The sequence below is a fragment of the Actibacterium pelagium genome, from assembly GCF_002285415.1.
Classification (GTDB): Bacteria; Pseudomonadota; Alphaproteobacteria; order Rhodobacterales; family Rhodobacteraceae; genus Actibacterium_B; species Actibacterium_B pelagium.
The window spans coordinates 622,325-679,995 of sequence record NZ_NSBU01000004.1 but is presented as its reverse complement, the minus strand read 5'-3'; the positions used below and the strand labels follow the sequence as shown (position 1 = coordinate 679,995).

Here is a 57,671-nt window from a genome sequence, read left to right as displayed (position 1 = left end):
CATAACGTGGAATTTGTGTAACATTTCACTTGCCACGAATCACATGGCGGCCTAATAACCGACCATACGGTTGGTGTTTCGACCATTTGCGAACAGGAGACCCCATTGATGGACGCATTCATTTGCGACGCGACGCGCACCCCAATTGGACGGTATGGCGGGGCTTTGTCCTCGGTCCGGACCGATGATCTGGCCGCTGCACCGATTGCCGCACTGGTTGAGCGAAACCCGCAGGTCGATTGGGCCAGCATCGACGATGTGATCTATGGCGATGCCAACCAAGCGGGCGAAAGCAACCGCAACGTCGCGCGCATGGCCGCGCTTTTGGCGGGTCTGCCGATTGACGTGCCGGGCACCACAGTGAACCGCCTTTGCGCCAGTGGCATGGATGCCGTTGGCATGGCTTCTCGCGGCATCAAGGCTGGCGACTATGACATGGCGATTGCTGGCGGCGTCGAAAGCATGAGCCGCGCCCCCTTCGTGATGCCCAAGGCGACCAGCGCCTTTACCCGCGCCAACGCGGTTTATGACACGACAATTGGCTGGCGCTTCATCAATCCGAAGATGAAAGAAATGTACGGTGTGGATTCCATGCCGCAGACCGCCGACAACGTGGCCGCAGACTATAACGTCAGCCGCGAAGATCAGGACGAATTTGCAGCACGCAGTCAGGCACGTTGGCAAGCCGCGAATGAGGCGGGCATTTTCAAGGACGAGATCACCCCGGTATCCGTCCCGCAGCGCAAGGGCGAGCCGATCATCGTCGACACCGACGAGCATCCGCGCCCCGGCACCGATGCCGCGAAACTGGCCAAACTTAAGGGCGTAAATGGCCCTGACCTGTCGGTCACTGCGGGCAATGCTTCGGGTGTGAACGACGGGGCCGCTGCGATCCTGCTTGCGAGTGAGGCCGCTGCGAACAAGAACAACCTGAAACCGATGGCCCGCGTTGTGGGCATGTCGGCGGCAGGTGTTGCGCCGCGTGTCATGGGGATCGGCCCAGTTCCGGCCAGCCGCAAAGTGCTGGACCGCGCGGGCCTGACCATCGACCAGATGGATGTGATAGAATTGAACGAGGCTTTCGCGTCTCAGGGGCTTGCCACCCTGCGCGAACTTGGCGTGGCCGACGATGCACCGCATGTGAATGCGAACGGCGGTGCCATCGCAATGGGACACCCCTTGGGCATGTCTGGCGCGCGCCTTGTTCTGACGGCAGCTTATCAATTGCAACGTACCGGCGGGCGCTATGCGCTGTGCACCATGTGCGTTGGAGTGGGACAGGGCGCAGCCCTGATCCTTGAACGCGTCTAAGGGAGGAGCCCCAGATGTATGCACAACTTGTGAAAACCGCCGGAACGGGCGTCAAATCCCAAGAGGAGATGACGGATCAGGAACGCGAATTTCAGGACAAGATCGATCGCGATATCAAGATCGAGCCCAAAGACTGGATGCCCGATGACTATCGCGCAACGTTGATCCGTCAGATCGGCCAGCACGCGCACTCTGAAATCGTGGGCCAGCTGCCCGAGGGCAACTGGATCACCCGCGCGCCTACGCTGGAACGTAAAGCGATCCTTCTGGCCAAGGTTCAGGACGAAGCCGGTCACGGTCTTTACCTGTACTGCGCGGCGGAAACTCTTGGCGTGACCCGCGACGAGATCACCGAGATGCTGCTGGACGGCCGCATGAAATACTCGTCGATCTTCAACTACCCCACCTTGAACTGGGCCGATATCGGTGCGGTTGGCTGGCTGGTTGACGGTGCGGCGATCATGAACCAGGTGCCGCTACAGCGGACCTCGTACGGCCCGTATTCGCGTGCCATGATCCGCATCTGTAAGGAAGAAAGTTTCCACCAGCGTCAGGGCTATGACGCCATTCGCAAGATGGCCGAAGGCTCGCCGGAACAAAAGAAGATGGCGCAGGACGCGCTGAACCGCCTGTGGTTCCCATCCTTGATGATGTTTGGTCCCTCGGACAAGGACTCTGTCCATTCGGCCCAGTCGATGGCGTGGAAGATCAAGATCAACACCAATGACGAGCTGCGTCAGAAATTCGTCGACCAGACGGTGCCGCAGATCGAGTTCCTTGGCCTCGACCTGCCCGATCCCGGCATCAAGTGGAACGAGGAACGTGGCCACTATGACTACACTGACCCCGACTGGTCGGAGTTCTTCAACGTCATCAAGGGCAACGGCCCCTGCAACGTCGACCGTTTGGCCGCCCGCAACAAAGCGTGGGACGACGGCGAGTGGGTTCGCGACGGGTTGCTGGAACACGCCCGCAAGAAAGCCGCCCGCAAGCACGCGGCAGAGTAATCAGGAGTATCCGCTATGAAAAACGAATGGCCCCTTTGGGAAATCTTCATCCGCGGTCAGCATGGCCTAAGCCACCGTCACGTAGGTTCCTTGCACGCCCCTGACGCGGAAATGGCCGTCAAGAACGCGCGCGACGTTTACACTCGCCGCAACGAAGGCGTGTCGATCTGGGTTGTTGAAGCCAAGCACATCACGGCAACGGCCCCGGGCGAAAAAGGCCCGCTGTTCGAGCCGTCGGAAAGCAAGGTTTACCGCCACCCGACCTTCTATGACATTCCCGAAGAAGTGGGGCACATGTAATGGCAGAGGTCGATAAACAGGCCCTGCTGCAGTTCCTGCTGCGCATGGGCGACAACACTTTGATCCTTGGGCACCGCGTGTCCGAATGGTGCGGGCATTCGCCGGTACTGGAAGAAGACATCGCGCTGGCCAATACCGCGCTGGACCTGATCGGCCAAACGCAGCTGTGGCTGGGCTATGCCGCCGAGGTTCAGGGCGAAGGTAAAACCGCCGATGACATCGCCTTTTTGCGCGACGCATGGGACTTCCGCAACGTGCTGCTGGTCGAGATGCCGAATGGCGACTTTGGCCAGACCCTGATGCGCCAGTTCCTGTTCGACGCATGGCACTCGATCATGTTGGGCCGGTTGATGAAGTCCTCGGACAAGACCGTGGCCGAGATCGCCGAGAAAGCCAGTAAAGAGGTCGCCTATCACCTTGAACGCTCTGCCGACACGGTGGTTGGCCTAGGGGACGGGACCGAGGAAAGCCATAGCCGTATGCAGGCGGCGCTGGACTATCTGTGGCCCTATGTCGGCGAGATGTTCGAAAGCGATGACGTGGATGATGCGATGGCTGCGGCCGGTATCTCGGTCGATCCGGCGTCCTTGCGCGAAGACTATGATGCGCTGGTGTGCAAGATCCTGTCGGACGCCACGCTGACCATCCCCGAAAGCCGCTTTGCGCATAAGGGTGGCCGCACTGGTTACATGCATACCGAGCATCTGGGTCACCTGCTGGCCACGATGCAGTGGTTGCCCCGCGCCTATCCCGGTTGCCAGTGGTGACGGTCATGGCGCAGCCCTCTGTCGATCAGGTTTGGGAATGGCTGGACACCGTTCCCGACCCGGAAATCCCCGTGATCTCTTTGGTAGATCTTGGGATCATCCGGGGCGTGAACTGGGAGGACGATCAGCTGATCGTCACCGTCACGCCAACCTATTCGGGCTGCCCTGCGACCAGCATCATCAACCTCGATATCGAAACCGCCCTGCGCGAGAAAGGTATCGAGAAGCTGGAACTGCGCCGCCAATTGTCGCCTGCATGGACCACCGACTGGCTGTCCGAAAAGGGGCGCGCGCGGCTGGAAGAATACGGCATCGCCCCGCCGCAACCGGCGGGCGGGCCAGAGCGCTGTCCGCGCTGCGGCGGCACCCATCTGGAAAAGCTCAGCCAGTTCGGCTCGACCCCCTGCAAGGCGCAGTGGCGGTGCAAGGACTGTCTGGAACCGTTTGATTACTTCAAGTGCATCTGAGGGAGGAAACCCATGGCGCGCTTTCACGATCTGGAAGTCACTGACATCCACAAGACCATCCGCGACGCTGTTGTCGTGACCCTGAAGCCCGTCAATGGCGCGGCCGAGGAATTTGACTTCACCCAAGGCCAGTACCTGACCTTCCGTCAGGACTTTGAAGGTGAGGAACTGCGCCGATCCTATTCGATCTGCGCGGGCAAGGATGAAGGCATCCTGCAGGTTGGCATCAAGCGCGTCGATGGCGGTGCGTTTTCGACCTGGGCGAACGAAGACCTGAAGGTCGGCGATACGGTTCAGGCCATGCCGCCGATGGGTGGTTTCTTTACCGAACTGAATGCTGCGAATGAGAAGCAGTACCTCGGCTTTGCTGGTGGGTCTGGTATCACGCCCGTCCTGTCGATCCTGAAGACGACGCTGGCGCGCGAGCCGGGGTCTACATTCACGCTGGTTTATGCCAACAAGGGCGTGAACACGATCATGTTCCGCGAAGAGCTGGAAGACCTGAAGAACACCTATATGGGTCGCTTCAACGTCATCCATGTTCTGGAAAGCGACGCGCAAGAGATCGACCTGTTCACCGGTCTGGTGACCGAGGAAAAATGCGCCGATCTGTTCAAGACCGGCTGGATCGACATCGAAAACGTCGACACCGCCTTTATCTGCGGACCAGAGCCGATGATGCTGGGCATTGCCAAGGCCCTGCGCGATCATGGGCTGACCGACAACCAGATCAAATTCGAGCTGTTCGCCAGCGCGCAACCCGGCCGACTGAAACGCAAGGTTGTCAGCAAGGATGCTGCCAGCAGCGCCAATCAGGCCAAAGCCTCGATCACGCTGGACGGGGCCACCCAGACCATCGAAATGCCCAAGGACACCACCATTCTGGATGCCGCCTTGGACAACGCGATGGACGCGCCTTACGCCTGTAAGGCCGGGGTTTGCTCGACCTGCCGCTGTAAAGTTCTGGAAGGCGAAGTCGAGATGGTCACCAACCACGCACTAGAGGATTACGAGGTCGAGAAAGGTTATGTCCTGTCCTGCCAATCCTTCCCGCTGACCGACAACGTTGTTGTCGACTTTGACCAATAAAGGGGAAGATCATGCCTGAAGATATGAGCATCGAAAGCTATCTTGCCCAAGGCGGCGTACTGACCAACCCGTCGAACGTTCCGCCGCGCTATCGTGCTGAGCTGATGAAACTGATGGCCACTTTCGTGGACAGCGAACTGGCGGGTGCCGCCGGGTTCGCAGACATCATCAACCAAGGCCCCGGCATCAAAGAGCGGATCGCCGCCGCCAAGATCGTGCTGGAAAAGACCGACAACGCCGACCGCGTTCTGTCCATCATGGGCGAATTCGGCGCTAACACCGCGCGTTACGCTAACCACCACCCGTGGTCTGCGCGCCTAGACCGTGATGCCGACATCGGCGCTTCGCGCAGCGAGCACGACATGCGTCTGGCGGTGTTTAACTACCCGCTGCAGGGCTGGGCCGACGCGGTGGTCATGAACCTGCTGATGGGGCGCGCCGTGGCCGTACAATTGGCAGAGTTCAGCATGGTCTCTTACCAACCCTTGGCAGAAGCGTTCCGCGCCATTGCCCCGGTTGAAGCGCGACATGCCGAGCTGGCCGAAGAGGGTCTGATCAAACTGTTGGAAGCGGAAGACAAAGCCTCTGTTCAGACCTCTGTCGATTATTGGTGGCCGCGCGTAGCGGCGTCGTTCGGCAGCAGCGACGCGGATCGTCTGAAGGCTCTGAAGACCTTGGGCCTGCGCCGCACCGACAGCCAGGAACTGCGCGCGCGTTGGAGCGCGGAGACGACGGCGATAGTCGAAAAGCTGGGGCTGACGGCTGGCTAAACGCCTTTATGAACCTAGGTAGGCCCGTTGGAAACCGCTTCGGGCCTGCCTTAGACCTTGTCCATTTTCGGACGGGGTGCGGCTTTGGGATCTTCGTCCAGCACCGCATGCAGACGTTCAATCATGTCATAGAACTGATCGACTTCCTCTGACGAAAAGGTCCCCAGCAGTGAATTCTCCAACTCCAGAGCATTTGGCAAAAACTGGTTGAGAACCTTCCACCCTTCGGGGGTCAATGACACTTCGATCAGGCGGTGATCACCTTCGTTGACGGACTTTGTGACAAGCCCGGCTTTTTCCAGTTTGGCAACGGCGCGGCTGACCCTGGGCTTTTCAAGATTGGCGTTGGTGTGAATTTCACGCACCGAAACTTTTTCACTTCGCGACAGATGGGCCATGACCCGCCATTCCGGGGTCGTCAGCCCGAACTGTTCGGAATATTCCGAGGACAGCCGCTTGCTGACACGCTCTGACAACACGGCCAGCCGGTAGGGAAGAAAATGTGATAAATTGAAGTCATTGCTCTTCATGGCAAATCCGTCTTCCCGATTTCGTTTCGATCGAAATGATATTGACTTTCGTTTCACTTGAAACGATATTGACCCCAACGTAGCGACAGACCGTACCCCGCGCAAGAATCAACTTCGACGTGGCGCCCGGTACACAAGGAGGAATTCCATGGCCAAGGCATTCGCATCTCAAGGCGACCTGACCGAAAAAAAGATCACTTTCGACGAAATTGGTGACGGGCTTTATGCCTTCACCGCCGAAGGTGATCCGAACTCGGGTGTGATTATCGGCGACGACAGCGTGATGATTGTCGAAGCGCAAGCCACCCCGCGTCTGGCAAACAAAGTGATCGAATGTGTGCGCAGCGTCACCGACAAGCCAATCAGCCACGTGGTTCTGACCCACTATCACGCGGTCCGTGTTCTGGGCGCGAGCGCCTATGGCGCGAACCAGATCATTATGGGTGACACCGCCCGTGCGATGGTCGTTGAGCGCGGCAAAGAGGACTGGGATAGCGAATTCCAGCGCTTCCCGCGCCTGTTCGAGGGCCATGAAAGCATTCCGGGCCTCACCTACCCGACCACCACGTTCAGCGACGACATGACCGTCTATCTGGGCAACCGCCGCGTTGAACTGATGCATCTTGGCCGTGCGCATACGGCGGGTGACATTGTCATTCACGTCCCAGACCAGAACGTCATGTTCACCGGCGACATCGTAGAATACCACTCTGCCTGCTATTGCGGCGATGGCCACTTCTCTGACTGGGGCGATACGCTGGACAACATCGCATACTTTGACGTGGACGCGATTGCGCCGGGCCGTGGTGATGCATTGGTCGGCAAAGAGATGGTCAACGCCGCCATCGAGAACACGCGCGACTTCGTGGAAAGCACCTATCGCCCGGTCCAGAAAATCGCCGCGCGCGGTGGTTCGCTGAAAGAGGCATGGGACGCGGTCCGCGCCGAATGCGACCCGAAATTCGCAGACTATGCGATCTACGAACACTGCCTGCCCTTCAACGTTGCCCGCGCCTATGACGAGGCCCGCGGCATCGACACCCCGCGTATCTGGACCGCCGAGCGCGATCTAGAGATGTGGGCACAGCTTCAGGGCTAAGGCGACACGCGGCCCTTCGGGGCCGCAAAGCCACGAACTTGGTGTCAGGCACAGTCTGGCACAGCGGAGGAGAAAACCATGTTCGACGACAGATACACGCTGGCGTACAAACGCTATCCCTACCAGAAGTCCGCTGATCAGGACGCGGCCAAGCCTGTGCGCCACAAGGTGGTGGTGATGGGCGGGGGGCCTATTGGTGTGGCGACGGCGCTTGATCTGGGCCGTCAGGGCATCGAAACGCTGGTGCTGGATGACCATGAAGGCGTTGGCATGGGATCTCGGGCGATCTGCTTTTCGAAACGTTGCCTAGAGATTGCAGACCGCTATGGCGCAGGCAAACCCATGGTCGAAAAGGGCGTTGTCTGGAACCTTGGCAAGGTCTTCCACCGCGACCGCAAAGTGTTTGAATTCAATCTTCTTCCAGAAGAGGGCCACGAATTCCCGGCCTTCATCAACCTGCAGCAGCCTTATTTCGAAAGCTATATGCTGGATCGCTTTGAAGAGCTTCAGGCGAATGGTGCGCCGATTGAGGTGCGCGGAAAGAACCGCGTCGAAAACGTTACCGTCCACGACGATCACGTCGAAATCGGTATTCTGACCCCTGATGGGCCGTACAAGATCGAGGCCGAATGGCTGATCGGTTGTGACGGTGCTTCTTCGCCATTGCGTGAGATGCTGGGGTATGAGTTCACCGGCAAGGTGTTCCAGGACAGCTTCCTGATCGCCGACATCAAGATGAAAAACAACGACTTCCCGACAGAGCGCTGGTTCTGGTTTGACCCCAGCCACGGGGAAGGCGCTTCTACATTGTTGCACCGACAGCCCGACGATGTCTGGCGCGTCGACTTCCAGATTGGCTGGGACGTTGATCGCAAGGAAGAGATGAAAGAGGAAAACATCCGCCGCCGTCTGGATGCCTTCTTAGGCGAGGGCGTCGAATACGACATGGTCTGGTCCTCGATCTATACATTCCAATGCAAACGGATGGACAGCTTCCGTCATGGACGCGTGTTCTTTGCCGGTGACTCTGCCCACCAAGTTTCGCCTTTCGGCGCGCGCGGTGCGAACTCTGGCATGCAGGACGTGGACAACCTTGGTTGGAAACTGGGTCTGGTCATCAACGGCAAGGCGCCGGACAGCCTGTTGGACACTTATGACAACGAACGTATCCACGGCGCAGATGAAAACATCCTGAACTCGACCCGTTCGACCGATTTCATCACACCGAAGTCCGACATGAGCAAACTGTTCCGTGACGCGGTTCTGGATCTGTCCGAGCAATACACCTTTGCCCGGCCCTTGGTGAACTCGGGTCGCTTGTCGGTGCCCTGCACCTACGACGGATCACCCCTGAATTCACCCGACGCGATGATGGAGCCAAAACGCTCGCGCCCCGGCAGTCCCTGCCCCGACGCGCCGCTTGGTGATGGGTTCCTGTTGCCACAGCTGGCGGACCGCTTCACGCTGCTGACCATCAACGCCGAGGCGCCTGAAAGCTTTGAAGAAGAGGGCATCAACGTGACCCGTCTGGCCCTGTCCACCGAGGACGATCCGACCGGTGCGTTGAAAGAGCGTTACCTTGGCGACAACGACAGCGCTATCTACCTGATCCGGCCGGACCAGCACGTCGCTGCCCGTCGCCCCAACTTTGACGAAAACATCTTCCGCGCAGCCGTTCGCCGCGCCATTGGCAAGGAGTGATCTAATGACCGACACCCTGACCCTGACCCCGAATATCGACAGCCCGGACGACTTCTATGCCGAGCTGATCGCCACCCACGACGGCCTTAGCAAAGACGATAGCGATGCACTGAACGCTCGTCTGGTGCTGGTTCTGGCCAACCATATTGGAAACCGCGAAATCCTTTCACAAGCGCTGGCGGCAGCCGCGCTGAAACAGGAGTAACTGCGATGAAGATCGAGAAAATCCACCACGTGGCCTATCGCTGCAAAGACGCGAAAGAGACTGTCGAGTGGTATGGCAAGATGCTGAACATGGATTTCATCCTTGCGATTGCCGAGGACCATGTGCCTTCGACCCACGAGCCCGACCCCTATATGCACCTGTTTCTGGACGCAGGGGACGGCAATGTGTTGGCGTTCTTCGAACTGCCGACCAAACCGGAAATGGGTCGTGACCCAAACACCCCGATTTGGGTTCAGCACATCGCGTTCAAAGTGAAAGATCGCGAGACCCTGATCGAGTTCAAAGAGCACCTTGAAGCCAATGGCGTCGAGGTTCTTGGGGTCACAGACCACTCGATCTTCCACTCGATCTACTTCTTCGACCCGAATGGTCATCGCGTTGAACTCGCCTGCCCGGACCCGGAAGAGGAAGCCATGTTGAAGCGCATGGATGAGGTCAAATGGGATATGCTTGAAGAGTGGTCCCGAACCAAGAAAGCCCCGCAGCACGCGGCATGGCTACACGCCAAGGAATTGGAAAAGGACGCCTAGGTCCTGCTGCCGCGCCGGACCCCGGCGCGGCCTGACGTATTGGAGACGCGCAATGAACGAGATGGATCGCAAGCCGATGGTGCAGGCCGACGGCGGCACCGTAACCCCAGGCTATATGCCCGGTTTCGGCAATGACTTTGAAACCGAGGCGCTGCCGGGTGCCCTGCCGCAGGGCATGAACTCGCCGCAGAAATGCAATTATGGTCTTTACGGTGAGCAGCTTTCGGGCACCGCTTTCACAGCCCCCAGCCACCAGAACGAACGGACTTGGTGCTATCGCATTCGCCCGTCGGTGAAGCATTCCAGCCGGTACACGAAGATCGACGTACCCTACTGGAAGTCGGCGCCGAACGTGATCGAGGACGTCCAAAGCCTTGGCCAGTATCGTTGGGATCCGGTGGAGCACACCGACCAGCCGTTGAACTGGATCACCGGCATGCGCACCATGACCACAGCCGGCGATGTGAACACTCAGGTCGGCATGGCCAGCCACATCTATCTGGTCACCGAGTCGATGACTGACGACTATTTCTTCTCGGCGGATTCCGAACTGCTGATCGTCCCGCAAGAGGGTCGCCTGCGCTTTGCCACCGAACTGGGCATCATCGACCTAGAGCCAAAAGAGATCGCCATCATCCCGCGCGGCCTTCTGTACCGTGTCGAGGTTCTGGAAGGCCCCGCGCGTGGCTTTGTCTGCGAGAACTACGGCCAGAAGTTTGAACTGCCGGGCCGTGGTCCGATCGGTGCGAACTGTATGGCGAACCGTCGTGACTTCAAATCGCCCGTTGCGGCATTCGAAGATCGTGAAGCGGCCTCGACCGTCACCGTCAAATGGTGTGGTCAGTTCCACCGCTGCGAGATCGGGCATTCGCCACTGGATGTGGTCGCTTGGCACGGCAACTATGCTCCTGTGAAATACGACCTGCGCACCTATTGCCCGGTCGGGTCGATCCTGTTCGACCACCCGGACCCTTCGATCTTCACCGTGCTGACCGCCCCGTCGGGCGTGCCGGGCACCGCGAATATCGACTTCGTTCTGTTCCGTGAACGCTGGATGGTGATGGAAGATACCTTCCGCCCGCCGTGGTACCACAAGAACATCATGTCCGAGCTGATGGGCAACATCTATGGCCAGTACGACGCCAAGCCGCAGGGCTTCATCCCCGGCGGCATGTCGCTGCACAATATGATGATCCCGCACGGTCCGGACAAGAACGCTTTTGAAGGCGCGTCCAACGCCGACCTGAAGCCCGAAAAGCTGGACAACACCATGTCCTTCATGTTCGAAACCCGCTTCCCGCAGCACCTGACAGAGTTCGCCGGGAAAGAGGCACCACTTCAGGATGACTACATTGATTGCTGGTCCGATATCGACAAGAAGTTCGACGGAACTCCGGGCAAGAAATGAAGCTTTACGGATACTGGAGATCAACCACATCCTATCGGGTGCGGATCGCGTTGAACCTGAAGGGGCTGGACTATGACCAGACCTCGGTGGACCTTGTAGCCGGAGAGCAGCAGGATGCGGATTACGCGACGCTCAACCCGGGACAAGGTGTGCCAACGCTGGTTCTGGACGATGGCACGGTGCTGACCCAATCGCTGGCGATCATCGACTATCTGGACGCGACTTACCCTGACCCGGCCTTCCTGCCCACCGATGCGGTGGCGCGGGCCAAGGTTTTGGCGGCGGCTCATACCATCGCGATGGACATTCACCCGGTGAATAACCTCAAGGTCGTGGGACGCCTGAAATCCGAACATGGTGCCTCGACAGACGATAGTATCAACTGGATGCACCACTGGATGACCGACGGGTTCCACGCCTATCAGGGACTTTTGCCCGAGGGTCCGATCTTTAGCTTTTCCGACACCCCCACGCTGGCCGACATCTGCCTTGTCGCCCAGCTTTACAACGCTCACCGGTGGGGCGTTGACATGACCCCCTTCCAGCGTCTTCTTCAGATCGAAGAGGCTGCCATGAAACTTCCGGCATTCGAGGCCGCGCGCCCCGAAAATCAGCCGGATGCCACGTAAGAGATTGATATGACAAAACTTCTCCGCTCTTGGGTCGAAAGCGCTAATAGCGCAGAGACTGACTTTCCGCTGAATAACCTGCCCTATGGCGTGTTCTCTGTCGATGGATCGGAACCGAAATGCGGTGTCGCCATCGGGGACAAGATCCTTGATCTGGCAAGCCTAGAGACCACAGGTCTTCTGGACTTTGACGGGACGCTTCGGACCGGTAGCTGGAACGCCTTCATGGCCTTGGGAAAGGACCAGTGGTCGCGTTTCCGAAGCGAGCTAACCGCGCTCTTGGCCGAAGACTCGATCAGCCAGGGTGGCGTCGAACCGCATATGGTTTCGATGGATCAGGCAACGTTGCACTTCCCGTTTGATCTGGCGGAATACACAGATTTCTACGCAGGCCGCCATCACGCGCAAAACGTGGGAACCATGTTCCGTGGCCCCGAAAACGCCCTGCCGCCGAACTGGCTGCACATTCCGATCGGGTACAACGGACGGGCCTCTTCCGTGGTTCTGTCGGGCACCAAAATCAAGCGTCCCAACGGCCAGCTGAAAGGCCCGAATGATGAGATGCCGCGCTTTGGCCCGTCTGCCCGTTTCGATATCGAACTGGAGATGGGGGCCATCGTTGGTCAGGCCTCCAACGGGCCGATTTCGGTTCAGGAAGCTTTCGACAACATCTTTGGCTACGTCCTGCTGAATGACTGGTCCGCCCGTGACATTCAGGCATGGGAGTATCAGCCATTAGGCCCGTTCCAGGCCAAAGCGACCGCGACCACAATCAGCCCGTGGATTGTATCAGCCGAGGCCTTGGCCCCGTTCCGCACAACCACGCCGGACCGCTCGAAGCCGCTTCTTCCCTATCTGCAGGAACCGGCCCCGATGCTGTACGATATCTCGCTAGAGGTCGGCCTGACCCCGGAAGGTGGCCGCGAAACGATCATTGCACGCACCAACTATGACGAGATGTATTACTCGGCCGCACAACAGTTGGCGCACCATGCCTCAAGCGGTTGTCCAATGCGGATTGGTGACCTGTTGGGCTCGGGCACGATCTCGGGTCCGAACAAGGAAAACCGGGGCAGTCTGCTGGAAATCAGCTGGGGCGGCAAAGAGCCTATGACGCTGGACAGTGGCGAAGAACGCAGCTTCCTTGAAGACGGCGACCTGGTCACCCTGCGCGGCGCTGCCTTTGGCGAAGGATACCGGGTGGGCTTTGGCGAATGCGTCGGCAAACTGCTGCCCGCAGATAAAGTCTGATCCGTCAGGAATAGAATTGAAAAAAGAAAAAGCGCCGAGGCGAACAGCTTCGGCGCTTTTTGCTTGGGTAAGGAAAGAGGCTTACAGCTTCTGCACACCATGCAGCGTCAAGGTGCTGACGACATCGGCATAGTCTTCGCGGGCGCTGGCTCCGGCACCCGTGTTCCACATGTAATACCAGTTCAACATGCCAAAGACCGACATCGTCGCGGCCCGCAGCTTGTCATTGTCGGCATCCAGCGTGTCCGGTGAGACCTCTTTAAGAATGTCACTGACGAAGGTCACCAAGTCCCGCTGATAGCCGCGCAGAACCTTTTGCTGTTCTTCCGGCAAAGCGGACATTCCGCTGATCTGAACCCGGTGTTCGTCGTCGGCACCCTGATACGCCAGAAGGATTGCCCGAATGGCTGTGCGCAACTTCACTTCAGGGGACAGGTCTTCGGTATCGACCTGCAGGATCGTATCCCGCAGATCGCGCAAATAGGTCTCAAGAATGTCATACAGGATGGCATCCTTGCTATCGTAGTAGTGATAGATGTTGGCCTTCGAAATCCCGCATTCTTTCGCCAAAAGCGTCATCGAAGCGCGGTCAAACCCTTGGTCAGCAAACACCTTGGCGGCAGATTTCAGGATCTGCTCACGCTTCTGATCGTGATCTTTGGCAATGGTACGGGCCAAGGCTTACTCCTTATCGCGGTTGTCGACGACCCGCTTGGCCTTGCCTTGCGAACGCTCAACGTCTCCGGGGTCACCTACAATAATTTCGGTCGAAACGCCAACGATGTCCTTGATACGCTTGGTCAACATGCGCGCCGCTGCCGTTTTGGACATATTGTCGGCCGAGCCGGGTTCGGCTTCGACAAAGACGCGCATCGCGTCCATACGACCCGATTTGTACAGCTCGATCTGGTAGTACGGGGCCAAACCACCGGTCGCCATGACCTGTTCTTCGACCTGGCTGGGGAAGACATTGACGCCGCGCAGGATGATCATGTCATCGCTGCGGCCAGTGATCTTTTCCATCCGGCGCATTGAGCGCGCGGTTCCGGGCAGCAGGCGGGTCAGGTCGCGGGTCCGATATCGGATCATCGGCAGACCTTCCTTGGTGATCGTGGTGAAGACCAGTTCACCCATCTCGCCATCGGGCAGCACTTCGCCGGTTTCGGGGTCGATGATTTCTGGCAGGAAATGGTCTTCCCAGATCACCGGACCGTCCTTGGTCTCCACGCATTCGTTTGCGACACCGGGACCCATGATTTCCGACAGGCCATAGATGTCGACAGCGTGCATATCAAAGGCGTTTTCGACCTCTTTGCGCATGGCATCGGTCCAGGGCTCTGCCCCGAAGACGCCGACTTTCAAAGAGCTTTCACGAGGGTCCATACCGACCTTGTGATACTGCTCGAGGATATTGAGCATGTAAGACGGGGTCACCATGATCCCGTCGGGTTTGAAGTCGGTGATCAGACCAACCTGCTTTTCGGTCTGGCCGCCCGACATCGGGACGACGGTCGCGCCAAGACGCTCGATTCCGTAATGCGCGCCCAGACCACCGGTGAACAAACCGTAGCCATAGGCGTTGTGAACCATGTCCCCCCTACGCAGACCCGAAGCGCGCAGCGACCGCGCGACCAGATCAGCCCAGTTGTCAATGTCGTTCTTGGTATAGCCCACAACGGTCGGCTTACCCGTCGTGCCCGAGGACGCGTGCAGGCGGATGATCTCGTTGCGCGGGACGGCGAACAGGCCGAACGGATAGTTGTCTCGCAGATCGTTCTTATAGGTGAACGGGAACTTCGCCAGATCGGACAGTTCCTGCAAGTCGTCCGGGTGAACGCCTGCCTCGTCGAACCGTTGCTTATACATCGGGACATTGTCATAGGCGTGACGCACCGACCATTTCAGGCGGTCCAATTGCAGGGCACGAATCTCGTCGATCGAGGCGATCTCGATCGGATCGAGATCGGCTTTGTTCGGGCTAAGGTCTTCCATCGCGGGGCTCCTCCAAACGCGAATTATTCTTCGAAATGTTGACCGTTGATCGTGCGGGATACCCCGCGGAATTCGGCGATCACGGTGCCATCTTGGTTGCTGACACGCACGTCGTAGATACCACTACGTCCGGTCATAGAGATTTCTGTCGCCGTGGCCGTTAGCCGGTCTCCTAAATGTCCGGGGGCGAGGTAGTTCATGAAAGTGTGCTGACCGACGGTCGACTTGTTCCGGCTGTTGCAAGCAAAGGCAAAAGCACTGTCGGCCAGCGCGAAGCTAACGCCACCGTGGCAAATACCGTGGCCGTTACACTGGTTGGGCGCAACGGTCAGGGCAAGCGTAGCGCGGCCTTCATCCACCTCGACCAGTACCATGCCGAACCACTTGCTGGCCTCATCATTGGCCCACATCGCTTCGGCAGATTTTTCGGCGCGTTCTTTTGGTGTCATCGTCACTTACCCTGAAAATTCGGTGCGCGTTTCTCAAGGAAACTTGCGACACCTTCGGCATAGTCGGCACTTTCACCACAGGTTTTCATGGCTTCAGCCTCAAGATCCAACTGGTCAGATAGTGTGTTCACCGCAGCCGTTTGAATGCTTTGTTTCGTCAGGCCAAGGCCAAGGGTCGGGCCGTTGGCGAACTGTTCAGCCATTGCGCGGGCCTCGGTCATCAACTCTTCGTCGGGCAGGGCTTTCCAGATCAGACCCCAGTCTTCCGCCTGCTTGGCTTTCAGCGGTTGCGCCGTGAAGGCCAAGCCCTTGGCGCGGGCCTCACCCAGAAGGCGCGGCAGGTGCCAGCTGCCACCAGTGTCGGGAATCAGCCCGACCTTGGAAAAGCTTTGGATGAACTTGGCGCTTTCGCCCGCCAGAACCATGTCGCAAGCCAATGCAAGATTGGCACCTGCACCAGCTGCCACACCATTCACCGCGCAGATAACCGGAAAGTTCAACGAGCGAATCAGCCGTACGAGAGGGGCATAAAAAGTCCGAACCGTATGTCCCAGATCAGGCGGACCATCCATTTTCGACGGGTCGCGATCGCCAAGATCTTGGCCCGCGCAGAATCCCCGACCTGCTCCGGTCAGCAGTACGGCACGCGCGCCATTGTCGCGGGCAGCCTCTAAGGCCCCGCGAAGGGCCAGATGCATTTCCTCATTGAAAGAATTCAGTTTTTCCGGGCGATTCAGGGTGATTTCCACCCAGTTCCCGTGATCCTGCGCAAGAATCGTATCGCTCATAGCGGTCCCGCTTGTCGTTTGTTCCAACATAAATATTGCATTAACCGAACGGTTGGTCAATAAATAACCTCGCAACGAATCTGAACATGTCAAAAGGAACAGGCATGCCACAAGCGCCGCTGGTCAAAGTCGAGTTCGAGGGCGACATCGCGTGGGTCACAGTGAACAACCCGCCGGTGAACGCGACCTCTACCAAGGTGCGTCAAGGGTTGGCAGATGCCGTGGCTGCGGTCAAAGGGGCGCGTGTGGCTTTCTTGGGCTGCGCGGGTAAGACCTTCATCGCAGGTGGAGACATGTCAGAGTTCGACGCCCCAGCGGTAGAGCCACATTTGCCTGACGTCGTTCAAATGATCGAGGAGAGCAAGGTTCCTTTTGTCGCCCTGATGCACGGCAATGTGTTGGGCGGCGGCTTCGAGATCGCAATGGCCTGTGCGTGGCGGATTGCTGCCCCGGGTACCGGATTCGGCCTGCCAGAAGTCAATGTAGGCTTGATCCCCGGCGCGGGCGGCACGCAACGTTTGCCGCGCCTTGTGGGAATGGAAACCGCCATCGACATGGCGTGCTCTGGCAAGATCCTGAAGGCCGAAGCCCTGAAACCGCTCGGCGCGGTGGACCTGATCGAAGCCGATCTGACCCAGGCTGCGCGCGACTTCGCAAAAGAACTGCCGGAACGTCCGCTTCCTGTCAGCCAGCGCGAAGTACCCGAATTCGCGGTCGATTTGTTAGAGAGCTCTCACGCCGCCCTGAAAAAGCGCGCGAAGGGCCAGCGGTCGCCCTTGGAAAACCTTATGGCGCTGATCTGGGCTTTGGAGCCCTTTGAACACGGACAGCCAAAAGAGCGGGCGCGCCATCTGGAACTGCGCAAAAGCGCCGAAAGCCGCGCCCTGCGCCACGCATTCTTTGCCGAACGCAGCGTGTCGAAGCCCAGTGACATCGTTGGGGTTGAACCACGTAATATCAGCCAGATCGCTGTTGTTGGCGGCGGGTTGATGGGGGCTGGGATCGCAACGGCAGCTTTGACCGGCGGCCTGTCGGTCACCTTGATTGAGCGTGACACCGAAGCCGCAGCTGCCGCCCAAGAACGCGTCGCCAGCCTTCTGCAAGGCGCGGTCAAACGCGGCAAGATGTCTGAAGCGCTAATGAAAGATCGCCTGTCCGCCTTTAAGGCGGTCGATGACTATGCCGAGGCGGCAGATGCGCAACTGGCGATCGAAGCGGTGTTCGAAGATTTGGGTGTAAAGCAACAGGTCTTTACCAGCCTTGCCGAACACATGGACGCAAACGCCATCCTTGCGACGAACACGTCCTATCTTGATCCGACCGAGATTTTCGCCGGGATCGAAAACCAATCGCGCTGCATCGGTCTTCACTTCTTCAGCCCTGCCCATGTGATGAAGCTGCTGGAGATCGTGAAGACCCCGGAAACCAGCGCCGAAGTAATCGCAACGGGCTTTGCCTTGGGCAAGAAACTGCGGAAGGTGTCTGTTCTGTCCGGAATCTGTGACGGCTTTATCGGAAACCGGATGCTGGCAGCGTTTCGTCGAGAGGCAGATTACCTTCTTGCTGACGGCGCACTTCCCTATCAGGTGGACGAAGCGGTCCGAGAATTCGGCATGCCGATGGGACCGTACGAATTGCAAGACCTTACCGGTCTGCAGATCGCTTGGGCCAACCGTAAACGCAATGCAGAAACCCGCGACCCGAAAGAGCGTTACGTTTCGATCGCGGACCAACTTTGCGAAATGGAACGGTTCGGCCAACGATCAGGCAAGGGCTGGTATCGCTATGAAGAGGGCAACCGCGCCCCGATCAGGGATCCGGAAGTTGAGGGCATCGTCGAAGCCTATTCTGCGAAGCATCGCATCGTCCGAAAACAGTTCTCTTCCGAAGAGATTTCTTCTCGTCTTCTGGCGGTTCTTGCGAACGAAGGCGCGCTGATCATCGAAGAGGGTATCGCTGAAAACGCAGAGGCCGTCGATATGGTTCAAATCCATGGGTATGGCTTCCCGCGTTGGCGCGGCGGACCAATGAACTATCAGACCGAGATCGGAAAAAGTGTTTCTCGGGCGACGATGGAAACCGTCGCCGAAGAGAGCCCCAATTCTTGGAAATTATCAGGAAAATAGACAAAGAATCCTTGTTCATTTCATTTGAAACGATTAATCGTTACAAATGAAATGAAATTCAGACCCCAGTTATCGAACTTGAATAGCCATCTCAGGGAGGATCCAATGGCCAAACTTTCGAAACTCACTTCGCTTCTGGCAGGCGCCACGATGGCGCTATCCGGCGCTGTGGCCTTTGCAGCGGACTACACGCTGACCATTTCTAGCTGGGCACCGCCCACCCACGGCATCAACGCGATGATGTGGCCGAAATTCATCGAAATGGTTGAAGAAGCCACCGACGGCAAAGTCACCGCCGAACTGAAGCTGGGCATCGCCCCGCCGCCGGCGCAGATGGACCTGATCATGGATGGCGCAGCTGATGCGTCGATCATCTTCCACGGTTACCAGCCCGGTCGCTTTGTCACCACCAAGATGATTGAACTTCCTGGCTACGAAGGTTCCGCAGAAGCGGCATCTGTCGCCTACTGGCGCGCTTACGAAGCGCACCTGAAGGGCGCCAACGAGCACCGTGGCGTTAAGCTGATCGCTCTGCACACGCACGGCCCGGCACAGCTGCATTCGAGCAGCGCAGTGACCGCACTGGATCAGGTTTCTGGCCTGAAAGTCCGTATTCCCGGCGGTGTTGGCGGTGACGTAGGCGCAGCTTTGGGTGCGACCGGCATCCAGGTTCCCGCACCAAAAGTCTATGAGACCCTGGCATCGAAAGCGGCCGACGGCGTTGTTATGCCGTTTGAATCGCGCAAGGGCTTCAAGCTGACCGAAGTTGCACAGAACGTGTATGAAATCCCGGGCGGTCTGTATCGCGGATCTTTCGCCTTCATCATGAACGAAGACACTTTCGCAGACCTGCCGGAAGACCTGCAGAAAGCACTGGACGAAAAAGTCTTCGGTGAGCCGCTGAGCCGTGAAATCGGCAAGATCTGGGACCAGATCGACACGATTGGCCGTGAAGCGACCGAAGGCACCGAAGGCAACGCGATCAACGCTGCTTCTGCCGCGGATCTGGAAAAGTTCAACATGATCGCTGCAGACGTTCGCACCAAAGTCATTGGCGAAGTCAACGATGCAGGCATCGACGCCCAGGCCGCCTATGACCTTATCGTGAAAGAAATGGCCGCTCAGTAAGGCCAATCGGCTGGCGGGGACACCTCGCCAGCCATTTCCACACGCAGGGGACTTACCATGCAAAATCTCGTGACCTTCGCGCGCCGCGCCAGCTTTTTACCGACGCTGCTGGCCTGTGTGGCGCTGTTTATTCTGATGGTGATGACATTTTTCGACGTCATCCTGCGTTCTGTTTTCAATTCACCGATCGAAGCCGCCACAGAGCTGACCCGCATCCTGATGGCGATCCTTGTCTTCTCGGTTCTTCCAATGATTTCAGCAGGTAAGGGCCAGATCGCGGTCGACCTGACTGATGGTTTATTCGCCCGACTGCGCCTTTCCCGTGCCCGTGACGCCATCGTGTATCTGGCCTCTGGGATCATGCTGATCTGGCCCATTCAACGCGTCTGGATTCTGTCCGAACGCGCCCGCGACTATGGCGACGTGACCGAATACCTTTCGATCCCCGTCTTCTATATTGGCTGGTTCATCGCATTCTTCACCGCCATCGCGGCCGTTGCGATGGTGATTACCGGCCTCCTGCACATCTTTGCCCCCCACACTTTGACGGAGCAGTCCCAATGACCGTAGCCCTGATTGGTTTTGCACTGGTTCTGATACTGGTGCTGTTTCGCCTGCCCATCGTCTTTGCAATGGGCATCGTTGGGACCTTTGGCTTCGCCTATGAGCGGGGCGGAGACATCTTTTCGGAACGCGGCCTGAAAGCCGCCATGTCCATGGTTGGCCGCCAGATCATGGACACGGCCCAGGACTATGGTTTGTCGGTCGTTCCCCTGTTCATCCTGATGGGCCTGTTTGTGAACAAAGGCGGATTGGCGAAAGAGCTTTATGCCGTCTCCAACGCCTTTCTTGGCCACTTCCGCGGTGGCATCGCGATGGCAACGGTTGCCGCCTGTGGTGGCTTCTCGGCTATCTGCGGGTCCTCGCTGGCGACCGCTGCGACCATGTCCAAAGTCGCCATGCCCGAAATGCGTCGCTATGGCTATTCGGATGAGTTGTCGACCGCGTCGATCGCTGCGGGCGGTACGCTTGGCATCCTGATCCCGCCGTCCGTAATCCTTGTGATCTATGGCCTGCTGACCGAAACATCGATCGGGAAACTGTTCGTCGCTGGCATCCTGCCGGGGGCCATGGGCATCCTGTTTTACCTATTCGCCGTCCGCTACACCGTCTGGCGCAACCCGAATTCTGGCCCCGCAGGCGAACGCCATGGCTGGGGTGCGCGCCTGAAGGCACTGCGCTCTGTCTGGGCGGTGCTGTTACTATTCTTCCTTGTGATCGGTGGCCTCTATGGTGCTTTCGACTTCCATCCGTTGAACCTGACCTTCAGCCCGACCGAGGCCGCGGGCATGGGCGCCATGGGCGCGTTCCTGATCGCGCTGACACGCGGTGGCCTGACCTTCAAATCGACTTTCGAAGTCCTGAAGGAAACCACCCACACGGCAGCGGCCCTGTTCTCAGTCCTGATTGGCGCGCAGATCTTCTCGAACTTCATCAACTTGGCCGGCCTGCCCGAGGCCCTGATTGCCATGGTCACCGCCTACGATGTGAAACCCTTCGTGGTCATCCTGATGATCCTTGGCATCTACATCATTTTGGGCTGCGTGTTTGAATCGCTCTCGATGTTGCTGCTGACGGTTCCGATCTTCTTCCCTCTGGTAACCTCGCTTGGCTATGACCCGATCTGGTTCGGCATCGTCGTGGTCGTCGTGACCGAAATCAGCCTGATCACGCCGCCGGTGGGCCTGAACGTGTTCATCCTAAAGGGCGTCGTCGGCGATGTTTCGACCGGCACGATCTTCAAAGGTGTGACCCCCTTCTGGGTGGCTGACATATTCCGCTTGGCCCTTATCGTTCTGGTCCCATGGCTGGTACTGGTCCTGCCTGAACATATGGGAGCGATGGGTCACTGATGTTCAATCTCACAGCCCTGCCCGAAGGGTTTCACGAGGACCCTTATTCGATCTACGCCGCGTTGCGGGAGGACACACCCGTCTGCCCGCAGCCCGACGGCACCTTCGTCCTATCCCGGTATGAAGATCTGGATTTGGTCTATCGCGATACGACGCGGTTCATCTCTGACAAAAAGGCTGTTTTCGGCCCGAAATACGGGGTCGACAGCCCCTTGTACGAACATCACACCACCAGCCTTGTTTTCAACGACCCGCCGCTGCACACGCGAGTGCGCAAGGTGATGGTCGGGGCGATGAACCCGCGTGCCTTGGCCCAGATGGAGCCCGGCCTGATCACTTTGGTCGATAGCTTGCTGGACGAGATGCAGGCCAAAGGCGACGTTGAACTGATCGAGGATTTTGCCGGGGCCATCCCGATCGAGATCATCGGCAATCTTCTGGGTATCCCCCGCGACGAACGTGGTCCTTTGCGGGATTGGTCGCTAGCGATCTTGGGTGCGCTCGAACCTCAACTGACACCCGAACAGGAAGAATGGGGGAACCGCTCTGTCGCGGATTTTAAAGCCTTCTTACGCCACATCATCGAAGATCGGCGCGCCAACCCCGGCGACCCCGAGACCGATGTTCTGACACGGTTGATGCAGACTGATGTGGATGGTGGTCTGACAGAGGTAGAGCTTTACCAAAACTGTATTTTCATCCTTAACGCAGGGCATGAAACCACGACGAACCTGATCGGCAATGCACTGGAACTGCTGGAACGTCACCGCGACAAGCGGGCAGAGCTGCTGGCAAACCCAAATCTGATCACCACCGCCGTCGATGAGTTCCTGCGACTGGAAAGCCCAAACCAATTTGGCAACCGACTGACCACCGAAGATGTCACCTTCCACGGCCACACCATACCGGCAGGCACAGATATCCATCTGTGCATCGGGGCGGCCAACCGCGATCCGCGTCAGTTCGATCAACCGGACGAAATGCTGCTGAATCGCCGTCCGAACAAACATCACGCTTTCGCCGGGGGGCCACACACCTGTGTCGGGCTGACCCTTGCCCGGATGGAAGGGCGCATTGCCGTCGGCCGTTTCCTGCAGCGCTTCCCAGACTATCAGCTGGCCTCTGGCGCAGAACGGGGTGGGCGCATTCGATTCCGTGGTTTTGCCAATCTTCCCGCACGGGTCCGCTAGATTACAGCGGTTGAGAGAAAAACTCTTACTAGTTTATTGACCGACCGTACGGTCGACTTTAATGTCGACGGGGACTCGCGCGCCCCGGCCGCGACAAGATGAAAAGGATGAGGAGAGACTCATGACCATCCAACAGATTTCCAGCTTCGCCTCGGGCGAATGGATTGCCCCGGGCGAAGGCGCCCGCAATATCGCCAGCGCCGTAACCGGCGAAGTCATTGCCTCGGCCGGCAACAACGCGTTGGATGTACAGGGGATGCTGGACTATGCCCGCAATGTTGGTGGTCCGGCCCTGCGCAAGATGACCTTCCACGAGCGCGCCAAGATGCTGAAGGCCCTGTCGATCCATCTGGGCAAGCACAAACAGGCGATGTACGACCTGTCCTTCGACACCGGCGCGACCCAGTCCGACCACATGATCGACATTGATGGCGGCATCGGCACCATGTTCGTCTTCGCCTCGAAAGGCCGCCGCGAGATGCCGGACGGGCACGTTTATCTGGACGGCGACATCGAACAACTGTCGCGCAATGGCACCTTCCTTGGCCAGCACATTTGCACCCCGCTACAAGGTGTCGCGATCCACATCAACGCCTTCAACTTCCCTGTCTGGGGCATGCTGGAAAAACTCGCGCCCACGCTGCTGGCCGGTGTTCCGGCGATCGTGAAGCCGGCGACCAATTCTTGCTATGTCACCGAGCTATGTGTGCGGATCATGCTGGACTCGGGCATCCTGCCCGCTGGCGCACTGCAGCTGGTCTCGGGCGGTTTGGGCGACATGCTGGACCGCCTGACCATGCAGGACGTTGTCAGCTTCACCGGATCTGCAGACACCGCGCTGAAACTGCGCGCGAACCCGGTCATTCTTGAAAACTCTGTTCGCTTCGTGGCGGAGCAAGACAGCCTGAATGCCTCGATCCTTGGCCCAGATGCAGAACCCGGCACGCCTGAGTTCGACCTGTTCGTCAAAGAGGTTCAACGTGAGATGACCACGAAGGCCGGTCAGAAATGTACCGCCATCCGCCGTATCATCGCCCCCGAAGCGCAGGTTCAGGCCGTCATCGAAGCCCTGTCCGCGCGCCTTGCGAAAACCGTCATCGGCGACCCGAAACTGGAAACCACCAGCATGGGTGCCTTGGTTTCGAACGGCCAAAAGCAAGACGTTCTAGAGAAGGTCGCGATCATCGGACAAGAGGCAGAGCGCGTCTTTGGTAACCCCGAAGACTTCGCCGTTGACGGTGCAGATGCCGACAAGGGCGCTTTCCTGCCACCGATGCTGTTCCATTGCGCCAACCCCGACGCTGCGCAGCGTATCCACGATACCGAAGCCTTCGGCCCGGTTAGTACCGTGATGGGCTACCGTGATCTGGATCACGCCATCGAACTGGCGAACAAGGGCCAGGGGTCACTGGTAGCCTCGGTCATCACCCATGATCCGGCCGTTGCGCGTCAGGTTGCCATGGGCGCGGGCGCCTATCACGGGCGCCTGTACTTCAACAACCGCGACTCGATGAAAGAATCGACCGGCCATGGTTCACCCCTGCCCCACATGGTGCACGGTGGTCCCGGCCGCGCTGGTGGCGGCGAGGAAATGGGCGGCGTGCGCGGTGTGAAGCACTACATGCAACGGACCGCCATTCAGGGCTCTCCCGAAATTCTGTCCGCTATTGGCGAGAAATGGGTTCCCGGCGCGGTCGAGATCGACGGTCCGGCCCACCCCTTCACCCGTCGCTACAACGATCTGCAGATCGGCGAGACGCTTTACACCGAACCTCGCACCGTCACGATGGAAGACATCGAGCATTTCGCGCATTTCACCGGCGACACATTCTATGCCCACATGGATCAGGCCGCGGCAGAGCGGAACCCGTTCTTCCCGGGTCGCGTGGCCCATGGATATCTTCTGTTGTCCTTCGCGGCTGGCCTGTTCGTCGAACCGAACGAAGGGCCGGTTCTGGCCAACACCGGTCTGGACGGCCTGCGCTTCATGAAACCGGTCGAGGCCGGTGACACGATGAAGGTTCGCCTGACCGTCAAGAAAAAGACCAAGCGGAACGACGAATATGGCGAAGTCCGCTGGCATGTCACGCTAACCAATCAGGACGACGAATTGGTCGCAGAGTACGAACTGCTGACGATGGTCGCTTACTAATCTGATGCTGCGGGCGGATGGCAAATCCGCCCGCAGCGTCTATAGTTCCCCCATGAAAGACGGAACCCCTGACTGGTTTGAAAACTGCGTCACCGAATTGACCGCAAGCGGAACGCAGCGTGTCTGGTCGGTCCTTGTCACTATTTTTGGTGATCTGGCCCCAAAAGAGTCTGATCAGATCAGCGGGGCGCTTATTTCCAAACTCACCGGCATGGCCGGGATCAAGGCCGAGGCCACGCGCGTTGCCTTGCATCGCCTTCGTAAGGAAGGCTGGATCGAAAGCACCCGAGTCGGACGGAACAGCATTCACAGCCTTGCAGATTTTGGACGCAGCCAATCCGCTGCTGCTGTCCCGCGGATCTATGCAAGGGAATCGATTGATCCGAAGACTTGGCACCTTTTGCTGGCAGACAGTTCCAACAACTCACGCCAAGAACTTTCTGACCTCCTACTCACAGGTGACTACGTCTCGCTGAACAGTCAGACAGCAATTGCCGCAGGCCCTGCGCCTTCAGGTATTGAAGACCTGCTGGTGCTGCACAGCGATGACATCTCAGCCCCTGACTGGCTGCGTGATAAATGCGGTCCGGCAGAACTGAAGAACACATACGATCACTTGCTGGGCACTTTCCGCAACGTCTTGGCTCTATTGCCCAAAGGGGGCGTGGCCGACCCGTTTCAGTCGACCGTTTTGCGGGTGCTCGTCGTGCATAATTGGCGGCGCGCGATCCTTAGGCACCCAGACCTGCCGAAGGCCTTCTTACCCGAAGGCTGGAACGAACCGTCCTGCCGAGAGATCGTACACCAGCTTCTGGACAGCTTGCCCAGACCATCACTGGCAGATTTGGAATCTGAATTGGGATCGTAACGGCGAGGTACATCCCGATAGAAAACCAAACGCGCAAAACAAAAGGCCCCGTGAGGGGCCTTGCTTAAATGGTCGGAGTGAGAGGATTCGAACCTCCGGCCCCTGCCTCCCGAAGACAGTGCTCTACCAGGCTGAGCTACACTCCGACACAACAGGGGGCGGAGTACATCCAGCGTCGAAGATTTGCAAGGGGCATTGCGCCTGAATCCGCATCAAACCGTCTCCGGCGAACGGTCGGGAAGGAAATCGGAAAGGACTTGGTTCTCAGAGTCCCCATGACACAGTGAAACATGCGGGGCGAAACTATGGATCTGGGGCTTTCTTTTGGATCGACACAGGTGGCAATTGGGGACGAAGCGGTTCCCACTGGCAGCTTGGATGTCTTTGTCGTGATCGGGCAATCGAACGCGGTTGGCTATGCGACGGATGATGGTGGAGCGGGTTATCCCTCTGGCAGCCAACATTGGAGCAATGCTGGCGCGTGGGAGCCGATCGGCTTTCGTCTGGACCATGGACCCTGGGAAGACACTGCCGCAGCGAACCAATTCGGCTTTGCCAAGGGCTTCGCGACAAGTTTTGCGGCAGCGAACCCTCTTTCCGATCTTCTATTTATCGGCGCCGCCGATGGTGGTACCGGGTTTTCGACCGGGCATTGGAATCCGGGAGACAGCCATTATCAGGCCGTGATCGCAAGGATTAACGCGGCGATGGCGGCGGCACCGGTCGGGGCCGTGTTGCGCGGTTTCCTGTGGCACCAAGGTGAAAGTGATCGCGGGTTTGCGACCTATGACAGCGCCCTCTCGCAACTGATCACCAACCTTCGTACCGACGTTGTCGCAGCTTCGGCCGCGACGCCGTTCATCGCAGGTGGCCACGCCACAGATGGGGCATGGTGGGATGACCTGATCCAGCGTAGCGTGCAGGCCTTGCCTTCGACCCAAGCCTATTGCGGTTACGCGGACATTTCTTCGCCATCCGAGCCAGTGATGGGGGACGGCGTTCACTTTGATGCCGTCAGCACCCGCGCCTTGGGTGCGGCCTATTTCGAGGCGTATCAGCGGGCTCGGGTCAATGGCTCTGTCGCGCCGTCGGGCACGATCACGACGGGCGCATCGGTCTACGCCGACCTCACCTCATCCGCTGGCTGGTCCGCAACCGGGATATCGGTCGGGGGTGCCGCCAGTGACAGGCTGGTCCTGATTTCAATCGGCAGCCGCCACGACAGCACCCTGCCACGCCCCGAAAGTGTACATCTTGGCGGAGTACCTGCGATGCGCGTTGTCGCGCGTAGCACGGGCCGTGTGTCTGGCACCAACGTCGCGCTGTATTGCGCACACCTGCCCGAAGGAACAAGCGCCGATCTGGATATCGTCTTCGACTTTCAGCCACAGCAGGCTGGCGCTGTCTTGTTGCCAATCTATGGGGCCCAGACTCCATTGGCCTCTGTCGACGGATACGGGTTTGACGTGGGATTGGCCGGGCATGGCACTTCAATCTCTACCACCCTGTCCGCACAGGTCGGAGACCTTGTTTTTGCCGCGTCCGGAGCGATTGCACCCGGGGGTGCCAGCGGTCAGATCAATCTTGGCAATACCACCGATAACTTTATCAGCGGCACAAACCGCAGCCTGCATACAGGGCATCAGATTGTTCCGACGGCGGGCATCCAGACTGTCACCTGTGACTTCGGTGCGACCGTCGTGAACTATCCAACCATCGCTGCCATGGCTTTGCGCCCAATCTAAGGACCTGCAGACCGGTTCAGCCGCCGCTGGTCCTGCAGCAACACTTGCATCCCCCAATTGCCGTAGATCCGGGCCAACCAAGACTTGACCCGGCCCTTTATCGGATGGGGATGCAATCGCGCGGCCTGCTCCAGAAGTCTGCGCCGGGACTGGCCCTGTTTCAAATAGGCCAGTCGAAACAAAGCACCGCTTAATCTTTGGCGTAGAATCAGGCGCTGACCGGGGGGCATCGGCAGCGCCTCTAACCCTTTCAGGCTACGCACCTGCGCCTCGATCGCGGCGGCGGGCAGCGTCACCTCGACATCAGTCAACCCGCCGTCGTTTGGCAACCTTCTAACAATAGCCATGACGGAAGAGTTCACCGTAATCCCGCAGCATAGCGCCAATCGGCAGAACAGGTCCGTATCTTCTAAATAGGTCATCTCTTCGTCAAAGCCGCCGACCCTGTCGAACGCGTCCCGATGGATCGCAGCCCCTTGCGTGGTCATTCCCGAAATGACGAACTGCAACGGATCCGTCAGCACTCCCCGATGCGTCGCGCGCGCCGCCGCGGGCTTCAGGTCGAAAAGATTGCGCGTTTCGGTCGGGGTTTCATACATCACATTACCAAGATGAACCTGCGTCTTGGCATCAATGGCCTGAAGATCCTCACGCAGCATCCGCATACGATCTGGAACCCACAGATCGTCAGAATCCAGAAAGGTGATCCACTCACCGGTCGCTGCGCGAACACCTGCATTGCGCGCGGCGGACACTCCGGCATTAGTCTGGCGTATCACCGTGATCTGACCCAGAAACGGGTGCAACGCAGCCTGCAAATCGTCGGTGGACCCGTCATCCACCACAATCACTTCGTCTGGCGCGCCCGGCTGAGACAGGATCGAACGCAAGGCTTCGGGAACGCAATGCGCGCGGTTATAGACGGGAAGAATGGTTGAGATACGGGGCATCAGGCAATCGCTTTCGTAAAGGTGCTCAACTCATTGGCCAGTGGTCGCGGGATGGCATGGATCATCCCCTCTGCCATCTCGCGCTCTTCAGCGGAAAGGGCCAAGGTCCATTTCGATTGCGCTTGCCGGACCTTTCCACTGATCGCGGCCGATTTCCAAACCTCTCGCGGTTCGGCAAGGCCGGAACCAAGATACGTTGGCTCTGACATCTGTTGTAAGCCCAACCGATATTCGACTGAGCGCAAAACAGGTTCGGGATCTTGGGCCAAGGTCTCGTATGACAGAAACAACTGACGCGGCAGGCCAACTGCGCGGGCGCTGTCCTGCATCGAGGCATTCCAGTTGTCTACTGCCCGCTCGACACAGGTGAATATCTGCGCCCAAGGGTCCGGATAGCGCTGCGCTGCATCGCGGATCGACGCCACCGTCTGTTTCGGGCCACGGATCACATGGATCACCCAAGCGCCAGGGACATAGCGCAGGATTTGCGGAACGTAATGCACATGGATGGGCGTCTTCTCCAGCCAGCCGCTACACCCGTTTTCGGCCGCTAACTGATCCATCCCGTTAACGAAATCCGCTGCCGCCAAGGCCATCCCGACACGTCCCTTGCGCTGCGGCGCAGGCAGGGCGCCCGTCGTTTGCCACTCCATTCCCGTACTGACCCGCAAGACCTCTCGTAGCCGCGATCGGAGATCGCGCACAGCAGGTCGGCGCTGTTGCGTCTGGGGGAACATGCGTGGCTCTACATTGCCGATTAGATTGGCAAAAAACCGGGTCTCTGGCAGCGAATAAAGGCCCAGCCGTTCCGAGATCAGGCGCTGTGCCAAGGTGGTCCCACTGCGGGCACAGCCGACGACAAAGACCCGAGTCGGAGAGGAATCATTTCGCATTGCCAGCGTCCTTTATGGGCTTTTTCTTAGAATTTGAGGTAAGTCGTTGAGAATTCGTTAAGCCCTTCCCGGCCCAATGATCCCATGGCTCTCAACCCCAAAACCCAAAGCTCTCTGTCCCGGCACACTTTCTGGGGCGTGGGGCTTCGCTTTACTGGTCTGGCTTTGCAACTTGTGACCGGAATTTTCGCCGCGCGCGTCATGGGAGCGCAGGAGTTCGGCGCCTATGTTTTAGCTCATACAATTGTTCTGCTGGCCGGGGGGGCAGTGCATTGGGGGCAAGGCGATTTGGCCCTGCGCGTTTTGCCCAAAGCTTCTGCGAAGACCGCCCGCCGCCTGCTTTGGAACAGCGTCATGGCAACCGCCACCTCCGTCACGCTTGCGGTTCCTGCGCTTTGGGCGGCCGAACTTGCGGGCGCGCGACTTGCCCCCGGTTGGGTCTTGGTTGGAACACTTCTGGCGCTGCATGGGGGATGCCTGACCCTTGCCGCGTTGCTTTCTGCCTGCGACCGGGTGCTTTGGGTGCAAGTGATCGAGGCCGCTTTGCGACCGGCAGCCATGCTGGCATTAATCGGAGCCTCAGCCCTGTTTGATCTCTCGCTTGACGCCACTCTCTTGTTCCAGTGCGGCATCGCCGCTGCGGGGTTGTCATTTGGACTAATGGCCGTCTGCTTGACCATAACTTGGAAAAGGCGCGTTCCGGCAACAGGCTCCTCACCATTGCCGCGAATATCTCAGGGGTTTCCCCTGCTGGCGACAGGCTGGTCCAGCTTGTTTCTATCTCAGCTGGACCACTTGGTCGTCGGGCTTGTTCTTGGGAATACTGCGCTTGGACTTTATCGCGTTGCGTCGCGCGCTGCGGGGCTTGTGGGGCTGGTTCAACAGGTCGCAACGCAGGTTTTGGGGCCGCGCCTGTCGCATGCATTGGCAGCAGGGAAAGTGTCGGCAGCGCGAGGATTGACCGCAACGTCCGCCCAAGCCGCGACCGCAGGCGGCCTTGGGGTCGCAGCGATTATCATGATATTGAGCAGCCCTTACCTGCAGTATCTGGGGCCTGACTATCAGCAGGCGAAGCACCTGATACCGATAATGACCCTGACGCAAATCTGCGCATTGCCCTTCGGATCAGGGGCACTGGTGCTGATCCTGACCCGGAATGAAAGCAGGCTTTTGAAGATCAACTGTTTTGCCGCCATTTTCGGTGCATGCACCACAGCTATCGCCGCCCATCTGTTCGGTCTGATCGGGGTTTCGATCGCTTTGCTGGCATTGCTTCCCGCGCACAAAGCGCGGCTTCGGCACGTCGTCCTCAAAACCAAGGGGCCCGATCCCGCGATTGAATTTCCTAGCTGGGCTCGGACTGGGTCAGGAAAGCAGAGGCGCCTAGGAAGAAGCTGAAAAAGGCGAACATGACGCCCCAGATGTGGACGGTGCAGATTCCCACGGACAAAGCCACCAACGCAGCACCCACCCCCAGACGGCAGTGTGCGACCTGCTTTTCTGCGGGGCGCGCAGATACCACCCCCCAGAACCGGGACACAACAGCCAACCCCATCAACATTGCCCCGGGCATTCCGTACCTTAGCCCCTGCAAGAGCCAGAAGTTGTCAACGCTGTCGGTCACAAACCACTCTGGTCGTGCCCAGTCGTTCATCCCGATCCCGATCCATGGGTTGGCGATGATATTTTCGGTGACAAAACGAAAGGTCAGCAGCCGCCAATGGGCGTTATGAGGGCTGAAGCTGAGCCAATTTGCCAGAACCTCGGGGATTGAACGGTCAGAAAGCGCCTCAAGCACCAGATACCCGCCAATCGTGCCCAGCCCCAAAACCCACCAATGGATCGGCCCCGGGCCCCAGACCCGGCGCCAGAGGATCAAGCCCATGGCAATTGCCAAAACCAACCACGCCCCTGCCGACAGCGAAAAGAAAACCGCAATGCCAGCGACCAACGCAAAGCGCTTCATACCCGCAGTGAAAAGCAAGATGGCCGATACTGCGGCGAAACACCCAAACAGGATCGGGTGCTCAAAGACGGTCTGTGCGCGCCAAAGCCCCAAGCGCTCTTCCAACGGCCACGGATAGGTGTCGCCCAGCCACTCTGTGATCGGGCGCAGGGGCTGAACTTGCCAGATCGCCTCTGTCGCGGCCAAGCCCGTCAGGACGCAGATCGCAACTCCTAAGCACTTCAACATTCTCAGATAGGACGAATGATCCCGTATCAACAATCGCCCGATCAGATAGGGGATCGCCGTTTCCAAAGCTGTAAGAACCGCAAAGGAAAGGCGTTCGGTGCCATGGTGAAGCAGCAGAAGCAGTGGCGCCCAAAGGCAGTAGGCCAATACCACAATATCCGTGACCTGCAGGCGCAATCCTGCCCTGAACGCGATCGTCATCAGCGGCATCGAGACGAAGATCAGAAACAGGCGCAGCGGGGATAGAAGGACATCTCCCCAATTGAAGGTCAGGGGCACCAGCATCGCAATCAGGAAGGCAGTGACCATAGAGGTCGCGCGCCCTTCAAGCCCAGGGCGCACCAAAAGCGTGCCATTACTTTGCGACATGCCACACCATTGTTTTCGACGTTGATTGAGGGGTCAGTAGCGCGGAAATACGAGAGACAACATATTCAGCCCCCTCGGCCGTGAAGTGCCCATAGTCGAACTGTAGCGGCACCGTCCCAACCCGTGTTTTGCAAGGGCCGTTGGGGCAGAGCAACTCTATCAGGGAAACATATGTGGCCGATGTGCCAGCCAAGGCTTGGCGGACCCTTGCATCCAATTGGGGCAGTTTCGGATCAGCGCGCCATGGCGCCGTTTCGCGACCAGTCCATGCGTCCCGGGCCAACTGTTGGGGCAAGCCGCCGGGGTATTCCGGTACTGGCCCTAAAACCAGAACCCGACCAGAAAGCCGATCAATTGTCGCGGACAATTCCGAAAGCTCCTCTGCCTGCCACCGGGCGCTGATCACCCAAAGATCAGGGCGTTGCAACCGCAGGGTCTTGGTCATCAGGGCGGCACAATCACCTTCTGGATTTTCGGCAATCAACGGCCGACACCCGGCCATTGTTACCTGCCCCAACTGCCAATCCGCTTGCTTGCGCAGGGCTGCCGACAGATGCGCCGCGTGGCTATCCCCGATCAGCAGAATTTGCGGTCGTCCATCTCGTGGTGGCAAGCAGGTCAAAGAATCAAACGCTGCGGCCCCTTCCCTTGTCTGATCTGTGATGAAACACCTGTGCAGCAGTGTTTGGCCGTAGAATGAGTGGCGCTCTTTGTAATCTGCATAGGCCGACAACTCGACCACGGTCTGCGGATACATACCCCGCCAAAGAGATTGAGGCATCAAGGCGACTGCGATGATCAGCCCGACAACTGCGCCGATGGTGACGGGCCGAACGCACCCCGCTCGCATCGCTGGCTGCTCGACCCAGCGCGTCACACCCGCAGCCAAACCCATGCTTATCGCCGCCAATAGCAGCTTCTCTGTCCAGCTGGTGTCAGGCCCCCACAGTAATCTGGCGAAAACGATTACCGGCCAATGTATCAGGTATAGCGTGTAAGATCGGGCCCCAATCCAAGTTGGCAGTGCGCCACCCAATAGCCGCGCAACGGGGCCGGTCCGGGGCGCTGAAATCAGAAGCCCCGTCCCGATGGTGACCCCAATTCCGGCCCAAAACGGCACTGACGGCGCGGCCACCAGCCCCCCGACCAAAACCGCAATCCCGGCACCACTTGCCCAATGGCCAGCCCGGACGGTACCGATAGCGATAAAGGCCCCGAAACCGAACTGCCAAAACCGGGTCGGCATCCAATAAAACCCAGCCTTCGGGTGAAATGCATGCGCAAAGAGGGCCAGCGCAAAGGACAGAGCGACAGCACCGCCCAGAAACACATACCACCACGTCTTGCTGATCCAGCGCCGCACCAACAGTAGAAACGGCGCGATCAGATAGAACTGTGCTTCGACACCCAAGGACCACAAGTGCAGCAAAGGGCTGTCATGAGCCGCGGTAGAGAAATAATCGAAGCTGCTCCAGAAAAAGAAGTTTGGCACAAGAAGGGCGGTCGCCAGCAGAGATTGGCCAAGAAAGGACAGTTCTGGCGGCAAAAGGACGAAAGGTGCGATCAACACCACCCCGAAAAGCGCCGTAATCAGTGCGGGGGCCAACCGCATCACCCGCCGCAGAAAGAATGTTCGCAAAAGCTGCGTCCCCGCCTGTTTGGGATGCAGCAGGCTGTGGAAGATCAGATAGCCGGATAGGACGAAGAAGATATCGACCCCCAAGTAACCGCCTTGCCACGGCAGACCCAAGTGAAACGCCAGAACTGACAGGACGGCAAGCGCCCGCAGCCCATCCAATCTGGGGTCGCGGTCAGAATTTCGGCACAGTGGTCGCATCGGCTTATCCGGTGGCTATGACCTCTGAATGCCTGAGAATGGTTAACCCCCAGTTTACCAAGTTTTGCCAGCCTGAAACCGATGACGAAGCCCATTCCGAAACCGCGGCCGACCTTGGCGCTTGTCTGTGCCTGTAATGACGCCCAAGTCTTACAGCGCAACCTGATGGTCTCTGACCTCGTCGGACAGGTGGAGGAGCTGCATCAGGAATGGAATGCGCCGTCAGCCTCCGTGGCCTATAACCGTGCTTTGGATCGAACCACGTCCGATCTCATAATATTTGCCCATCAAGACGTTTACTTCCCCCCCGGCTGGCTGTCTCAGCTTTGGGAAACACTAGATTGGCTTTCAGAGAATGATCCACACTGGGGTGTGCTTGCACCGTTTGGCATGGTTGGGGACCAACACAGAGGCGCGGTCTACAGTACCAGCCTGTCTGGGGTGGTGGGCACGCCCGTGGCCGCCCCCCTTCGCACCTCAAGCGTTGATGAGCTGGTGATCATCCTCAACCGCGCTTCCGGCCTGCGGTTTGACCCCGCACTGCCCGACTGGCACCTCTATGGCACCGACATCGTTCAGACCGCCGGGGCAAACCGAATGGAGGCATGGGTCGCGCATTTGCCGGTGGTCCACAACGACAGGTTCCACGGCTATCTGGGCAAGGGGTTTGCGCGCGCCTATCGCGCAGTTTGGCGAAAGTGGCGCAGGGAACTACCTGTACGCACCCCCGTTCTGTGGCTGCGCTGGCATGGGCTGGATCTGGCCCTCTATCGCCTGCGCGCATGGAAATCGCGACGACAACGCAAAGAAAGGGCCGGTGACACCGCCACCGACCCGAAAGTCTTCTCCGCTGAATGCGGGTGGGAGACCGCCTAGTACAGCCCCCGGATCGTTCCAGCGTCGGTCCCTGTTGCAAAAACCCGGGTCACGCGCACCGGAAAGGCAATACCCGCCGCAATGAACAGGTCCGCGACCGTGCCGTCAGAGGTCGCAACCCGAACCGTTCCCGATTGCCCTACATTCAGGGCGCGGGTTGTGACGGCCAGATCTGTGCTGTCACTTGGGATAATCTCTTCGATGCCCGTGGCCGGGCTGCTGAGGCTGGGGGCGGTGCTGGAAAAATTGTCAATTGGCATGGCGTGTCCTTCCTTGGAATGGCCGAAGAACCTTGTGCCGACCCGGTAAGAAGTTTCTTACGCTACCGTACGCTGCTTTGACTGACGAAATCCTGAAGCTGCGCCAGAAGCTGTTGTTTATGCTCGGTTGGCCCGGTTTGTGGCCCCGTTAGAGGGCATGCCAGAAACCCGCCAAGCGCTTTTTCCGACCAAGCAATGTCGACCCCAACGCGACCCCACAACTGTCTGGCTGTCGCCAGTTGATGATCGTTCCGGTGTTCGCCAAAGTCCGCACGTCGCGGCATCAATATCAGGGGCTTGCTCCAACGCCTTGCAGCCAAAACCGACCCCATCCCGGCATGGGCCACGATCACGCGAGCTTGTTGGGCGGCTTCTTCAAAAGCCTCCGGCCTCATAAAATCAGCGGTCTCAAATGGGTAAACCCCACTGTCGGACCCAACCTGCGCGACGACCTTTTCATCTAGGTCGAGTTCGGCAATCGCGTTCACCAATCGCGGGAAGGGAAACTGTGTTCCAACGGTCACAAAGATCACAGCAATGACCCATAGTATTGCGACCCGGTTCTGGCACTGACCTCGGGCCATTGCGTCAGATGTAGGTCACTGACCGGTCGCACAAAGCGGCCTGATTGCGACAGCGCCTCTGCATTTGCCAATGAATCCACCCAGATCGTCCGCGCGCCGATCATGCGCCCGACGGCCAAGGCAATTGCTCCGGGCAATGCTCCGGTCGAGACAACAAAATGTGGCCGCAAGGTGAGAGCTATCCGAACAAGCTGGAAGAAACACACAAGGGCCCGGATGGGCGTATGACGGTTGCAATCCACAACCCGTCTAACCTGTCGGTCATTCTGGGTTTCTGCCCCCGCGCAGACCAGATAAGTGTCCATCTCTTCGAACGCTGGTAAAAGCTGCCAAAGCTGTTCCCAATGCCCACCTTGGGAAGACACAGCAAGAACCCTTGGCTTCATACGCCGGTCCCCCGCCAAACCACCACAAGCGTCCGAAACAGGATCTGAATGTCGACGGTAAAGCTCATCGCGGATTCGTAGATCGTGTCGAAGGTACCACGCGCGCCGAAAAGGCTTTGCCCCCGCCCTGAAATTTGCCAAAGCCCGGTCAAGCCCGGCCGCATGCGGTAATAAGTGCGCTCTGGATAGCGGTCCGCTTGCTCTGGCAATATCGGGCGCGGGCCGACCAACGCCATTTCGCCAAGCAGGACGTTCAGAAGCTGAGGCAGCTCGTCCAAAGATGTTTTGCGCAAGAACCGTCCCAATGGCGTGACGCGCGGGTCGTCTTGCAGTTTTTGAATGCGGTCCCATTCCCGACGCGCTTCGGGATACGTCTGCAAATGGGTTTCAAGGGCGCATTCTGCATCGGAAACCATGCTACGCAGTTTCCACATACGAAAAGGCCGACCCCCGCGGCCCAAACGCCACTGGCTGTAAAAGGGGGCTCCTCCGTCGAGCATGATCAGTACAGCCAGAACGGCGACAATTGGCAGGACCAAGGGCGCAGCCATCAAGACCAAAGCTATCTCGAAAAACGGTTTGAAATAGGGATAAATCCGCACCTTTGAGGTGGTCACGATTTCCGGGCCGATACCGGTTTCAAAGCGCATGACGCCTACTCCATCGTTTCCCTCGCAATTAAGTCAAATACAAGGGAACTCTTAACAAAGGCTTAGTGTTTGCGGCCGATCCGCCCGACCAGACCCGCTTTAAATTAAAGAGAATTTTAAGATTCATTTGCGCAAATTTAGGATATTGCTTTGGGAAGAGGCCTACCGTGCCCGACTTCATTCACAACCTTTGGTGTGACATCCGTTTTCGACGTCGGCTTTTTGGGCTGGTCGTTTTCGCGTGTCTCCTTCTGTCATTGCTTGTGTCCCTGTATCTCCCCCGCGGGTACCGGGCCGAGGTTTGGCTATTGCTCGACGCGACGCCCGCCGCGACCAGCCTGGCCCCCGGTGCGACTGCCATTCGGCCAGCCGCCGAGCTTGAGATCGCCGAACGGGCGTTGATGACCACTGAGACGCTTGTGACGGTCGCAAGCCATTCCGGAATACATAAGACCCTGAACAAGGCCGAAACGGCTGAAGCTATGCGAGCCGCCATCAGAACCCGAAGGCTGATCGGCGGTAATAGGGCCAGCCTGTTGCACATCACCTTCGTACATTCAGATCCGGCAATTGCGCGCGAAACCGCAGAAGCTTTGGCGCGACAAGTTCTGGCGTCCGACATTAAGCGACAAACAGCACGGGCAGATCAAGCCGTTCGCTTTGCCTCATTGGCCGTTGCAGGTAGTGCCGAAGAACTGGCGTGGCTGGACGCTGAAATCCTGACCTTGCGGCAAAGCGCGGGCGAGGCTTTTCCCGACACGATCCCGTCACGGCTTGCCCTTCGGGCAGAACTGCAATCTCAGTTGCGGCAAGTGGCAAATGACCGATTGAAACTTGAAGCAGAGTCCGACGCGGCCGCACAGGAAGAAGCAGAACGGGTCTTTGTCCAACTTCAGCGCGCGCGTCAGGAACGCCAGCGCGCGGAAGAGTTCAGCCCACAGGGCTCTGCGCGAATGGTGCTTCTGGACGCGCGGATCGCCGAACTGGATGAAACTTTGAAACGGCTGACCAGTGGGGATGCGGTCTTTGCGACTCTTGCTGCCCAGATCAGCTTGATGAAATCACAAGAGCGCGCCCTCCAAGACGATTTGCAGACCCTTCAACAGTCGATCGAGGCTACCCCAGAGAACGCGGGTCGGTTAGAGGCTTTGCTACGTCAAAGGGGCATGGCGGAGCTTCAGCAAAGCAAGACCCTGACGGCCCTGAACACCGCGCAGTCCTGGCAAGAAGCCATTCGATTGGGCGCGGCCAATCGTTGGTCCTTGGTCGATGTGCCACTAGCGCCGCGAACCCCAGAAGGAATAAGCCTGTTGGTTCTGGCGATCGGCTCTGCCGTTCTCAGTCTTTTGGCGGGCGTGGGGGCCGTGTTGGCTATCAGTCATTTCAGCCAAACCATTCGCTCCCCGTATCAGATCACCGAAATACTGGGGACGGGGCCCCTTTTGGAAATCCCACCGTTCCAAATCGAGAAAGAGGCACTCTCATGACGACTGTGCTAAGCGCATCTGCCCGCTCGGAACCGACACTTCAGATGTCGTCCAATGTCGCCTGGAACGGGATACCATTTGCAGCGAACCCGAGTTGGCCGGACCCGCTTCAACCCCATGCCGATCATCTGGCCATTCGGGTGCTTCGTCAGTCAGAAGCTTTGAAGCTGCGGCGTATCGGCATCGCTGCGCCTCGGAATCAAAAGTCAGAGACGTCACTGACCAGCCTGCTACTACAAGGATTTCGGCACTTGGAAGGAACGAAGGTCTTTGCCTTTGATCTGAACACCGGATCAAACGGGTTCACCGCTTTTCTGGCTCGAAAAGCTGTACCAGCCCAAACCAATAAGCAGATGACGACGGCCTCATTCCGCCTCGCTCCGAATTTGGCGGTTAGTCAGATCGCTGATCCGGCGATCTCGTCGATGTCCTGTCTGACCTCATATGCAACGCTAGATGAAATCGATCAGATTGATGCAGAGTTCCAACCCGACCTGATGTTGTTCGACCTACCCGCCCTTCTTGATCACCCCGATGCGCTGGCGGCCGCGCCAATGTTGGATGGACTGTTGATCTGCGTACCCTCTGACGTGACGACGGAACGAGACTTATCCATGTGCAGGGACCGGTTCGAAGGCATCCTGCCAATTATTGGTTCGGTTCTGACCGAAAGTCGCGGCATGATCTAAGCCTCCGGCGATTGCCTGTCCCAAGCGCAAGCGATACACCTTGGGCAGCACCAACAGGCAGACCGATCATGATTACCTATCTCGCGGGGTGGGCCCGCAAGAAAGACACTCTGTTCGCCTCGGTCGCAAAGACCGCTGGCGGCGGACGCCGTTTGCCTGTCATTGGCCTGTCTTTTCGGGGATTTCCCGAAAGCACGGCACGTGCCAGCGACGCTCTGGCGGTGGCCAAACGTCAACCCAAAGGGCCGGTCGGACGCTGGTTGAAGTTCCACCTGATCCGCGCCCAGTACAATTGGGCACGTCGCTATTTCACTCGACACAACGACCAGATTGCCATGTGCTGGAACGGGCTTACGGGCTCTCGCCGTGCCTTCATGGACGGTGCGAAGGACGCAGGTGTAAGGCGCTTGTTCGCAGAGCTTGCGCCGTTCCCGAACCGCTGCACACTGGACCCCGAAGGAGTGAATGCGCTGAACGGCCTGCCACGCGATCCGGGATTTTATCTGGACTGGGGAGACCAGTCGCCTGACCGCCAAGGGGACGATTGGCGCGAGCTGGGTGCAAACCTGACGGCGCGGGCGTCTCGTCGAAAGGACGTCGGCCAAGCCGGGTCCGAGGCGCTGGAAGAGGCCGGAAAATTCCTCTTCTGTCCGCTGCAAGTGCCCAACGACAGTCAGATCACGCTGTTTTCAGACTGGGTCGGATCGGTTCCCGGTATGCTGGATGCTCTGGCCAAGGCAGCCAAGACACTGCCAGAGGGCTGGCACGTTCGGATCAAGGAACACCCGTCGGCCAAAACATCCTTGGCCGAACCCCTGCAATCCGCCCTTGCCACGGCAAACGGACGGTTGGTCGTCGACAACCAGACAGACACCTTTGCGCAGGTCGCGGCCAGTGGCGGAGTGATCACCATCAACTCTTCCGTTGGGCTTCAGGCGTTCTTTTATGACCGCCCGGTTATCACGCTTGGACAGGCTTTCTTCGCACTGCCCGGGCTGGTTCAATCGGCACGCTCATTGGACGCGCTGAAAGACCTGCTTTCCAAGCCAGAAGCGCTTGGATTTGATCCGGCTTTGCGCGGTGCGTTCATGACCTACCTCGATCAAGTCTACTACCCGCGCACCGAAACAGACGCTGACGGTAACGTCACCGTCGACCCAGAGGCTGTGCGCCGATTGATACAGGGTCGCGCCCTTTAATATAAGCCTCTTCCCCCTGCCAGCGGATTGCGATATTGGTCCGCGCCAGTCATCCAGACGTAAGTAGGAGAGCCGTTATGGGCTATAAAATCGCCGTCGTTGGCGCCACCGGTAACGTGGGCCGCGAAATGCTGAACATCCTGGCAGAGCGCCAGTTCCCCGTCGACGAAATCGCTGTTCTGGCGAGCCGTCGTTCCCTGGGCACCGAGGTAAGCTTTGGCGATCAGACCCTGACCACGAAGGATCTGGATAAGTTTGATTTCGCAGGCTGGGACATGGCGCTGTTCGCTGTGGGCTCTGAGGCGACCAAGACCTATGCGCCGAAAGCGGCCGCGGCTGGCTGTGTCGTGATCGATAACAGCTCTCTTTACCGCTATGATCCGAAAATCCCGCTGATCGTACCGGAAGTGAACCCCGACGCGATCCACGAGTATAAGAACAAGAACATCATCGCGAACCCCAACTGCTCGACCGCGCAGATGGTTGTGGCGCTGAAGCCGCTGCACGACCGCGCCAAGATCAAGCGCGTTGTCGTGTCGACCTATCAGTCGGTGTCCGGTTCGGGCAAAGACGCAATCGACGAGCTGTGGGACCAGACCAAAGGCATGTACGTGCCGGGTCAGGAGGTCGCGCCGAAGGTTTACCCCAAGCAGATTGCCTTCAACGTCATTCCGCATATCGACGTCTTCCTTGAAGACGGCTCGACCAAGGAAGAATGGAAGATGGTCGCCGAGACGAAGAAGATCATCGACACCTCGATCAAGGTCACCGCGACCTGTGTCCGAGTTCCGGTATTTGTTGGCCATTCGGAATCGATCAACATCGAGTTCGAAGACTTCCTGGACGAAGACGAAGCCCGCGACATCCTGCGCGAAGCGCCGGGTATTCTGGTCGTCGATAAGCGCGAAGCCGGTGGCTATACCACCCCGGTCGAATGCGTTGGCGACTATGCAACTTTTATCAGCCGCATCCGTCAGGACTCGACCGTCGAGAATGGAATCAACCTGTGGTGCGTCAGCGACAACCTGCGTAAGGGTGCGGCGCTGAATGCTGTCCAAATCGCAGAGTTGCTGGGCAATAAGGTTCTGAAAAAGGGCTGAACTATTCAAAAGTATAGCGGCGGTATACCTTTTACCGCCGCTATATGACGGGTTAGCTCCCCACTCCAATCTCAAAAATGGTAAAAATGTGACTGTAATCGATTCAAACAGGATGGCCGACCACGTGGGGCGGTTCGGAAATCCAAGTTGTTTGACCGATCACAGGTTAGGTTGGATTGTCTCCATAGGTCCAAACTAAACCTTGTTATACTGCCGGTCGGAACCGTTGCGCATTATAGGGACGAGCTTCATTTCGCCTTGTTCCGGTGATCACAACCAGGGCATCCGCGCCCATCCAGACCGGAACTACCACTCACGCGGATATTGAACCATCGACCACCGGTCGGTGGTTCTTTTCTTTTCAGCGCCATGGCAATCCAAAAGAACAAGCTTAACAGGCCGTTTCAAAGCTCTGCCGCATTTGCCCGAAATCGAAGGTATTTCGCTGTTCCAATGAAAGACTTTGTTGAAGGCCGCCGGTGATCCTTTGCGCACGCGCTTGGAATCAAAGGGGTTCGCGATGGTGGAAAGAATTCAAAGGCTTAACCCACGAGAGTATTTGCAGGTTGATGCTGATCGACTTGCCGAGGTTTATCTTCGGGTGGGTCTGGAAAAAGGGGAACAGCGCGTCGCGCAGACGGTAAATGATCTGACATGCCTTCTGGACCATCTGCGGGCCGTCTCTCGTACGGGGCGGCTTGGGGCTACGGCCAGATCGGCCGGACGACTGCACTCGGCAGCACAAACCATGGGTCTGACCAGCTTGCAGCGTGTGACGACCGATGTGCAAAAACTTTGCCAGAATCCCGACCCCGTCGCGATGAACGCGGTCTTGCTGCGTCTGGAACGTGTGGCAGACAGTTCGATCAAAGTGATCTCGGAACTTCAGGCCGAGATTGGTTGACCCTTGCAGGCGATGTTCAGAACGATAGGTTTGAACAAAAGCCTGAAAGGACAACCATGTATCCCGAATTCGAACAGGGCGATGCCGCCTCCTGCCCGATTCATGTGATTGAGCAAGACAAGGCAGAGGAATGGATCGCCTCTCACCCCAAGGCGCAGGCGGACTGGCTGCGCAATTCCGGGTTCACGGGAAAGCTTGGAGAAAGCTGCCTTTTGCCGGATCCGGACGGGTCAATTTCCGCGGTCGCCGTTGGGTTCGGGCAAGCGCCCGCGCGCAAACGCGGTCGGTTCCATTTGGCCGGATTGGCGTCTTCACTTCCCGAGGGCGTCTATCATCTTGAGGCCGACGAGATGGAGGCTCAGGCCAAAAGCGAATTCGCCTTGGGTTGGCTGTTGGGCCAGTACCGGTTTGATCGCTACAAGGCCTCGGCAACGCCGAAAGCGCGCCTGAAAGCCCCTGCAGGCGTCGATGCGGACAGGCTGACCAAGATTGCAGCGGGCGAATGTTTGACCCGCGATCTGATCAACACCCCGACATCTGACATGGGGCCGGATACGCTGGCTGGTGTGATTCATGGCTTGGGTAAAGAGTTCGGGGCCGAGGTCACAGAGGTTCTGGGCGACGAGCTGCTGTCGCAAAACTTTCCGCTGATCCACACTGTCGGACGCGCATCGACTACACCGCCTCGGTTGCTGGACATGCGGTGGGGCAAAGCTGGCCCCGCACTGACCCTTGTTGGCAAGGGTGTCTGCTTTGATACCGGTGGCCTGAACCTGAAGCCCGGCGCCTCTATGGGGTTGATGAAAAAGGATATGGGCGGTGCGGCCACCGTCCTTGGACTGGCGCGCATGATTATGTCTTTGGGCCTGCCACTGCGCCTGCGCGTGCTGATCCCGGCGGTTGAAAACAGTGTCGCTGGCAACGCGTTTCGCCCCGGCGATGTTCTGACATCGCGCAAAGGTCAGACGATCGAGATCAACAATACAGATGCCGAAGGCCGACTTGTTCTGGCCGACGCGCTGGCGTTTGCAGATGAAGAGCCTGCGGATTTGATCCTGTCGATGGCCACGCTGACCGGGGCCGCGCGGGTGGCAGTCGGCCCGGACCTTGCGCCGTTCTACACCGACGACGACAGCGCGGCTGGGAAGCTGGCCGAAGCCGCTGCAAAGGTCGCCGATCCGGTCTGGCGGATGCCTTTCCATGACCCCTACGAGCAGATGATCGAACCCGCGATAGCCGATCTGGACAATGCGCCCGCCGGGGGTTTTGCCGGGTCTATCACGGCCGCCCTGTTCCTGCGTCGCTTCGTGGACACGGCCCCATACATGCATTTCGACATCTACGGCTGGCAGCCTGCCGCCGCCCCCGCCCGCCCCAAAGGTGGTGTCGGCCAAGGCGCGCGCGCCGTGCTGGAAGCGCTTCCCAAACTGCTGTCGATCTAGAATGGAGTTGCGCGTTACATCACCGGTCACCGACCTGCTGCCCAAACCAAACACCGGGCGTACGCGTCAGTTGGTTTATGGTGAGGCGTTTCAGGTCGAACAGTCCGACGGGGACTATGCCATCGGCCGTGCCAGCCGAGACGGTTATCACGGTGCCATCCTGCAAAGCGAATTGGGAGTGTCAGAGCCCCCGACCCATCGCATCGCGGTTCCGGCCTCGCACAGCTATGGCTCGGCCGATTTCAAGAACCCGGACGCGCAACCGCTGTCCTTTGGCAGCCAACTTCGCGTCGTCTCGGCGCAAGGAAATTTCTTTGAAACAGCACAGGGCCGCTTTGTTCCCAAGCCCCATCTGCGTCCGCTAAACGCGCCATTCGCCGATCCGGTTACGGTGGCGCAAATGTTCTTTGGAACCCCCTACCTGTGGGGTGGAAATTCGATCTGGGGTATCGATTGTTCCGGGCTTGTGCAAATGGCCTTTTTGTCAAGCGGGCGGGATTGCCCCGGTGACAGCGGCCCGCAGCAGGATCAGCTTGGCCGTCTTCTGCCCCCTGGTAGCGGGTTTGAACGCGGTGACCTGCTTTTCTGGAAAGGGCATGTCGCGCTGGTCGTGGACCCACATACATTGATCCATGCCAACGCCCACCACATGGCCGTGGCCTATGAGCCATTGAGCGACGCTCTGCGCCGGATCGAGGAACAGGGCGACGGGCCGCTTCTGGCCCATAAAAGAGTGGATTAATCGACGGGTCGGATTAGCTTGCGCTCCAACACGCGCAGCACTGTCCGCAGGTCTTGCCCGCGCTTCAAGATCTGACCATCCATGCCAATCACCGAATACTGGCCCTGCTTGTTGCGAAGCCTTGGGTCTTTTTCGATCCGGTACAGCGGCTGTTCAGCGGCCCGACGGAAAACGGAAAACACGGCGCGATCGCGCAGGAAAGACATGCCATAGTCCCGCCACTCACCGGCGGCGACCATCCGTCCGTAAAGCGACATGATGACCCCAAGCTCGCGCCGGTCAAAAGTCACCTGCTCTGGAACAGAGCGTTGCTGCGGGAACGGCGTCGGCGTTTGAATGGTCATAAGATTACCGTGCGTGCGTTTCCCAAACAAATCAACCCATGCCGCAGTTTCGCCCGGAAAAGACCCCTTAGTTTTCTCATACTGTCCCAGATCATGCCGGTTTCGTTGGCGAACCTTGACCTCATAGCGAAATGCTAGTTCGGTCAGACGGGTCTCAGCCCCCACCCTATCTCGTCCGACCGAATAGGAAAGAGGAACCCCTGCCCTTTGCGGCAGGGGTTTTCTTTTGTAGCTCGCCGGGCACCCCAAAATCACGTGCGACACCGAACGCGCAAAGGGTCTGGAAGTGGGCTTTGGGGGCTGTTAAGCCAGTTGAGAAACATGAAATCTGGGGGCGAAGCATGGAAGCGCTGAACAAAAACGGAATGGTTCTTATTGGCTGCGGGCGCATGGGCTCTGCATTGCTGGCGGCCTGGCTGGACACTGGCCTAGCGCATGAAGCAGTGACCGTGGTTGAACCCTACCCTTCGGACTGGCTGAAAGAGCAGGCTGCCAAAGGGTTGCGTCTGAACGCTGACATCCCAGCAAACCCCGCCGTTTTGATTCTGGCGACAAAACCGCAGATGATGAAAGAAGTCATGGGACAGATTGAGGGCGATTTCGCTGATACGCTCTTTATCTCGGTCGCGGCTGGTACCCCGATCTCCTTCTTCGAAGCTGAACTGGGCGCAGATGCCAAGATCGTGCGCGTCATGCCGAACACGCCTGCGCTTTTGAAAAAGGGCGTCTCTGCATTGGTCGCCAATAAAGCTGCCCAAGGGGCGCCCTTGGCCGCAGCACAAGACTTGATGACCGCCGTCGGTGTGGTCGAAATTCTGACCGACGAAGAAGACATTCACGCGGTCATCGGGCTTTCGGGCTCTGGTCCGGCCTATGTCTTTGCCTTTGTCGAAGCTTTGGTTGCCGCAGGCAAGGATGCAGGGCTAGAGGAAGACCTTGCCTTCCGTCTGGCGCGCGACACACTTGTCGGGGCAGCAGCCATGATTGGGGACAATTTCGCGGAAGTGGCGACACTGCGTGAGAACGTGACCTCTCCGGGCGGCACCACGGCGGCAGCACTGAAGGTTTTCGCCGAGAGCGAGCCCAACCTGAACGCTCTGGTCTCGGCCGTGGTCAAAGCCTCGAAAGACCGCAGCATCGAATTGGCTGAAATGGCCTAGGCTTCGGCCGTGTCGTCCATCGCGGCAGCAAACAGGTTCTGATAAGACTCGTTCTCGGCCTCTAGCTGTTGCTGCGGGCCGAAAGCCACGACCTTGCCGTGATCCAGCATCAGGATCTTGTCGACATATGCCAACGTCGCGGGGCGGTGCGTGGCAAACAGAACGATCTTGTCCGCGAAGCCTGCGCTGAGGCGCTCCATGATCCTGCGTTCGTTTTCGACGTCCAGCGCGCTGGTCGCCTCGTCGAAGACAAAGACGCGGGCGTCTTTCAGCACAGCGCGGGCAATGCCAACGCGCTGTTTTTGACCGCCAGACAAGCCCGACCCATTGGGGCCGACATTGGTTTCCAGACCATCGGGCAACATGTCCAGCACCGGCTGCAGGGCTGCGAATTCGATGGCACGGGCCAGCTCTTCGTCGATTGCGTCGGGCTTGCCATCCAGTATGTTTTCGCGCAGCGTGCCCTCGAACAGGAAAACATCCTGACTGATCAGGGCGACCGCGTTGCGCATCGCCTCGTCCGTTACCTCGCGCAGGTCAGTGCCAGCCAAACGAATATGCCCCGAAGTCGGATCGTAGAAGCGCATGACCAGATCAACCAGCGTGCTTTTGCCTGCCCCAGACCGGCCCACCAATGCGATCTTTTCGCCCGGGTTCAAAGTTATGTTGACCTCTGACAGGGCCTTAACCCCGTCTTCGGCGGTCTCATAGGCAAAGGAAACCGCGTCAAATTCCAGCGCTCCGGGACCTTCGGGGAAGGTCTTGTCGCCCGCAGCAGGACGGGTCGGCGGGGTTTCGATGATCTCGTACATGTAGCCGGCCTGCACGACGCTTTTCTGGATTTGCACCAGAACCTTCGAGATCCGTTCTGCCGGTTGGTAGGCCAGCAGGAAGGCGGTAATGAAGGCCGTAAACTCACCGGGGGTTTTGCCCATGCTCAGGGTCTGCCACGCGGCGTAGACAACAAAGCCACCCAGAACCAAACCGCCGATGAATTGCAGCAGTGGCACGGTGGCGGCAGTGATCTTGGCGATACCCAGAATACGGGTTTCCAGCTTGTCGATCGCCTCGTCGAACTTGGCGTAGGTCTTGTCTTCAAGACCATAGCTTTTGACGGTGCGCACGCCCTGAAACGCCTCTGTCCCGACACCCATATAGGCGCCGGTCAACTCTGTCTCTTCGGCAGCGACCGAACGGATCCGCTTGGACAAAGTGCCCACAATCCAGAAGATCAGTGGGAAAACGATGCAGCTGATCAGGCTCATCAGCGGGTCCTGCATGACCATCACGCCCACAAGCGCCAATAGCGTCAGCGTCTCGGTCAAAAGCTTGTTCGAGACATTCACCACAACGTCACCACAAGCCGCCCCCAGTTGCTGCACCCGCCCCATGAAGGTGGCAGAATGCTGGCGGGTCAGGTACCAGACGTCTTTTTCCATCAGCTTTTGGAACAGCATCCGCTGGTATCCGGCCGCAATGACCCGCTGGAATGTCACGGAAAGAACGCCGTTGCCGTATTCAAACAGACTTTTGAAGAATGAGATCAGCACCACCAGACCGGCCACGTAGAAGGCCGCCTTGGTATCACCATCAACGAAGACCTCGTTCACGATCAGCTTGGTGGAATAGGCCAGTGCGCCAGTGAAGGCCGAGACGCCAATCATGCAGAAGATAGACAGCAGGTATAGCTTCCAGCGCGGAACCAAAGATTCCCTCAACAGTCGCTTGACGATGCTCAATCCCGACATAGGGGTGGGGGATGGTTTGGATGTCATATGTGACGTTTGCCTTGCGACCGCTGATCCTTAAGCCAAGCTAGATAAGACCAACCGACCCATCCCGCAAGGTCAGCGGATTGCGGCCAATGAGGTTGCCGTCAAGGAATGGGTTTTTCTAGACGTGTCGCCTAGGCGCCGCTAGGCTTTTCCGTGGGCACTAAGGTCAGATTAACTATTTCACTTTGGTCAGAGACAGATGCCAGCAGATACCGAGAACGTCAAACACCTGAAAGAGTGGTACAAAAAGGCCCGCGCCAGCGGGTTGATTTTGAACTTCGCCCTCGCGCTTGGAAAGAAGGACGAAGGAATGATGATCTTCGTCGACAAGCGCAAGAACGCGAAAAAGCTGCTGCTTGACGCGAAGGACGAAGGCGAAACCAACAAGTTCGCCCTTGGTACCATGCGCGTTCAGAAGGACGAGGTTTTTCTGACTTGCGAGAAGAAGCCTCCGGCAGGATTGGCGAAACGCGTCAAGAAATACCTCAAGCTGATCAAGTTGCCGGGTGCTCCAAGCCGCGTGATCATCGTGGATGGGAACGGGCAGACTCTTGAAGACGATGGTGATCAAGATTCAGCAACCAAGGCCGAAAAAGAGGCCAGCGTAGCAGCAAAGGTCGACCCGGCCCAGGCCAAGTGGGAAGCATCGATAGCCAAGGTGAAACCGCAGGCCGTGGCGCGGATCAAGGCAGGTGGCCCTGTTGCCGACAAGCTGAAAGACGCGCTGAAGATGGGCAAGGTGCGGGCCGAGGCGGGCGATTACACCGCCGCGATGAAAACCCTACCGGCCATCGCGAAGCTGCTCAACACCCCAGATGCCCAGGCAGAAACCGAGCAACAGGCGCCGCCTGTCAAGCAAAAGTCCGATCAGGGACCAGCGCAACAATTTCAGGCGCGTCGTACAGAAGTTATGAAACTGCTCTCGGCGGCGCTGAAACAGTTTAGCCCGCATGTGGGTGCTGCCCAAACCGCGCTTAAAGAGGCAATGGAGGCCGCCAAGGCCAAGGACTTCACAGCCGGGCTGGCGGCGTTGGACCAGGTCGCAACCATCCTTGCCCAACCCGTCCCAATGGAACCTCCAGCAGACGATACTGTTTCGAAGAAAGAAGATCTACCCGATGAACCCTCGGAACTGGAAGGTCGGTTGATCTCGACCGCGCGGGCGCTTCAGAAAAGCCTTCTTCCTAGCAAAGAGATTGAACGCCTTTCCAAGGCTTTAACGCGTGCCAGGAAATTGCTCAAAAATGGAGATGAAGAGAACTGTAAGAAGCTCTTAGATCTGATCGCCTCAGCTTTTTCGTCGACGCCCCCTACACCCAAACCAAGTGGTCGCGAAATTGCAGCTCAAGTTCGTGATGTCTGGGATGACGCTTATAGAGTTGTCGGAAACAATCTGGACGGGCTGCGCAAAGCCCTGGGCGCGTTTGACGATCCAAACTGCCAAGAGCTTGCAGACAAAGGGCTGATCTCTTTCACTGGCGGTCTTCAGGTTAAACTGAACAAATCCTTTCTGGAATTGCAAAGTGCCAGTCCCGAAAAGATCGACAAGGCGTGCGCGCAGGCCGAAGACACTTTCCGGGCCTTTCAGTCAATGCTTGATAGCAATGAAGCGGTGAAATTGATTGATGACAACGACTTCGGAGTGCCCATCGGATTGAAAAGCACTCTGGGTGACGCATTGAATGAAATGCGGGGGATCGTAAGTGATCCTACCGCCTCAGTCTCCTAACTGAGGAGGGCCTGATGGGAGAGGCAAAAGACGAATTCGCACCGCCCAAGACTGGCAAAGTCGACGATGACGGTAAGCTTACTGATAAGTTCCATGGACATGAACACGCAGCGAGATATGCCCGGCGACTGATGCGGGCACTTGGCCGAAAACCCGTGTTGATTCCTGACGAAGCGGCCAAGCAGAAAAAAATCGAAGCCGCCGCCGCGCTGCTTTCTGAATATCGGTATACTTCGGACACTGCTCGCGCCGATGACAAAATCCTGACCCTGACAGACGATGAGATGTCAGCCTATTTCGGTGACTCGGACCGGCTTGTTCTGATGAAATGGCTAGAGGACTCGATACACCCGGCCAGTGAAAAGCCCAAAGGAAAACCGATTTCACTGGGACAGTTGAAGAAAATTGTCGCCAAAGAGAAGGCTCGGATCGCGAATGAATTAAAGGGCGATGCCGGCGGAGAGGCTGCTTCGGGAACCCAACGAAAGTCGTTGGTGTATCAGACCCGTGCTGCAAAACTTGCCGAACACCTGATCAGCGAGGCCGAGAAAGATCAGGAAAATCGTGAAAAAGCCGACAAGGCCAGACGTGCAGTTCAGGCACTGCTGTATATCGAATCGATCAGTAAATTGGCTGCTCCTGACGACAACGACAGCGTTGTCTTGCGGGCGCGGTTGGACCAAGTCCAAGAGGAGTTTAAAAAACTCCTTCCGTGGGACGACAAGTTGCAATCCGATGCTGGCTCTCAATTAGATCAAGCTTACTCTAACCTGAATCTCGACGATCTCGACGAAGCCGAAGACTTGATGGAGAAAGTCGAGTCTCGCATGGCGACAGCGCGGGACAAGGCCAAAAAGGATCTTTTGACGCGCCTGGACACCTTAGAGAAGGATATCGCTACTGAAGTTGCAAAGGGCTCGGATCTTTCTACCACAGACAAACATCTGGCAGAGGCCCGAGCTTCGGCAAACAAAGGCGATTTCGAACTGGCCAAAGCCGAAATTGACAAGGCCAAGCTTTTGCTGATCGAGACACAGGGCAAACGCGAAATCGATATCACAAAGGAAATTGAACCGGTTTGGAGAGCGGCACGATCTAGCTTTGAAAATTCACTCGAAAGCATTGAGGACAGGATCCGTTCTCACAAACCGGCATCGGGTGAGACCACGGTTTTGGCGAAGATGGGTATCAAAGCATGGACCACAGACCCGCTGGATCGGGTTACCAAAGCAATAAGAGGCCTAAGCAATGTTTCGGCAGGGCCGACCGGTATGAAAACGCGCCTGCGCGCGGTGGCAACGTTTCGAGAGGTCAAGGCTTCGGTTGAAAAACATCCCGCCGGCCCGCTTCTCGCTAAAAACCCGTGGAAAGTCGACGTCGACATCGCCGCACTTACCGGGGCTCTAGATCAGATTTCCGACACTACATTGAAATCAAACGGACCGGATCCGCAGGGGGGATAAGCAATGAAGGACTCTGTCAACGCAGCCGGCAGCAATGCTTCGTCACCAGAACGAGACTTTTCGATCCGTGTTCTGAAAGTTCTGTACGGAAGAACTGTAGACGTAGGCTTTCTGGGAGAAATCTTGTCTTCAGCTGAAGCAATCGAAGCTCTGAACAAGGCTTCCAAGCCAAAGAAGAAAAAGGCTTCCAAGCTACAGAAGAAGGATCTGCTAGCGTTAGATAAGCTTGTTATCGGAACCCCCCCCAAGATTTTCGAGTCTCCTGAATTGAAAGACAAAGGAGACACAAAGGAAAACCGCCAAAAGGCGATCACTGAATACAGGCGCCAAATCGAGGCTGAACGCCGTTTTGCAGAGAATGACCGCGACGAAGGGCATTCCGAGCGGATGCCGGAACAGCGACTGTCTTTCCTCGCCATGGCCGACAAGCTGATGGACATGAAGGAACCGCAACGCGCATTCGAGTTCCTTGAGTCCGCGCGCGCGATCCGCATGCGCGCAGGCGTAGTCGATTCACGCGATGCAATCCTTTCGGAAAACGTCCTATCCCGAGAAATCGCTGCGGAACGGAAAGCCGCCCAAGAAGACTTGGATGAAAAGCGGAACGAACGCGTTCCGACTCAAAGACTGTCCAAACTTTCTGAAGCAGAAGAAAAGGTGGCAGATGGTGATCTGGATGAGGCTCAAAAAATCCTGACTGCCGCAAAAGCCCTTCGTAAGGGTCTTAGCAACGCCGATGGAGCGGTCGATAGTCTTGCCAATCTGGACGGGACAGCGGTGGATGATGACTATGGGATGCTGGACTATCGGTATCGGGATGCCGTCGCACGGGTGAACGACTTGATGCGGCAAGCCGAAGGATTGAAGGACTTTGCCGAACGATTGAGCACCGCTGAAAGAAAACGACCAGGTAAATACCAGAAATCCAAAGATGTTGGTGCAAATGCGTTGCCCCTGCTTCGCGGCCCTCAGCAAGAACTTGCCTTACTTTCCGTTAAGCTGGGAGGGGTCAAAGACGTTCCAAACACCGAAGACAACAAAGCTGAACTTGAACGGAACGAACGGGAAATTGATACCCTTGCCGATCGCTTGAAAGACGTCGAAGCGCCGCTGCGAAAATGGTTGGCGAAAAAGGCTGAGGCCGGTGTGAACACAATGAAAACGTTCATCAAGACCGAAGACGGGCAGTTGGTCCGAACCGGAGGAAATGAATCAGGAGGAGGCCACGCAAAAGGGCGGTCGAAAACCAACGGTGTCCCGCAAGAATACCTTGATCAGCTTGCTGTTGCTGTTGATGTTCATCAACGCTTCATCGAAGCCGGAGAGCTTGATTGGGAGCATTATCAAGCCTTGGAAGACATTCGCTCTGAAGCATTGAAGGTCAAGCATCACGTTGACGAAAACCTTGTCAATTACCAGCGCTGCGACCATTTCCTGAAAATGGCCCGCGAGAAACTGGCCGATAAACATTACTCTTATCTCACCGCACTACGCGAAAGTTTCGTTCATAAGGTCGATACCTATGAAAAACTCATTGAGACAGACCCTAAAGAAGCGCACGCTCTTCTTGATGCGCTGACAACGGATCTTGCAAAGACCGAGATCAACCAGCCTTTCACGGACGCGGGGCTGGAGCACAAAGCACTCGAAAAACTTTACAACGAGATCAAGAGCCTCCTGACCAAGGACTATGCACCGCTGCTGTCCAAGGTGGTCGCAGAATATGAAACGTATTTAAACTCGGATTCTGACGAACACCTCAGCCGCGGTTTTCAAAATTTCCTTCGCCGTCGCCGCTCCTACAAAGGTATCTATCACTCACAAGTCGAAGAGTATTGGGCAAACTACGACACTGGATCGAACAACGCTCGCAAGGTGCTTCGCTCTCAGTTGGAACCGATGAAGCGTACGATCCGAGAAGAAATCAAAGCGCTTAAATTGCTGGACGGGAAATCCGCTGCTGGCGGGTCTTGGGGTGAACTGAGTGCGCGCGCGACTATCTTGGAAAGAGCGGTCGAAGATCTGGGCAAATCCGAAGCGGAAATCCGCGATCGTTCGGGGCTCGAAAAAGAATACCAACAAATCTACGATTCGGCGCAAACGCAGATCGACAAATACTCGTTTCGCCTGTTGGCCTTCTGGAAGCGGTTCGGGAAAAAAGATCGGCGTATGGACAAACGAGTCGGGGATGCACTTAGCAATCACCGCGTTCTGCTGAAGGCGCTCAAGTCGCGCAGCAAAACCACCAAGACGGTCGATCAGTGGAAAGAGCTGATTGCGGATGCCGAAAAGAAGCGCGCACAAATCGAACGCTTTATTGAGGCGAATTCTATCCCTCGCGCAGACGGCAAGCCCAGCAACGATCAAACAGCCGCGGCTGATGCTTTAAAACGATGCGGAGTAGCAATCGACAAGTTCAAGACCGACATCTCTGATTTTGCCAAGAAGGTCGAGGGTGAACGGGACAAGCTCGACGCAATCGCCGGGAAAAGGGGGTCGGATGCGGGTGACGCCAGAAAGGCTGTCGCGCTGATCGACAAGGAGATCGGCAAAGTTAAACGCTTTGTCGAAGTCTTTGCGAAAGGATTCGACGGCCACGGCTTTGACGTCCTCTCAAAGTCGATCGATGAAGCGGATTCAGACAAGGTAATGGAGCTTCGGGAAAACGCCGTTGCGAAGCTTCGACGGTACCGGACACATCTAACAGATTCTCAGCTTGGTCGACTGTATGCCTCGAACCCCTTCGACGAAGGCGCAAGGGCCGTTCCGCTTCGGCTCGAATTGATCCGCGCTGAAGGTATCCTTAACACCAAGATCAAGCCAAGCTAAGGAGACAGCAAAGATGGACACCTTACGCTATAAACAGTGGCTGGAAACGGTCTGCGGAAACAGAGACGACTTTTTTGACAATATGGAAAGCCGCCAGGAAGAGCGTGTAGCCTTTTTGGACAAACAAGTTTCGGATTTGCTCAAACCCCAAAGCATGGATGCAACCCGTAATCTTCTGATGTCGATCAAGATGAAGACGGAAGACGGCACAATCAACGTTTTGGAAAGCACAACCAAGTCGACCCACAAGATCAAACGGGAAGGCAGAAGTCTTAGGATCATTAAAACCACTAAACCCAAAACGAATGTTCCCGACACCGAGTGGGACGCTGTTGATGATCGTGCAGGCCAACTGACAGGTGCCGAGATCGATGGGAAAAAGGTCGACTTCACCTCGAAAGAAGGCACGGAGTTGATACGTAAAATGGAAAAGGCGATGCAGCCTTACCTCGACCTTTCACGCGATATGGCAAGACGTGGAATGTTTACGGATCGCGAGATTGAGGCCGAAGTTTGGGCACCGCTTGTCCGGCAGGGCGTCCTTCCGACCAACCTAGTTCCGGATGAATACAGTGAAACCATGCGCGCCACACAGGAAGGTGCCGAGGTTTATCGCAGGCTGATGGACCGTGAAGACGGGACTTCGATGGGATCGGACCCGGTCGGCATCGGCATCAAGGTCGCCAAACACGTGGTTAACGCGATCAAGGTCACTGGTGATGGGATCATGCGTAACCTGCAGGAACCCGGGCTGGCAGACATCATGGAGGCCAGCCGTCAGGACTTTGCAGAATTCATCCACGCACGAGAATACAAAATGGATGTAAGCCCTGAAGGGGTCGAAAAGCTTAGCGCTTTGCGCAAAATCGAAGGCAATGGCGAACCGCTTCCAGAAGATGCCGACGCGGACAAAATCTGGGCCGACCACAAGGAAGAACTGAAGGCGGCAGGGATCGAGGACAAAGAAGAACTGGAAGCCGTCATGGAGAATGATCGGCGAACCAATGATGTCGAGACCATGATGACAGCCTACGGCGAGGAAGGCGACACGACGCCCACCCAGGTCATGATGGGAGAGTATGAGGAATATGACGGCGATAAGGACTTCAATGAATGGCTTGATGACGAGATTAAAGACGGTGGCGGCATCGACCAGAAAGTTGAAGAAAACGATCAGGAAATCCTCAAACTTGATGCTCAGGTCCAAAGCGGAGACCTAAGCCCTGAAGAAGCGGCAAAGGCTCGTGCGCAAATCGCGGATCTTGAAGAACAGAATGCGGCCCTGAAGGAAACAAAGACTTTCCTCAGCGAAAACGAGGGTCAGGTCAAAGGGATGAAGATGATGAATTCCTTTGGCAAACACTTGCAATACAAGGCGATCCAGAACGTTGCTGGGACGGTGATGACCACAGCCGTGGAAACCGCCGAAAAAATCCATCAAAAGCAGCAAAAACGCGAGGTCGCCCTGGGCGTCGCAAACGGCATCGCCGATGTACTAGGGGAAGCAGTCCAATCCTTGGGAGTCAGTGATGGTGAGTTGGAAGTCACCAGTGCCGAGGACAGGTTGTCCCAGGGCCATCTGGACGAAGCTCATGACGCCAAATTCTACACGGCGGCCGCCAAGGGTGCGATGGCAAGCCTTGTCTCTCTTGGCACCGCTGTCGCTGAGGGCGGTAAAGGTCGGCCCATGCGGGATCACTTTCTGGATTTCGCTTCATCCCTGATCAACTGCGGTGCCGATGTTGTTTCGGGCTTGGGAACCAATGATGGCTCAATGCCGACGACCAAAGAAGACAACACCGACACTCGGGCCGAATACTCCAGCTACGCCTTAATACCAAAATCTTCAGCCATTCTTGTCGCCGCAGCCGGTAAGCTGCAGGACCTTTGGGTGGCCGGAAAGAAGAAAGAATTCATGGCCGAGGTCGGCACGATCCTGGCAGGCGGCGTCTCGGCAGGTGTGACCGGAGTAATAGGAGATGCGACCCGCAAGAACGTTGCCCTCGAAGATATCGGGGAAGGCTGGGACAACGAACAGAACGGTGATCCGTTTGTGTCTCCTTTCATAGAAATCGAAGGGGCCGGCGGCCAGACAAGTTTCGGAATGAACAGCGACATGGCCACCGTAGCCGACCAGCGGGCCGCCCTTGAAGACACGTTGGACCTGTTTCAGGGGCTACATGGGGATCTGTCTGGCTCTTCAGACAAGACCCCGCCTGATCTGAAGATCCTGCGCTCTGGAGTGGACTCAGCGATTAAGGCCCTTTCTGAAGTTACGCCCGAAAAAGATGAGAAGGACGATGGGAAGGATGCCGCTAGAAAGCTGCTTTCCGAGCTGAGAGATTTGGACGTTGCGCGCAAGAAGCCCGAAGACATCCACCGAATGCTGGACGACGCGCGCAGCCATATCGACACGGCCATTTCCGAAGTCAGAGACAGCGCAAAACGCAAGGATCAGGCCATTCTCAGCAAGATGGGCCCCAACGTCGACCGCGAGAAAATGGGCAGCGACCTAAGCGATCTACAAGATATGCTCGACAATCTCAGCGGGGACGATGCTGCAGATCCCGACGAAATCGAACGGAAGATCATTGAAATCCAGAAGGAGATGATGAAGGACCCTCGCATCCTTTTGGAAATGGACGCCGAACTGGCCGAAGAAAACAACCGCATCGAAGAGCTAAAAAGAAAAGCTGACATGACGCGCCTTGATAGCCTCGGCAAAGACGAAAACCCCGGGGAAGCCAGACAAGAAGCTTTGGACGCAATCGCGCAACTGACGCGCCAGCTGAAAGCAGACGAGCTGAAACTCAAAATGGCGGACAAGGGCACAAAAGGTGCGCTTGGGATCGCCCTTGCCTCGGTTCCTGGGGCGGCGTTGGCAATGAAAGTCCGCAATCTTGGTTTCCAAATCGCAGCCGCTGAAAAACGGCGCCGGGATCTGTCCATATGGGTGAAACAGATGGAGGCCATGGCAGGGAACTATTCCGTCTATGAAAACGTGGCCGCAGGCGAGAAAGCGACACTGGAAAAGCTTTATGCAACCGATATCGTCGACGCCGTGGCAGAAACCATGGGCATCGTCGCAGAGACTATGCGATTGATCGACCACACTCACGCAACTGCCGGTGCCATGACCTCGTTGGAGAAAAGCGTAAAAGCCGTGAACAGCGCGGCGAAAGACTACCTGCAGCAAGCAAACATCAAAGAAGGCTGGGCTGCGTATCTCGAAGCAATCGACAATCCAAGCAACCGGAGACAGGCGCGCGAAGCCATTCGCAAGAACACGACATTCGCAAAGTGTGTGCTTGCTTATGGCGCTTGTATCGATGGTGACCAGCAAGCCATCAGCGCGGTTCAGGCCTGTGGCTTATCCGCAGAGGTTTTGATGGACGACACGGACAATTGCGACGCGGCTGTTGACTATCTGCGGGCCCGCCTAAGCGATACCGAGTATGAAATCATTGCAGACCAGAAATCGGGTGACTGGCTTCCATGTGAGGCCAAACCACGATTGCCAAACTGGTTGAAAATCAAATCCGAGGCTTGCGGTTTGAGGCCTGCCATGTCGGATGCCTCTTTCAATTCGTCCGATGTGGATTCTGCGATGTACAAGTATGAAGAAGCCCTTGCCGCCTACACGGCTTCACAGAGAGAGCTCAAGGCCGAAAATGCAGCCAAGGCGCAGGGTGACGGATCCGGCCAACGCAACAACGACAAGAAATCGGTCAAGCGCACGCAATTTGAAACCGATCAAGCGGCTTTCATAAAGGCTCAGACTACCCTGAATGATGCATTGAAAAAGTGGACACCTCTTTCAGAGAACGGTCGTCCGCATAAAAGGATGATAACTGCTAGGAACGAGGTCGTCGCAGCTCTGGCGAAAGAGGGCTAGCCAAGCTCTATTTTGCTACATTCAGTGGAGTGAGTTCGTGTGTCGCCTGATATTGCGACAAGAAAACTTGCCCGGTCAGCGCGTTCAGAAAGTGAGTCTTCTGCAATCGGTCCATGACCGGTCCCTTGACCTCGGACAGGTGCAGTGTGACCCCCATTTCCTGAAGGCGCAGGTTGATGGCCTCAAGGCTTTCCAGCGCGCTAAGGTCGATGAAATTCACCGCAGGGCACATCAGCACCACATGTTTCAGGGCCTTATCCTCGGACACGCGGTTCAGGATATAGTCTTCCAGATACCGGGCGTTGGCGAAGTACAGGCTTTCGTCCACGCGAATGGTCAGCAGGGTCGGGTGGGTCTGCACCTCATGGCGCAGGATATTGCGGAAATGCTCTGTCCCGGCAACAAGGCCAACTTCGGCAATATGGGGCCGCGAGGTGCGATAGAGATACAGCAGTACGGACAGGATCACCCCGGCGGA

Annotated in this window: 52 protein-coding genes and 1 tRNA gene (1 of these 53 cut by a window edge); 36 read left to right on the top strand and 17 right to left on the bottom strand. The window is 57.5% G+C overall.

Going from position 1 to position 57,671, the window contains the following annotated elements; translation table 11 throughout:
• Positions 1-108 precede the first annotated feature (108 nt).
• From pcaF to CLM58_RS03495, 7 genes are read left to right on the top strand one after another with little or no spacing between them, the layout of a single operon-like run.
• The gene (gene pcaF, locus CLM58_RS03525) at positions 109-1,311 is read left to right on the top strand and encodes a 3-oxoadipyl-CoA thiolase (protein WP_095594505.1); all 1,203 of its coding nucleotides are present in this window, start codon (positions 109-111) and stop codon (positions 1,309-1,311) included.
• Between the two features lie 14 nt (positions 1,312-1,325).
• Complete coding sequence (paaA, locus tag CLM58_RS03520; protein ID WP_095594504.1) at positions 1,326-2,318, top strand: 1,2-phenylacetyl-CoA epoxidase subunit PaaA; 993 nt, start codon at positions 1,326-1,328, stop codon at positions 2,316-2,318.
• 15 nt (positions 2,319-2,333) lie between these two features.
• Positions 2,334-2,618 carry a 1,2-phenylacetyl-CoA epoxidase subunit PaaB gene (paaB, locus tag CLM58_RS03515; RefSeq protein ID WP_095594503.1) on the top strand — a complete coding sequence of 95 codons (285 nt, stop codon included), beginning with the start codon at positions 2,334-2,336 and terminating at the stop codon, positions 2,616-2,618.
• Positions 2,618-3,385 (top strand): 1,2-phenylacetyl-CoA epoxidase subunit PaaC, encoded by a 768-nt coding sequence (gene paaC / locus CLM58_RS03510; RefSeq protein ID WP_095594502.1) that lies wholly within the window; start codon positions 2,618-2,620, stop codon positions 3,383-3,385. The genes paaB and paaC overlap by 1 nt, the downstream gene beginning before the upstream one ends.
• Before the next feature lie 5 nt (positions 3,386-3,390).
• Complete coding sequence (paaD, locus tag CLM58_RS03505; RefSeq protein ID WP_188720523.1) at positions 3,391-3,852, top strand: 1,2-phenylacetyl-CoA epoxidase subunit PaaD; 462 nt, start codon at positions 3,391-3,393, stop codon at positions 3,850-3,852.
• A gap of 12 nt (positions 3,853-3,864) precedes the next feature.
• Positions 3,865-4,941, top strand: a complete 1,077-nt coding sequence (locus CLM58_RS03500) for a 2Fe-2S iron-sulfur cluster-binding protein (protein ID WP_095594500.1) — start codon at positions 3,865-3,867, stop codon at positions 4,939-4,941.
• A gap of 11 nt (positions 4,942-4,952) precedes the next feature.
• The gene (locus CLM58_RS03495) at positions 4,953-5,711 is read left to right on the top strand and encodes a Phenylacetic acid catabolic protein (protein ID WP_095594499.1); all 759 of its coding nucleotides are present in this window, start codon (positions 4,953-4,955) and stop codon (positions 5,709-5,711) included.
• A 50-nt stretch (positions 5,712-5,761) separates the two neighbouring features.
• On the opposite strand, the gene CLM58_RS03490 is transcribed toward CLM58_RS03495, so the two are convergent.
• Positions 5,762-6,241 (bottom strand): MarR family winged helix-turn-helix transcriptional regulator, encoded by a 480-nt coding sequence (locus CLM58_RS03490; protein WP_095594498.1) that lies wholly within the window; start codon positions 6,239-6,241, stop codon positions 5,762-5,764.
• Positions 6,242-6,389: 148 nt separating this feature from the next.
• Here CLM58_RS03490 and CLM58_RS03485 point away from each other — a divergent pair, with 148 nt between their 5' ends.
• From CLM58_RS03485 to fahA, 7 genes are all read left to right on the top strand, one after another.
• Positions 6,390-7,340, top strand: coding sequence for an MBL fold metallo-hydrolase (locus CLM58_RS03485; protein WP_095594497.1), 951 nt, complete (start codon positions 6,390-6,392; stop codon positions 7,338-7,340).
• Positions 7,341-7,418: 78 nt separating this feature from the next.
• The gene (locus tag CLM58_RS03480; RefSeq protein WP_095594496.1) at positions 7,419-9,041 is read left to right on the top strand and encodes an FAD-dependent oxidoreductase; all 1,623 of its coding nucleotides are present in this window, start codon (positions 7,419-7,421) and stop codon (positions 9,039-9,041) included.
• Positions 9,042-9,045: 4 nt separating this feature from the next.
• The gene (locus tag CLM58_RS03475; protein WP_095594495.1) at positions 9,046-9,246 is read left to right on the top strand and encodes a DUF2783 domain-containing protein; all 201 of its coding nucleotides are present in this window, start codon (positions 9,046-9,048) and stop codon (positions 9,244-9,246) included.
• A 5-nt stretch (positions 9,247-9,251) separates the two neighbouring features.
• The gene (locus CLM58_RS03470; protein WP_095594494.1) at positions 9,252-9,797 is read left to right on the top strand and encodes a VOC family protein; all 546 of its coding nucleotides are present in this window, start codon (positions 9,252-9,254) and stop codon (positions 9,795-9,797) included.
• 52 nt (positions 9,798-9,849) lie between these two features.
• Positions 9,850-11,205: a homogentisate 1,2-dioxygenase gene (hmgA, locus tag CLM58_RS03465; protein WP_095594493.1), complete on the top strand. Its 1,356-nt coding sequence runs from the start codon at positions 9,850-9,852 to the stop codon at positions 11,203-11,205.
• On the top strand, positions 11,202-11,834 hold the full coding sequence (gene maiA, locus CLM58_RS03460; protein ID WP_095594492.1) for a maleylacetoacetate isomerase: 633 nt from the start codon (positions 11,202-11,204) through the stop codon (positions 11,832-11,834). Before hmgA ends, maiA begins: the two co-directional genes overlap by 4 nt.
• Before the next feature lie 9 nt (positions 11,835-11,843).
• Positions 11,844-13,085 (top strand): fumarylacetoacetase, encoded by a 1,242-nt coding sequence (gene fahA / locus CLM58_RS03455; protein WP_095594491.1) that lies wholly within the window; start codon positions 11,844-11,846, stop codon positions 13,083-13,085.
• 81 nt (positions 13,086-13,166) lie between these two features.
• Here the strand turns inward: fahA and CLM58_RS03450 are convergent, their stop codons facing one another.
• Genes CLM58_RS03450 through paaG form a run of 4 tightly spaced genes read right to left on the bottom strand, consistent with a single transcriptional unit; the run spans position 13,167 to position 16,314 of the window.
• Entirely contained in the window at positions 13,167-13,763 is a 597-nt protein-coding gene (locus CLM58_RS03450) for a TetR/AcrR family transcriptional regulator (RefSeq protein ID WP_095594490.1), read from the bottom strand.
• Positions 13,764-13,766: 3 nt separating this feature from the next.
• On the bottom strand, positions 13,767-15,077 hold the full coding sequence (paaK, locus tag CLM58_RS03445; protein ID WP_095594489.1) for a phenylacetate--CoA ligase PaaK: 1,311 nt from the start codon (positions 15,075-15,077) through the stop codon (positions 13,767-13,769).
• A gap of 23 nt (positions 15,078-15,100) precedes the next feature.
• Positions 15,101-15,526, bottom strand: a complete 426-nt coding sequence (gene paaI, locus CLM58_RS03440) for a hydroxyphenylacetyl-CoA thioesterase PaaI (RefSeq protein WP_095594488.1) — start codon at positions 15,524-15,526, stop codon at positions 15,101-15,103.
• A gap of 2 nt (positions 15,527-15,528) precedes the next feature.
• Positions 15,529-16,314: a 2-(1,2-epoxy-1,2-dihydrophenyl)acetyl-CoA isomerase PaaG gene (gene paaG, locus CLM58_RS03435; RefSeq protein WP_095594487.1), complete on the bottom strand. Its 786-nt coding sequence runs from the start codon at positions 16,312-16,314 to the stop codon at positions 15,529-15,531.
• 86 nt (positions 16,315-16,400) lie between these two features.
• Here paaG and CLM58_RS03430 point away from each other — a divergent pair, with 86 nt between their 5' ends.
• The 7 genes from CLM58_RS03430 (at position 16,401) to CLM58_RS03400 (ending at position 25,691) form a co-directional block, all read left to right on the top strand.
• Positions 16,401-18,440: an FAD-dependent oxidoreductase gene (locus tag CLM58_RS03430; protein WP_229666187.1), complete on the top strand. Its 2,040-nt coding sequence runs from the start codon at positions 16,401-16,403 to the stop codon at positions 18,438-18,440.
• A 105-nt stretch (positions 18,441-18,545) separates the two neighbouring features.
• A complete protein-coding gene (locus CLM58_RS03425; protein ID WP_095594486.1) occupies positions 18,546-19,568 on the top strand; it encodes a TRAP transporter substrate-binding protein in 1,023 nt (340 codons plus the stop codon).
• A 57-nt stretch (positions 19,569-19,625) separates the two neighbouring features.
• Positions 19,626-20,132 (top strand): TRAP transporter small permease, encoded by a 507-nt coding sequence (locus CLM58_RS03420; protein WP_095594485.1) that lies wholly within the window; start codon positions 19,626-19,628, stop codon positions 20,130-20,132.
• Positions 20,129-21,481: a TRAP transporter large permease gene (locus CLM58_RS03415; protein ID WP_095594484.1), complete on the top strand. Its 1,353-nt coding sequence runs from the start codon at positions 20,129-20,131 to the stop codon at positions 21,479-21,481. The genes CLM58_RS03420 and CLM58_RS03415 overlap by 4 nt, the downstream gene beginning before the upstream one ends.
• On the top strand, positions 21,481-22,671 hold the full coding sequence (locus CLM58_RS03410; protein WP_095594483.1) for a cytochrome P450: 1,191 nt from the start codon (positions 21,481-21,483) through the stop codon (positions 22,669-22,671). Before CLM58_RS03415 ends, CLM58_RS03410 begins: the two co-directional genes overlap by 1 nt.
• Before the next feature lie 121 nt (positions 22,672-22,792).
• A complete protein-coding gene (gene paaZ / locus CLM58_RS03405; protein WP_095594482.1) occupies positions 22,793-24,823 on the top strand; it encodes a phenylacetic acid degradation bifunctional protein PaaZ in 2,031 nt (676 codons plus the stop codon).
• 52 nt (positions 24,824-24,875) lie between these two features.
• A complete protein-coding gene (locus CLM58_RS03400) occupies positions 24,876-25,691 on the top strand; it encodes a PaaX family transcriptional regulator C-terminal domain-containing protein (protein ID WP_158221842.1) in 816 nt (271 codons plus the stop codon).
• A gap of 69 nt (positions 25,692-25,760) precedes the next feature.
• On the opposite strand, the gene CLM58_RS03395 is transcribed toward CLM58_RS03400, so the two are convergent.
• Positions 25,761-25,837, bottom strand: a tRNA-Pro gene (locus CLM58_RS03395).
• Between the two features lie 144 nt (positions 25,838-25,981).
• On the opposite strand from CLM58_RS03395, the gene CLM58_RS03390 reads away from it, so the two are divergent.
• Positions 25,982-27,436, top strand: coding sequence for a sialate O-acetylesterase (locus tag CLM58_RS03390; protein WP_095594480.1), 1,455 nt, complete (start codon positions 25,982-25,984; stop codon positions 27,434-27,436).
• On the opposite strand, the gene CLM58_RS03385 is transcribed toward CLM58_RS03390, so the two are convergent.
• Together CLM58_RS03385 and CLM58_RS03380 are read right to left on the bottom strand one after the other, a co-directional pair.
• Positions 27,433-28,386 carry a glycosyltransferase family 2 protein gene (locus CLM58_RS03385; RefSeq protein ID WP_095594479.1) on the bottom strand — a complete coding sequence of 318 codons (954 nt, stop codon included), beginning with the start codon at positions 28,384-28,386 and terminating at the stop codon, positions 27,433-27,435. The genes CLM58_RS03390 and CLM58_RS03385 overlap by 4 nt on opposite strands.
• Positions 28,386-29,279: a sulfotransferase family protein gene (locus CLM58_RS03380; RefSeq protein WP_095594478.1), complete on the bottom strand. Its 894-nt coding sequence runs from the start codon at positions 29,277-29,279 to the stop codon at positions 28,386-28,388. The genes CLM58_RS03385 and CLM58_RS03380 overlap by 1 nt, the downstream gene beginning before the upstream one ends.
• Before the next feature lie 84 nt (positions 29,280-29,363).
• Between CLM58_RS03380 and CLM58_RS03375 the strand changes: the two genes are divergently transcribed.
• Complete coding sequence (locus CLM58_RS03375; protein WP_095594477.1) at positions 29,364-30,677, top strand: lipopolysaccharide biosynthesis protein; 1,314 nt, start codon at positions 29,364-29,366, stop codon at positions 30,675-30,677.
• Here CLM58_RS03375 and CLM58_RS03370 read toward each other — a convergent pair.
• Positions 30,625-31,842, bottom strand: coding sequence for a hypothetical protein (locus tag CLM58_RS03370; protein ID WP_143226510.1), 1,218 nt, complete (start codon positions 31,840-31,842; stop codon positions 30,625-30,627). The two genes, CLM58_RS03375 and CLM58_RS03370, sit on opposite strands and share 53 nt — an antisense overlap.
• Complete coding sequence (locus CLM58_RS03365) at positions 31,829-33,679, bottom strand: acyltransferase family protein (protein ID WP_095594475.1); 1,851 nt, start codon at positions 33,677-33,679, stop codon at positions 31,829-31,831. Before CLM58_RS03365 ends, CLM58_RS03370 begins: the two co-directional genes overlap by 14 nt.
• 81 nt (positions 33,680-33,760) lie before the next feature.
• Here CLM58_RS03365 and CLM58_RS03360 point away from each other — a divergent pair, with 81 nt between their 5' ends.
• The gene (locus tag CLM58_RS03360; RefSeq protein ID WP_095594474.1) at positions 33,761-34,555 is read left to right on the top strand and encodes a glycosyltransferase; all 795 of its coding nucleotides are present in this window, start codon (positions 33,761-33,763) and stop codon (positions 34,553-34,555) included.
• Here the strand turns inward: CLM58_RS03360 and CLM58_RS03355 are convergent.
• From CLM58_RS03355 to CLM58_RS03340, 4 genes are all read right to left on the bottom strand, one after another.
• On the bottom strand, positions 34,552-34,815 hold the full coding sequence (locus tag CLM58_RS03355; protein ID WP_095594473.1) for a spike base protein, RCAP_Rcc01079 family: 264 nt from the start codon (positions 34,813-34,815) through the stop codon (positions 34,552-34,554). The two genes, CLM58_RS03360 and CLM58_RS03355, sit on opposite strands and share 4 nt — an antisense overlap.
• A gap of 62 nt (positions 34,816-34,877) precedes the next feature.
• A complete protein-coding gene (locus CLM58_RS03350; protein ID WP_198950944.1) occupies positions 34,878-35,339 on the bottom strand; it encodes a glycosyltransferase in 462 nt (153 codons plus the stop codon).
• A gap of 5 nt (positions 35,340-35,344) precedes the next feature.
• Positions 35,345-35,785: a glycosyltransferase family protein gene (locus CLM58_RS03345; RefSeq protein ID WP_095594471.1), complete on the bottom strand. Its 441-nt coding sequence runs from the start codon at positions 35,783-35,785 to the stop codon at positions 35,345-35,347.
• Entirely contained in the window at positions 35,782-36,435 is a 654-nt protein-coding gene (locus CLM58_RS03340; protein WP_095594470.1) for a sugar transferase, read from the bottom strand. Before CLM58_RS03340 ends, CLM58_RS03345 begins: the two co-directional genes overlap by 4 nt.
• Positions 36,436-36,602: 167 nt before the next feature.
• On the opposite strand from CLM58_RS03340, the gene CLM58_RS03335 reads away from it, so the two are divergent.
• The 7 genes from CLM58_RS03335 (at position 36,603) to CLM58_RS03305 (ending at position 43,998) form a co-directional block, all read left to right on the top strand.
• Positions 36,603-37,922 (top strand): GumC domain-containing protein, encoded by a 1,320-nt coding sequence (locus CLM58_RS03335; protein ID WP_095594469.1) that lies wholly within the window; start codon positions 36,603-36,605, stop codon positions 37,920-37,922.
• Positions 37,919-38,611, top strand: coding sequence for a P-loop NTPase family protein (locus tag CLM58_RS03330; protein WP_095594468.1), 693 nt, complete (start codon positions 37,919-37,921; stop codon positions 38,609-38,611). The genes CLM58_RS03335 and CLM58_RS03330 overlap by 4 nt, the downstream gene beginning before the upstream one ends.
• Positions 38,612-38,679: 68 nt before the next feature.
• Complete coding sequence (locus tag CLM58_RS03325) at positions 38,680-39,810, top strand: capsular polysaccharide export protein, LipB/KpsS family (RefSeq protein ID WP_095594467.1); 1,131 nt, start codon at positions 38,680-38,682, stop codon at positions 39,808-39,810.
• 77 nt (positions 39,811-39,887) lie between these two features.
• Positions 39,888-40,910, top strand: coding sequence for an aspartate-semialdehyde dehydrogenase (locus tag CLM58_RS03320; protein WP_095594466.1), 1,023 nt, complete (start codon positions 39,888-39,890; stop codon positions 40,908-40,910).
• 520 nt (positions 40,911-41,430) lie between these two features.
• Positions 41,431-41,814 carry a hypothetical protein gene (locus CLM58_RS03315; RefSeq protein ID WP_143226509.1) on the top strand — a complete coding sequence of 128 codons (384 nt, stop codon included), beginning with the start codon at positions 41,431-41,433 and terminating at the stop codon, positions 41,812-41,814.
• A 56-nt stretch (positions 41,815-41,870) separates the two neighbouring features.
• The gene (locus CLM58_RS03310) at positions 41,871-43,256 is read left to right on the top strand and encodes a leucyl aminopeptidase family protein (protein WP_095594464.1); all 1,386 of its coding nucleotides are present in this window, start codon (positions 41,871-41,873) and stop codon (positions 43,254-43,256) included.
• Between the two features lies 1 nt (position 43,257).
• Positions 43,258-43,998, top strand: coding sequence for a C40 family peptidase (locus CLM58_RS03305; protein ID WP_095594463.1), 741 nt, complete (start codon positions 43,258-43,260; stop codon positions 43,996-43,998).
• Here CLM58_RS03305 and CLM58_RS03300 read toward each other — a convergent pair.
• Complete coding sequence (locus tag CLM58_RS03300; protein ID WP_095594819.1) at positions 43,995-44,342, bottom strand: DUF2794 domain-containing protein; 348 nt, start codon at positions 44,340-44,342, stop codon at positions 43,995-43,997. The genes CLM58_RS03305 and CLM58_RS03300 overlap by 4 nt on opposite strands.
• Positions 44,343-44,683: 341 nt before the next feature.
• On the opposite strand from CLM58_RS03300, the gene proC reads away from it, so the two are divergent.
• Positions 44,684-45,502 carry a pyrroline-5-carboxylate reductase gene (gene proC / locus CLM58_RS03295; protein ID WP_095594462.1) on the top strand — a complete coding sequence of 273 codons (819 nt, stop codon included), beginning with the start codon at positions 44,684-44,686 and terminating at the stop codon, positions 45,500-45,502.
• On the opposite strand, the gene CLM58_RS03290 is transcribed toward proC, so the two are convergent.
• Complete coding sequence (locus CLM58_RS03290; RefSeq protein WP_158221841.1) at positions 45,499-47,220, bottom strand: ABC transporter ATP-binding protein; 1,722 nt, start codon at positions 47,218-47,220, stop codon at positions 45,499-45,501. The two genes, proC and CLM58_RS03290, sit on opposite strands and share 4 nt — an antisense overlap.
• A 367-nt stretch (positions 47,221-47,587) precedes the next feature.
• On the opposite strand from CLM58_RS03290, the gene CLM58_RS03285 reads away from it, so the two are divergent.
• The 4 genes from CLM58_RS03285 (at position 47,588) to CLM58_RS03270 (ending at position 57,193) form a co-directional block, all read left to right on the top strand.
• Positions 47,588-49,006, top strand: a complete 1,419-nt coding sequence (locus CLM58_RS03285) for a hypothetical protein (RefSeq protein ID WP_143226508.1) — start codon at positions 47,588-47,590, stop codon at positions 49,004-49,006.
• A gap of 14 nt (positions 49,007-49,020) precedes the next feature.
• Entirely contained in the window at positions 49,021-50,469 is a 1,449-nt protein-coding gene (locus CLM58_RS03280) for a hypothetical protein (RefSeq protein ID WP_095594459.1), read from the top strand.
• Between the two features lie 843 nt (positions 50,470-51,312).
• Positions 51,313-53,298, top strand: a complete 1,986-nt coding sequence (locus tag CLM58_RS03275) for a hypothetical protein (protein WP_143226507.1) — start codon at positions 51,313-51,315, stop codon at positions 53,296-53,298.
• Positions 53,299-53,311: 13 nt separating this feature from the next.
• Positions 53,312-57,193 (top strand): hypothetical protein, encoded by a 3,882-nt coding sequence (locus CLM58_RS03270; protein ID WP_095594457.1) that lies wholly within the window; start codon positions 53,312-53,314, stop codon positions 57,191-57,193.
• A 7-nt stretch (positions 57,194-57,200) separates the two neighbouring features.
• Here the strand turns inward: CLM58_RS03270 and CLM58_RS03265 are convergent, their stop codons facing one another.
• Positions 57,201-57,671: the final stretch of a SulP family inorganic anion transporter gene (locus tag CLM58_RS03265; RefSeq protein ID WP_229666186.1), read on the bottom strand. Its footprint extends 1,248 nt past the window's final position; only the last 471 of its 1,719 coding nucleotides appear in the window; the start codon falls outside the window, past its right edge; the stop codon is at positions 57,201-57,203.

Bases quoted from the DNA above. Each gene is read 5' to 3' on its own strand.
- CLM58_RS03320 (WP_095594466.1), top strand. From the start codon at position 39,888: ATGGGCTATAAAATCGCCGTCGTTGGCGCCACCGGTAACGTGGGCCGC.
- CLM58_RS03280 (WP_095594459.1), top strand. From the start codon at position 49,021: ATGGGAGAGGCAAAAGACGAATTCGCACCGCCCAAGACTGGCAAAGTC.
- paaZ (WP_095594482.1), top strand. From the start codon at position 22,793: ATGACCATCCAACAGATTTCCAGCTTCGCCTCGGGCGAATGGATTGCC.
- CLM58_RS03275 (WP_143226507.1), top strand. From the start codon at position 51,313: ATGCGGCAAGCCGAAGGATTGAAGGACTTTGCCGAACGATTGAGCACC.
- CLM58_RS03365 (WP_095594475.1), bottom strand. From the start codon at position 33,679: ATGCGACCACTGTGCCGAAATTCTGACCGCGACCCCAGATTGGATGGG.
- CLM58_RS03355 (WP_095594473.1), bottom strand. From the start codon at position 34,815: ATGCCAATTGACAATTTTTCCAGCACCGCCCCCAGCCTCAGCAGCCCG.
- CLM58_RS03305 (WP_095594463.1), top strand. From the start codon at position 43,258: ATGGAGTTGCGCGTTACATCACCGGTCACCGACCTGCTGCCCAAACCA.
- CLM58_RS03415 (WP_095594484.1), top strand. From the start codon at position 20,129: ATGACCGTAGCCCTGATTGGTTTTGCACTGGTTCTGATACTGGTGCTG.
- CLM58_RS03500 (WP_095594500.1), top strand. From the start codon at position 3,865: ATGGCGCGCTTTCACGATCTGGAAGTCACTGACATCCACAAGACCATC.
- CLM58_RS03360 (WP_095594474.1), top strand. From the start codon at position 33,761: ATGACGAAGCCCATTCCGAAACCGCGGCCGACCTTGGCGCTTGTCTGT.
- maiA (WP_095594492.1), top strand. From the start codon at position 11,202: ATGAAGCTTTACGGATACTGGAGATCAACCACATCCTATCGGGTGCGG.
- paaK (WP_095594489.1), bottom strand. From the start codon at position 15,077: ATGGAAGACCTTAGCCCGAACAAAGCCGATCTCGATCCGATCGAGATC.
- paaA (WP_095594504.1), top strand. From the start codon at position 1,326: ATGTATGCACAACTTGTGAAAACCGCCGGAACGGGCGTCAAATCCCAA.
- CLM58_RS03330 (WP_095594468.1), top strand. From the start codon at position 37,919: ATGACGACTGTGCTAAGCGCATCTGCCCGCTCGGAACCGACACTTCAG.
- CLM58_RS03470 (WP_095594494.1), top strand. From the start codon at position 9,252: ATGAAGATCGAGAAAATCCACCACGTGGCCTATCGCTGCAAAGACGCG.
- CLM58_RS03430 (WP_229666187.1), top strand. From the start codon at position 16,401: ATGTCAAAAGGAACAGGCATGCCACAAGCGCCGCTGGTCAAAGTCGAG.
- CLM58_RS03490 (WP_095594498.1), bottom strand. From the start codon at position 6,241: ATGAAGAGCAATGACTTCAATTTATCACATTTTCTTCCCTACCGGCTG.
- pcaF (WP_095594505.1), top strand. From the start codon at position 109: ATGGACGCATTCATTTGCGACGCGACGCGCACCCCAATTGGACGGTAT.
- paaG (WP_095594487.1), bottom strand. From the start codon at position 16,314: ATGAGCGATACGATTCTTGCGCAGGATCACGGGAACTGGGTGGAAATC.
- paaD (WP_188720523.1), top strand. From the start codon at position 3,391: ATGGCGCAGCCCTCTGTCGATCAGGTTTGGGAATGGCTGGACACCGTT.
- CLM58_RS03340 (WP_095594470.1), bottom strand. From the start codon at position 36,435: ATGCGCTTTGAAACCGGTATCGGCCCGGAAATCGTGACCACCTCAAAG.
- CLM58_RS03325 (WP_095594467.1), top strand. From the start codon at position 38,680: ATGATTACCTATCTCGCGGGGTGGGCCCGCAAGAAAGACACTCTGTTC.
- CLM58_RS03285 (WP_143226508.1), top strand. From the start codon at position 47,588: ATGATGATCTTCGTCGACAAGCGCAAGAACGCGAAAAAGCTGCTGCTT.
- CLM58_RS03375 (WP_095594477.1), top strand. From the start codon at position 29,364: ATGGCTCTCAACCCCAAAACCCAAAGCTCTCTGTCCCGGCACACTTTC.
- paaI (WP_095594488.1), bottom strand. From the start codon at position 15,526: ATGACACCAAAAGAACGCGCCGAAAAATCTGCCGAAGCGATGTGGGCC.
- CLM58_RS03485 (WP_095594497.1), top strand. From the start codon at position 6,390: ATGGCCAAGGCATTCGCATCTCAAGGCGACCTGACCGAAAAAAAGATC.
- CLM58_RS03495 (WP_095594499.1), top strand. From the start codon at position 4,953: ATGCCTGAAGATATGAGCATCGAAAGCTATCTTGCCCAAGGCGGCGTA.
- paaC (WP_095594502.1), top strand. From the start codon at position 2,618: ATGGCAGAGGTCGATAAACAGGCCCTGCTGCAGTTCCTGCTGCGCATG.
- CLM58_RS03390 (WP_095594480.1), top strand. From the start codon at position 25,982: ATGCGGGGCGAAACTATGGATCTGGGGCTTTCTTTTGGATCGACACAG.
- CLM58_RS03425 (WP_095594486.1), top strand. From the start codon at position 18,546: ATGGCCAAACTTTCGAAACTCACTTCGCTTCTGGCAGGCGCCACGATG.
- CLM58_RS03315 (WP_143226509.1), top strand. From the start codon at position 41,431: ATGGTGGAAAGAATTCAAAGGCTTAACCCACGAGAGTATTTGCAGGTT.
- CLM58_RS03385 (WP_095594479.1), bottom strand. From the start codon at position 28,386: ATGCCCCGTATCTCAACCATTCTTCCCGTCTATAACCGCGCGCATTGC.
- CLM58_RS03410 (WP_095594483.1), top strand. From the start codon at position 21,481: ATGTTCAATCTCACAGCCCTGCCCGAAGGGTTTCACGAGGACCCTTAT.
- hmgA (WP_095594493.1), top strand. From the start codon at position 9,850: ATGAACGAGATGGATCGCAAGCCGATGGTGCAGGCCGACGGCGGCACC.
- CLM58_RS03380 (WP_095594478.1), bottom strand. From the start codon at position 29,279: ATGCGAAATGATTCCTCTCCGACTCGGGTCTTTGTCGTCGGCTGTGCC.
- paaB (WP_095594503.1), top strand. From the start codon at position 2,334: ATGAAAAACGAATGGCCCCTTTGGGAAATCTTCATCCGCGGTCAGCAT.
- proC (WP_095594462.1), top strand. From the start codon at position 44,684: ATGGAAGCGCTGAACAAAAACGGAATGGTTCTTATTGGCTGCGGGCGC.
- CLM58_RS03345 (WP_095594471.1), bottom strand. From the start codon at position 35,785: ATGAAGCCAAGGGTTCTTGCTGTGTCTTCCCAAGGTGGGCATTGGGAA.
- CLM58_RS03475 (WP_095594495.1), top strand. From the start codon at position 9,046: ATGACCGACACCCTGACCCTGACCCCGAATATCGACAGCCCGGACGAC.
- CLM58_RS03400 (WP_158221842.1), top strand. From the start codon at position 24,876: ATGAAAGACGGAACCCCTGACTGGTTTGAAAACTGCGTCACCGAATTG.
- CLM58_RS03300 (WP_095594819.1), bottom strand. From the start codon at position 44,342: ATGACCATTCAAACGCCGACGCCGTTCCCGCAGCAACGCTCTGTTCCA.
- CLM58_RS03310 (WP_095594464.1), top strand. From the start codon at position 41,871: ATGTATCCCGAATTCGAACAGGGCGATGCCGCCTCCTGCCCGATTCAT.
- CLM58_RS03370 (WP_143226510.1), bottom strand. From the start codon at position 31,842: ATGTCGCAAAGTAATGGCACGCTTTTGGTGCGCCCTGGGCTTGAAGGG.
- CLM58_RS03270 (WP_095594457.1), top strand. From the start codon at position 53,312: ATGGACACCTTACGCTATAAACAGTGGCTGGAAACGGTCTGCGGAAAC.
- fahA (WP_095594491.1), top strand. From the start codon at position 11,844: ATGACAAAACTTCTCCGCTCTTGGGTCGAAAGCGCTAATAGCGCAGAG.
- CLM58_RS03480 (WP_095594496.1), top strand. From the start codon at position 7,419: ATGTTCGACGACAGATACACGCTGGCGTACAAACGCTATCCCTACCAG.
- CLM58_RS03420 (WP_095594485.1), top strand. From the start codon at position 19,626: ATGCAAAATCTCGTGACCTTCGCGCGCCGCGCCAGCTTTTTACCGACG.